Source organism: Staphylococcus sp. TCBT05 (genome assembly GCF_055179755.1).
Genome location: NZ_JBUQDQ010000038.1, coordinates 865,072 through 922,742, shown reverse-complemented (window position 1 = coordinate 922,742; position 57,671 = coordinate 865,072). Strand labels below are relative to the sequence as shown.

The window sequence follows — 57,671 nt, the reverse complement described above, 5'->3', positions numbered from 1 at the left end:
GGTAAAAAAGTGGATGAACCATATTTAGACTACAATGAAAAGCATAAGCAATATAACTATATTACAGGTTCATTTAAAACTAAAGATTTAAATCAAGTTAACCAGAAAAATACCATTCCAAAAGATAAATTACTTGTCTTAGGTGATAACAGAGAAGTAAGTAAAGATAGTCGTTCATTTGGTTTAATTGATAAAGACCAAGTGGTAGGAAAGGTTTCATTTAGTTTCTGGCCATTAAATGAAATGAAATTTGGATTTGATCCAGATACAAATTATGATAAATAATGTGAAGAGGCAATTTCTATTGAATTTAGATAGAAATTGTCTTTTTCTATCTCTACAAATGTAAAAGTGATTGTCATATGTTGCTAACTTTATAATTCAAGGCACTGTTATTTTACACATTGATAATCAAACTGTTACATACAAGTACCTAGCAAATGCTTGTCCTTTCATTCAATATTTAATTGAGAGAGACTTTGAAGTTTAAATTAGTAAGTTAAATTATGATTGTTGAATGACTGATCATATAATGAACTTTGTTCTATAGATAATGGTTATTAACTTATAGCTTCAAATTAAACGTTATAGCAATTGGAGTAATTATTAAAAAGATAAACGATACACAATATATTATATGTTAAAATATGGTCAAAGGAGTGGGATATGTCATGGAATTTAATGCCTTTATTGGAAGAGCGGGAACGGGAAAATCATATAAAATGTTAGAAGAAATTCGCCAAGAGATGAAAGAACGTCCACTAGGTGATCCAATTGTATTAATTGCACCAACACAAAATACCTTCCAACTTGAACAAGCCTTTGTAAATGATCCAGAACTTAATGGTAGTTTGAGAACTGAAGTATTGCACTTTGAAAGATTAAGTTATCGTGTGTTCCAAGAAGTTGGGGGACTAATGGAACAACAATTAACAAAAACTGGTACTGAAATGATGATTTATGACATTATTCAACAGCATCAGGCAGAATTGAAATTATATCGTTCACAGGTTAAGTATTATGGCTTTAGTGAAAAGTTATATGAACAAATTCAAGACTTTAAAAAATATAGCGTCTCACCTGAACAACTTGAAACATACATCTCAGAAAATACATTACAAACACGAACGCGACATAAATTAGAAGATATAGCGTTAATCTATAAACATTTAGAAGATAGAATTAGCGGTGAATTTGTCTCAACTGAGGACTGTTTAAATCGATTTATAACATTAATGGATCAGTCTGAAAGGTTGAAACGTACTGAAATATACATAGATGGGTTCCATAACTTTTCCACTTTAGAATATCAAATTATTAAAGGGTTAGTTAAGCATGCTAAAAAGGTAACCGTATTATTAACAACTGATGGTGATAAAGATCCATTTAGTTTATTTAGAAAGCCATCGGAATCCTTGACGCATCTTGAAGATATAGCAAACGAACTTAATATACCTTTAAATATTCAACGCTTCACGCAACAACATCGTTTTCAAAATGAAGACTTAGCGCATTTAGAGCACCATTTTAATGCTTTGCAATTCGAACCTAAAAATGTAGCGGATAATGTTGAAATATTAGAAGCGTCAATTATGCGAGAAGAAATTAATGAAATTGCAAGAAGCATATTAAAGGAAACTAGAGAAGAAGGACTTCGCTTTCAAGATATAGCCATACTTTATAGAGATGATAGTTATGCTTATTTATTGGAATCTATTCTACCGCAATTTGATATTCCATTTAATATTGATATTAAACCGTCAATGACGCATCACCCAATTATGGAAATGATTCGTTCACTCATTGAAGTCATTCAAACGAATTGGAATTTTGAGCCGATTATGCGTTTGCTAAAAACAAATGTATTAACAAAGCAATATAAAGATAGTAGTTATCTTATTGATATATTGGAAAATTTCGTACTTGAACGAGGAATTTATGGAAAACGTTGGATGGATGATAGTTATTTCCAAGTTGAACAATTTAGGAAAATGGGATTGAAACGTCAACCATTGACCGATAGTGAACGAGAGACATTTGAACGTGTGATTCAATTAAAATCTTATGTAATGGATAAAATTCTATTGTTTGAGCAACGTTTAAGCCAGGCGAACACAGCGCTAGAGTTTGCAACTGCATTTTATGAAGCAATGGAAGCATTTGATTTACCGAGTGATTTAATGACTGAGAGAGATCAGTTTGACGCGAACGAGGAACATAGAAAGGCAGAAGAAATTGATCAACTATGGAATGGGTTGATTCAGACGTTAGACGATTTAGTCACAGTATTTGGTGATAATACGTTGACACAATCACGCTTTTTAGAATTATTGGATGTCGGTTTAGATCAATTGGAGTTTGTGATGATACCTCAAACGATTGATCAAGTTAGTATAGGAACAATGGACTTAGCAAAAGTAGATAATAAGGCACATGTCTATATGGTCGGTGTAAATGATGGGACTATGCCACAAACTGTAGCATCATCAAGTCTGATCACTGATGATGAGAAGAAGTATTTTCAAGCACAGTCTAATCTAGAATTAAGTCCTACAGCTGACATTTTACAAATGGATGAAGCATTTGTTTGTTATATTGCCATGACGAGAAGTAGAGCGAAAATCACATTTTCTTATGCCTTGATGGGAGCAAGTGGAGATCAAAAGGAACGAAGCCCGTTTATCGATCAAATCATGGAGTTATACCATAATTTAGAAGTGACAAATATTCATCACATGCATCAAGCCCAACCGTTAACATTAATGGAGCATCCGCATCAAACTAAAATTGCCTTGTTTGAATCACTAAAGGCTTGGCTAGATGATGAAATTGTCGCTGATACTTGGTTAGATACATATCAAGTTATGAGGGATGATGAACGACTCAATGATGGACTAGCTTACTTAGTTTCGGCACTCACCTTTGATAATGAAACAGTGCAACTCAATCAGCAACAAGCTAAAGCTTTGTATGGAAAGCAAATTAATGCAAGTGTATCTAGATTTGAAGGTTATCAAGCATGTCCATTTAAACACTTCACATCACATGGTTTAAGACTAAATGAACGTACAAAATACAAATTAGAAAACTTTGATTTAGGTGATATTTTCCATCAAGTATTAAAGCTCATATCTGAGAAAATTAATGGTGATTTTAAGAATTTAAATTTAACACAAATTAGAAAGTTAACACATGATGCTTTGACTGAAATACTGCCTGAGGTACAGTTCAATCTTTTAAATTCAACCGCATATTATCGTTATCTATCACAAAGAATAGGCGCTATTGTTGAAACAACGTTAACTGCACTTAAATATCAAGGTAGTTACAGTGAATTCAAGCCTCAAAGGTTTGAAGCGAGCTTTAGAAAGAATCCTAGAAATCCGGAAGATTTACAAGCGATGCCATTAATTACGGATCAAGGCATTCCAATCAATATTCGTGGGCAAATTGATCGTATTGATACGTATAATCACGATAATGAAAGTTTTGTAAACATTATTGATTATAAGTCATCTAAGTATAGTGGTACTTTGGATTTGACGAAAGTATACTATGGCATGCAAATGCAAATGATGACATATATGGATATTGTATTACAAAATAAACAACGTTTAGGTTTAAATCCTCTAACACAACCAGGGGGATTGCTATATTTCCACGTGCACGAACCGCGTCTCCAATTAGCATGGAATGAATTAGATGAAGATAAACGCAATGAAAAGTTTATCAACTCATTTAAATTAAGTGGTTTAGTAAATAACGACACTTCTGTAATAGAAGCATTCGATAATCGAATGGAACCAAACTATTCTTCAGATATTATTCCTGTTGCAATGAAAAAGGATGGCGGATATAGAAGCGGTAGTAAAGTAGCGGATTCTGATACAATTTATAAGTTAATCAAGCATAATAAAGCTAATTTTGTTAAAACAGCAACTGACATCATGGACGGTCATACCGAAGTAGCGCCACTTAAGTATAATCAAACATTACCTTGTGACTTCTGTAATTATAAGTCTGTGTGTCATGTGGATGGCATGATTGATAGTAAACGTTATAGAACTGTTGACGAAACGATAAATCCATTAGAAGAAGTGCAAAATGTTGAACTAGAAGAAGGTGAGTTTGAATGAATCCAATCCCAGTAAAACCAGCGGAGTCGCGTTGGACTGATAATCAATGGAAAAGTATCTATGCCAAAGGTCAAGATATTTTGATTGCTGCCGCTGCAGGATCTGGAAAGACTGCAGTGTTAGTAGAACGTATCATACAGCGAATATTAAATGACAATATAGATGTTGATAAATTATTAGTTGTGACATTTACAAATGCCAGTGCAAGAGAAATGAAGCAACGTGTGGATCAACGTATCCAAGAAGCATCGCTTGAGGATCCGAATAATAGTCATTTAAAAAACCAAAGAATTAAAATTCATCAAGCTCAAATTTCAACACTACATAGTTTTTGTCTGAAATTAATTCAAAATCATTATGATGTACTTGATATTGATCCAAACTTCAGAACAAGTAGTGAAGCAGAAAACATTTTATTATTAGAGCAAACGATTGATGAAGTGCTAGAGCAACATTATGATGTGTTGAATCCTAGTTTTGTTGATTTAACTGAACAATTATCTTCCGACAGAAATGATGATCAATTGCGTCAAACAATTAAAGATATGTACTTTTTTAGTGTAGCTAACCCCAATCCTTTTGAGTGGTTACAAAATTTATCTGAACCATACGAGAATAAGAATGAACAAGAAAAGTTATTAGAACTTTTAAACCATGTGGCAATGATATTTATGAAATCAGCATTAGAAGCGCTAAATAAAAGTTATGATCTATTTTCAATGTTAGAGGAAGTGGATAAACAAGTTGATATTATTGAGAGAGAACGTAAATTTATGTCTGCAGCGATAGAAGGCGGCATATTAAATACAGAAGTAATCAGTAACCATCAATTTGAACCACGTTTCCCATCGAAAACAAAGAAAGTTAAAGAAGCAAACGAAATGATGTTAGATGCTTATGACGACGGTAAGAAGCATTATGATCATTATAAAGAATTAGTTTCTAAGGTGAAATTAGACTACTATACGAGAACTGCAGATGAGTTAATGTATGATATGCAACAATTAGCGCCAAGAGTGGCTTATTTAGCAGAAGTGACCGCAGATGTTATCGAGCAATTTAATGCGAAAAAGCGTAGTAGAAATTTACTTGATTTCTCTGATTATGAACATTTTGCATTGAAAATATTGTTAACTGAAGATGGCACGCCTTCTGAAATAGCAGAAATGTATCGCCAACAATTTGAGGAAATATTGGTGGATGAATATCAAGATACGAACCGAGTACAAGAAAAAATTATTTCTTGTATCAAACGTGGCAATGAAGCCGATGGGAATTTATTTATGGTTGGTGATGTAAAGCAATCGATTTACAAATTTAGACAGGCAGATCCAAGTCTATTTATCGATAAATACAATCGCTTTACGGTTGATGGTTCGGAACATGGTTTGCGCATAGATTTATCTCAAAATTTCCGTTCTCGTAAAGAAGTGCTAACAACGACGAATTATTTATTCAAACATATGATGGATGAAGCAGTAGGGGAAATCGTTTATGATGATGCTGCACAACTTTATTATGGAGCACCATTTGATGAGACTTCGCATCATATACAAATGAATATGTTAATTGAAGATAAAGGGTCAGATTTAAGTGCAGCTGAACAAGAAGCGGAATATATTGTGCAACAAGTTGAAAATATAATGACTGAACAAGAGATATATGATATAAAAACTGGACGTTATCGCAAGCCAAATTATAAAGATATTGTTATTTTAGAACGATCTTATGGACAAGCACGAAAAATTCAACAAGCATTTAAAGATCACAATATCCCATTCCATGTAAACAGTAAGGAAGGTTATTTCGAACAATCTGAAGTCCAACTCATTTTGTCATTTTTAAGAACTGTAGACAATCCATTACAGGATATCTATTTGGTTGGTTTAATGCGGTCAGTCATATATCAATTTACTGAAGATGAATTAGCCAATATTCGTATTGAAAGTCCGAACGATGACTATTTTTATCAATCTATACAACAATATCTTAATAGTGAGCATGCGGATAGTAAATTAGTAGAAAAACTAAATGCATTTTTAGCAGATTTAGCAATGTATCAAAACTATAGCCAACACCATCCGGTATATCAATTAATTGATAAATTTTATAATGACCATTATGTTATTCAGTATTTTAGTGGAATGATTGGTGGTAAAGGTAGAAGAGCGAATTTACATGGTTTATTTAATAAAGCAGTAGAATTTGAAAATTCAAGTTTTCGAGGTTTATACCAATTCATTCGCTTTATTGATGAATTAATCGAAAGAGGAAAAGACTTTGGTGAGGAAAATGTCATCGGACCTAATGATGACGTAGTTAGAATGATGACGATTCATAGTAGTAAAGGTTTAGAATTTCCATTTGTTATTTATTCCGGATTATCACGAAAATTCACGCGAAAGGATTTACAGAAGGCTACGATTTTAAATCAAAGCTATGGCTTGGGGATGAGTTATTATGATGTACAACAACACATTGCGTACCCATCTTTATCTTCAGTGACATATAAGGCCATTGCTGAAAAGGAATTAATATCAGAAGAAATGCGTTTGATTTACGTTGCTTTAACACGTGCTAAAGAACAACTATATTTAATCGGTCGCGTAAAGGATGAAAAGGATATTACGAAATACGAAGAAGTTTCTATTTCTGGTAGTCATCTACCTGTTAGTTATAGACTTACTGCACAAAAACCACTTGATTTAATTTATCCAATTTTAGCAAAATATCAATCTACATCATTACCAAAAGATTTACGCTTTGAGGCGAATATTGATGATGTGGATGAGGCTATGAAACCGTATGTCCAATTAAATACGGAATTCTATGAAGATATTGCATCTGAAATTGTTGAAGATGTTACTGAACAGCGAACGGTTACTGATATTTATCAAATGAACAATGATTATACCGGTTTACAAGATCAAATAAGACATCAAATGACATATGAATATGCACACCCACATGCAGTTCATAAACCATCTAAGCAGTCTGTATCTGAATTGAAACGTCAATTAGAAACAGAGCAAACAGATACCAATTATGATCGAGTGAGACAATATAAGATAGGCTCATTATCATATGAACGTCCTGCATTTTTAAGTCATAATAAAAAGCGTAAAGCAAATGAAATTGGTACCTTAATGCATACAGTGATGCAACATCTTCCATTTCAACAAGAAGGCCTAGATGAAACAGCATTAAATGACTATATCGATAGTTTGATTGCTAAAAATATCATTCCTGTAGATGCTAAAAAAGATATTCAAATGGCTGACATTTTGCACTTTATCAACAGTGATTTATATCGCATGATAACAAATAGTGATGCCATATATAGAGAATTACCATTTGTAGTTAATCAACGCGAGGTTGACCATGAACAAATAAGAGATGAGGATGCATCGATTATCCAAGGGATGATTGATTTGATTTTTGAAAAGGATGGTCAATATTATTTCGTGGATTACAAGACTGATGCGTTTAATAGACGACGTAGTATGTCAGATGAGGAAATTGGTGAACAATTAAAGTCTCGTTATAAAGTACAAATGACGTATTATCGAAATACTTTGGAAACAATATTGAATACTAATGTAAAAGGCTACCTATATTTCTTCAAATTTGGTCAGCTTTCAATCGACTAATGATAATAACTTAAAGGAGCTTATGAAATTGTCATCACGTAAAAGATTATTTGAATTAGATGCTCTCAGAGGCTTTAGTTTATTAGGTATTATATTGATGAATATTTTAAGTTTTAGCTTACCTTATGAACAAGCATTTTTACCAGATATCATTAATAAAGGCCTAGATGAATGGATTTTGAGATTGATTACCTTAGTTGTAATCAGCTCGTTTTATCCTATTTTTACATTTTTATTTGGTTATGGTTTAGCAATAATGTATGCCAATAGTGAAACAAAAGATTTAAGATATTACCCATTTATTTATCGGCGTTTGTCATTTTTACTTATATTAGGTTTAGTTCATGGTTTGTTTATATTTTCAGGTGACATATTATTTGGATATGCATTTACTGGAATGATAGCTGTATTATTCATAAAATGGCGTCCAAGAAAATTGGTTAAGTTAGCTATTATTCTATTTAGCTTAAAGGTCATCTTATTGGTTATTCCATTTTCATTAATAACTTGGTTTACAGATCCTTATGGTGTAACTAATTTTACTGGTAAGACATTAGGACAATTAATAAATATACGCCAAAGTGGTGGTTATTCTGCATTTTTAGGTATTAATATTAAAGAATATATTTTCCGTATATTAGATGTGGTTACCACTTCATCTTACTTTGAGTTTTTACCGTATATTTTATTGGGTATTGCAGCACAAAAGTCGGATTTAATAGCTAAAGTAAGGAAAAATAAAGCAAAAATGGTTTACAGAGCAAGTATCTTGGTTGTTTGTGGCTATTTAATTAAGTTACCACATGCAATCGACTATGGGAATAATGCGCTAATTAATGTGAGTTCTATGGTTGGTGGACCTATCGTAGCAGCCGGTTATATCTTAATCTTTATTGTACTATGTCAATATGGTCGTTCAGCACAAATTTTAAGTGTCTTTAAATATCCGGGCAGACTCAGTCTGTCGGTATATTTAAGTCAAAGTATTATCTTTACTTTAATTTATATGGGATTTGGACTGGGATTATTTAATAAATTAGCACTTTATCAGTCCTATCTCATAGTTGTCGTTGTTTATGCGATACAACTTATTATGTGCTATTTCTACCTTAAGCAGTATAAGCAGGGCCCAATCGAATGGTTATGGCGAAAGGTAACATATTTAAAGTAAAGGTTGCATAAATGTAAGCGTACTGATTTTTTTTACAAGAACTGGGTATTTATTTGTTATTAAGAGGTAAATATAGTTATAATATGTAATAAGATAAAGATGAGGAGCTGATATTGAATGAAATTCCTATCATTCAGACATAATGAACAGACATCTTATGGTGTGAAAGTAAAGCGTGAAGAAGCGGCATGGGATTTAAAGAAAGTCTTTGCTGATTTTGCTGAAGGAGAGTTTCATCCTAAAACATTATTAAATGGCTTACAACAAAACCAAGTCGTAGATTTCCAAGAACAAGTACGTAAAGCTGTAGTGGCTGCGGAAGACAGTGGAAATGGTGATGCATATAAAGTAAAATTTTCAGATATAGAGTTCTTGCCACCAGTTACACCAACGAACAATGTCATTGCATTTGGTCGCAATTATCAAGCACATGCTAATGAATTAAACCATGAAGTACAGCGTTTATATGTATTTACAAAAGCGGCATCGTCATTGACAGGAGATAACAGCACAATACCAAATCACCAAGACATTACAGATCAACTAGATTACGAAGGTGAACTTGGTATCGTTATTGGTAAATCAGGTGAAAAGATACCTAAAGGTTTAGCATTAGATTATGTATATGGTTATACAATTATCAATGATATTACAGATCGTAAAGCGCAAAACGCGCAAGACCAAGCATTCCTATCTAAGAGTTTAACAGGTGGTTGCCCAATTGGACCATACATTGTTACGAAAGATGAATTGCCAACACCTGAAGACGTGAATATTGTGACTAAAGTAAACAATGAAATTCGTCAAGATGGAAATACGGGTCAAATGATTCTTAAAATAGACGAACTTATAGAAGAAATTTCAAAATACGTGGCATTACACCCAGGGGATATTATTGCAACTGGTACGCCAGCTGGTGTTGGTGCAGGTATGAATCCGCCACAATTCTTACAACCAGGGGATGAAGTCAAAGTTACAATCGATAATATTGGTACATTAACGAACTTTATCGCTAAATAATTTAGTAAGCATTTTAGATATAAATTCCAGAAATATAGAGTCTGGAGATTAGTCTTTCAGACTAAAATAGAATCGATGATTTTTACTATGAAATAGTAGAAATCATCGATTTTTCTATTATTATCAAATTGATTAGCACTTAAGTGCTGTTATTTTCTTATATTGATAGCCATTAATGCTAGTCCAAGTTCATGTTTTGACCTTGTTATTCCTCGAAGTGATATGCGAGTGAATCCTAAAATAGCCTTCAAGCATCCCAAAACAAGTTCTTTATCAATTTTTCACTGATTATAGCATTAATGTGTTTCTGAAATTTATAAAATGTGACTTGATCAATTGCTTCATAATTGGGTTCACTCTAAAGCGATTAATGGTTCTATAAGAAAGCGTCTGATTTTGTGCTAACCATATCATACGAATACTATCTCTTAATCTGTATAATTGCGTCTATGTTGATAGTGAATTTAGTAAAGTTTATTTTTAAAATTATTGTACAACGAAATTACCTTTTGAAATATACATCTGTATTGCGTATGATATAGATAGCATATTTTTGTTTACTGAACAAATTGATGCAGTGATTTTTAATATAAAAAGTTCACTGTTGCATGATATGAATCAAATTAAATCACATGTGGGGGGATTTTATGTTACATATTCATATTACATCATGGGTACTTGCTATTATCTTGTTTTTTGCAGCATATTTTAATTTTTCAGAGAAGCAAGGTCCAACGCCTTATTTTAAACCGATTCATATGTTCTTGAGATTGATTATGGTATTTGTTTTAATTTCAGGATTTTGGATTTGGATTCAAGCATTTGGTGCAGACAACGCAGGTGGCCATATGTTACTTACTTTAAAAATGTTATGTGGTGTTGCTGTTGTGGCACTAATGGAAGTAACAATTGCCAAAAGGAAAAAAGGACAACCAAGTCATGGTATGATGTGGACAACGATTGTATTAATCATTATTACTATGGTGATTGGAGTCATTTTACCTCAAGGTCCTATTACTAAAATGTTTGGACTTTAAATTAATCGCATTATAAGTAGAGTAACCTAATGCAATTGATTTAACATAACCTAAACAAAAAAGTACTTATCCATTGATTATGAGCAAGCCAATACGTCTCAGTTACACTGACTGTCGTTGTAAGGAGTTGCTTAAATAATCGATTAGGATGAGTACTTTTTAGTATGACTTATTCAATTTTTCTTAAGGTCCATGGTTATATAAAAAATGATGTGGTAGTTGAACCATGCTACGAGTGATTTAAGTACAAATGACGAACAATAAATTATAGATTACGTGCTTTATAACCAATCATATTGATAATATCTTTCGGTCTACTATATGGTGGGGCATATGCCACTTCAAAATCTGTTAAATCATCTATAGTAGACTGATGCATCATTGCCATAGACAAGACATCGATTCGTTTGTCTACGCCACTTTTACCTACTGCAGCAGCTCTCAATATTTGTCGAGTATTACTATCAAAGTAAACACGTAAATGTAATTTATGGTTATTAGGATAGTAACCGGCGTGGTCATTTTGATAAACTTCTACCATTTTATAATTAAAGTGAGTTAATTCAGATGGTGAAACACCAACACTTGCAAAGGTATAGTCAAAAAATTTAACAATATTTGAACCTAAATAGCCTTTGAATAGTATCTTCTTATTACCAGCTAGTTGTTCGGCGATGATACTTGCAGCTCGATGTGCTCCCCATGCTAAAGGCACATGTGCAGGTAAGTCCACATGGCGATAATGTGAAGTAATAATATCACCCAAAGCATAAACGTTAGGAATATTAGTTTCGAATTTATTATTAACTGGAATGTAACCATGTTCATCTAAGTGAATTGAAGATGATTGTAAAAATGCTGAATTTGGCTTAACCCCAACACCTTCAATAATTAAATCAAACGTTTTTACAGCACCTGATTTAAAATGTACTTCGTTACCTTCGACTTTTACGACTTCTTCATTTAAACGGTATGGAATACCGCGTCTATCCATTTCTTCAATAATCGGTTCATTCATGTCGGAATCCATTAATTTATTAATATGTTCAGAACGATGAATTAACATCGGTTGAATATTGCGTTCGTATAAATTATCTAATATCTCTAAACTGATGTAACCAGCACCAATAACTAATGCATTTTGTACTTGATGATGTTCAATAAATTGGTAAATAGCATCAGTATCCTCCATATTACGTAAAGTAAAGGCAATTGGACTATTTAAATTGAGATGATTAGCACTGCAACCAGGACTTAATACGAGCTTATCATATTCAACTGTATAGGATTGTTCAGCCTTTTTATCGTAAACAATGACTTTATTTTCAGCTGTATCTACTGCAGTGACTTCGTGATAGGGTTTTACCGTGATTTGCTTACTATCATAAAATTGTTCAGGTGTTGCTTCTAAAACGAGGTCTCTTGAAGTGACAACATTACCAATATAATACGGCAATGCGCAATTAGCGAAACTCATGTCTCTATCTTTTTCAAAGACAATGATTTCACTTTCTTTATCTAATCTTCTTATTTGACTTGCGACCGTCGCGCCTCCAGCTACAGCACCTACAACGACTATTTTAGACACAGTCAACAACCTCCTTTAAGCAAAAATAATGCATTATATTTTAGATTTAATTGTTGCTTCGTACGGGATATTTAATTCAAAGAATGTATTAAGGTATCTACCGATGCCATCTTCATTGTTAGAATAAGTAACTTCATTGGCAACATGCTTTAGTTCATCAAGGCCATTGTCCATTGCAATGCCATATTTCGCATATTTAATCATTTCTAAATCATTATCCTCATCGCCAAAGGCAATAATTTGATTACGATCTATGTCTAGATGATGTTTTACATAGTCAATACCTTTTGCCTTGCTGATACCTTGTTTGACAATTTCAATAACTGGGAACGGTGATCCCCAACGACGGTGCTCGATATTCTCTGCATAGAATCTTGTTAACATTTGTTTAACACGTGGAATCATTACTTCTTCTGCTTCCACAATTATTGATGTAGGTGATTCAGTTAATGCTGTTAGTAAATCGCCTGTTTCTACTTTTGGTGTTCCCATAGAGAAGCCATCGAATAATTTTTGATCAAAGTTATTAATAAATACATGATCTTTAACTTCAGCAATAATATTAGATACACCATAGTCATTTAGAGATTGGATAATGCTCTTAGACAAGTCCAAATCTAATACCTCGTGTACTGTTTTAAAGTTATTATCTTTAGGGTGATGGACGAAAGCACCATTAAAATTAACGACAGGTGTATCCATATTAAGTTCATGATAATAAATTTGACTAGCTCGATATGGACGACCGGTAGCTATCATAAGCTTATGTCCTTGCGCTTGTAACGTTTTTAGTACTTCCTTTGTATAAGGTGAAATTTCCTTATCATCATTTAACAATGTGCCATCTAAGTCTAAACATATTAAAAAAGGTTTCATTAAAATCTCCTTAAGTTATAATAATAGTGTATGAATATCATAGCATTTTATTGGCGTTTTGTAAGATATTTGATATATTGTTAATATCATTAATAACGAAGAGGTGAGACGAATGGATGAAGGATTAAAGGATAGCATACTTAATGCACTCGAAATGGTAATTGACCCTGAGTTAGGAATTGATATTGTAAACTTAGGTTTAGTATATAATGTCGACGTGGATGATGACGGTTTATGTACGGTTGAAATGACATTGACTTCAATGGGATGTCCTCTAGGACCGCAAATTATGAACCAAGTTAAAATGGTATTAGCTGAAATACCTGAGATTTCAGATACAGAGGTTAATATTGTTTGGAGTCCACCATGGGACAAAGATATGATGTCTCGCTACGCTAAAATTGCGTTAGGCATTGGCTAATAAAGAAGTGAATAAATATCTTGTTTGAGACTAATTAACACATCTTAGATTTTTAAAGGTGTGTTAGTTGGTCTTTTTTTATTCTATTTAGTGGGGTGAGTAGTTTGAGTTAAGTATATTTCGTAGTGAATATAGTTACGATTTGCCACTGTTCAGTGAAAGAATGAAAATGTTTGAGTTTATTTAAAATGCGAATTATAATCTATAACTACAAAAATATTAAATATTATTATCGTGCAAAATTATTAAATTAATTGCAGTTACATTACAAAAGTATTACAATAACTTAGTAAAATGGATGAAATATGCATAAATAGATTTAAAATTTGAGTATGAAGGTTTGATTTTAAATGAATAGAGATTCAAATTTGGGAATGAACAAACACCGTCATACACGTTATATGCCTGGCCTTGATGGTTTAAGAGCAATTGCGGTCTTAGCAATTATTATTTACCATCTTAATAAACAGTGGCTAACGGGTGGTTTTTTAGGTGTAGATACTTTCTTTGTTATTTCTGGTTATTTAATTACTAGTCTATTACTGAAAGAGTTTGAAGAAACTGGAAGTATCAATTTAAAGCAATTCTGGTTACGTAGAATGAAACGACTCATACCTGCCGTTTTTGTGTTGGTAGGCGTAGTATCTATGATGACACTGATTTTAAAACCAGATCAAATCGTAAATATTAAGCATGATGCATTTGCAGCAATATTTTATGTATCCAATTGGTGGTATATTATGACTGATGTAAACTACTTTGAACAGTTTGCATTTATGCCATTAAAACATTTGTGGTCACTAGCGATAGAAGAGCAGTTTTACATAATTTTTCCAATAGTCCTGATCACATTACTATTAACAGTTAAGAAATATAGAAATATAACCTTGATTTTTTGGATTGTTTCATTAGTTTCATTGTTGTTAATGGTATTAATTTCTGAACCTCATATGGAACATTCTAGAGTATACTTCGGTACTGATACTAGACTACAAACGATGTTGCTTGGTGTCCTACTCGCATTTTTATGGCCACCATTTAAATTGAAAGCTAATCCACCTCGTATCTTGTCACATACAATTGATGGATTAGGAATTGTCAGTACAGTGGTTATTATCATGTTATTTATTTTTGTTGATGACAATAGTGATTGGATTTACAACGGTGGATTCTATGTTATATCAGTGTTGACTCTTTTTGTGATATTGAGTGTTGTCCACCCATCAGCATATTTTGCAAAGGTAATTGGTAATCCGCTATTTGTATATATTGGCAAACGTTCTTATAGTTTATATTTATGGCATTTTCCGGTAATAAGCTTTATCCATTCCTATTATGTGGAAGGGCAAATACCAATTTATGTGTATGTATTGGATATCATAACTACATTAATCTTGGCAGAATTATCATATAGATACATCGAGACACCATTTAGAAAATATAGCTTTAAAGCTTTCTCACTCAATCGATTTAAACGGGTGTCCTTTGTTAGGACAGTCGCATTATCTATTATTTTAGTACCAACAGTGTTTATATTTGCTGGTGCATTTGATCAATTAGGGAAGGATCAACAACAACACAAACCAACAAGCTTTTCTTCACAAAAAAAGGACGGCAAAAGTAAAACAGCAAATAACAGTAAAGATGATGCGAAACATAAAGAAGATAGTACATCTAACAAAGTCTATAAAGATATCAAGCCATTGCTTATTGGTGATTCTGTTATGGTAGATATCGGAGAGTATTTTACAGAGCGTGTACCAAATGCAGAAATTGATGGTAAAGTTGGTCGTAATTTATACGAAGCAACGCCATTGATTCAACAAAAATATGAAAGTTACAATAAAGCTGGTAATAAAGTTGTATTAGAATTGGGAACTAATGGTGACTTTTCTAAAGCACAATTAAATGAATTAATAAGTCAATTTGATAAGGCAGATATTTATCTCGTCAATACACGTGTTCCGAGAGGTTATGAATCACATGTAAATAAATTGATTGCAGACGCAGCAAAAGAACATAAAAATGTGAAGGTTGTTGATTGGTATAAACGTTCGAAAGGACATACTGAATACTTTGCTTCTGATGGCATTCATTTACAACCATCAGGAGTCAGAGCCTTATCAGATGAAATTACGAAACAAATAACTCAATAATATCTATTAAATGATGGTAATTCTTTGTTAAATATCTAACAAGGATTACCATTATTTTTTGTGGCGTCATAGTTCGATATAAGTTGAATATAATTACAATAAGTTGCTGATATGTGAGCGTAAGTTTGCTGAACCGATAGACAGTTTTATAAATAGATCATTTATTAATGACAGTGTTATAACTTGCTACGATAAGTTTAAACAAATAAGTATTGGTAATATAAAAAATATGTATAAAATATTGTTAAAAGGATAATGACATAATTCTAATTAACATTTGGCATGAAAACGATAAACGTTTGATTGAGCAATTTATTTTGAGCGTATTATTTTCTATAAACGCTTAAAAAATTATGATTAAAATAAATCATAATGGTTGATAAATCATGAAAGAGGGACTATAATTAAATTAAGGTCAAAGAAAGTCAAAGTCAAATTAACTTTGGTTTGATCAAACACTCAATGGTGAGGTGAATCATATTGGATATTAATCAAATGACCTATAAAGTTCAATCAGCCTTACAAAAGGCAATGGAATTAGCTAAAACATATGAAAATCAAAATATAGAAATTGAAGCAATATTAGCCGCTGCATTAAATGAAGATGAAAGTTTATTTAATAGTGTACTTGAACGTGCCAATATTGATACAAACGAATTATTAACAACTTATAATAATAAATTAAAACAATATCCAACTGTTCAAGGTGACAACGTTCAATACGGGCAGTATATAAGTGCAAAAGCAAATGAATTATTTACTAAAGCTGAAGATTATATGAAATCATATGAAGATGAATTTATATCAATGGAACACTTAATATTATCAGCAATAGACATAGATACAACGACAGCACAATTTGTCGGCAATAAAAAAGAAGTAATAACGGAAATAATTAAAAAAATAAGAGGAGGAAATCATGTGACATCACAAAACCCTGAAGTTAATTATGAGGCGTTAGAGAAATATGGTCGTGATTTAGTAGAGGAAGTACGTCAAGGTAATATGGATCCAGTCATTGGACGTGACGAAGAAATTCGTAATGCGATTCGAATTTTAAGTAGAAAGACAAAAAATAATCCTGTGCTAATTGGTGAACCGGGTGTAGGTAAAACAGCAATCGTAGAAGGATTAGCACAAAGAATTGTGAAAAAGGACGTGCCAGAGTCATTATTAGATAAAACAATATTCGAGCTTGATTTAAGTGCACTTGTTGCAGGTGCGAAATACCGTGGCGAGTTTGAAGAACGCTTAAAAGCCGTATTGAAAGAAGTTAAAGAGTCAGATGGAAAAATCATTTTATTTATTGATGAAATCCATATGTTAGTAGGCGCAGGTAAAACTGAGGGCGCAATGGATGCAGGAAACATGTTGAAACCCATGTTAGCACGTGGTGAATTACATTGTATTGGTGCAACAACACTTAATGAATATAGAGAATATATTGAAAAAGATTCTGCATTAGAACGTCGTTTCCAGAAAGTAAATGTATCAGAGCCTGATGTAGAAGATACAATTTCTATTTTACGTGGTTTAAAAGAACGCTATGAGGTATATCATGGTGTTAGAATTCAAGATAGAGCACTTGTTGCAGCTGCAGAATTATCAAATCGCTATATTACGGATCGATTCTTACCTGATAAAGCAATAGATTTAGTCGACCAAGCTTGTGCTACGATTAGAACAGAAATGGGTTCAAATCCAACTGAATTAGATCAAGTTAATAGAAGAGTAATGCAGTTAGAAATTGAAGAGTCTGCATTGAAGAATGAATCAGATAATGCAAGTAAACAACGTCTACAAGAGTTACAAGAAGAATTATCTAATGAAAAAGAAAAGCAAAATGCAATTCAATCACGTGTTGAAGAAGAAAAAGGTAAAATTGCTAAGCTTCAAGAGAAACGCACTGAATTAGATGAAAATAGAAAAGCATTAGAAGATGCTGAGAACAACTATAACTTAGAAAAAGCAGCAGAATTACAACATGGTAAAATACCAGAACTTGAAAAAGAATTACAAGAAATGGAAGCTGCATTCCAATATGAGCAAAATGGAGATAGCGACCGTATTATCAGAGAAATTGTTACAGATGAAGAAATAGGTGATATCGTTAGCTCATGGACAGGTATTCCTGTTTCTAAATTAGTAGAAACTGAAAGAGAAAAATTACTAAATCTAGCAGATATACTACATGAACGTGTCGTAGGTCAAGATAAAGCAGTAGATTTAGTAGCTGATGCTGTAGTAAGAGCAAGAGCAGGGATTAAAGATCCTAACAGACCAATAGGCAGTTTCTTATTCTTAGGTCCAACTGGTGTAGGTAAGACAGAGCTAGCTAAATCGTTAGCGTCTACTTTATTTGACTCTGAAAAACATATGATTCGAATTGATATGAGCGAATATATGGAGAAACATTCCGTTTCAAGATTAATTGGTGCACCTCCAGGTTATGTTGGTCATGATGAGGGTGGTCAACTCACAGAAGCGGTTAGACGTAATCCATATTCAGTTATTCTGTTAGATGAAATCGAAAAAGCACATTCTGATGTATTTAATGTGTTGCTACAAATACTAGAAGAAGGACGTTTAACTGATTCTAAAGGTAGAGCAGTAGACTTTAAAAATACAATTATTATCATGACTAGTAACATTGGTTCTCAGATCTTACTTGAAAATGTTAAAGACGCCGGTGTGATTACAGAGAATACTGAAAAAGCAGTTATGAATAATTTAAATCAATATTTCAAACCAGAAATCATTAATCGTATGGATGATATTGTCTTATTCAAACCATTAACAGTTAATGATATGAGTTTAATCGTAGACAAAATTTTAACACACTTAAACATTCGTTTGATGGAACAACGTATTTCAATAGAAGTGTCAGATGCAGCAAAACAATGGTTAGGCGAAGAAGCATACGAACCACAATTCGGTGCAAGACCATTGAAACGATTTGTACAACGTCAAATTGAAACACCATTAGCACGAAAAATGATACGAGAAAACTTCCCAGAAGGTACAACAATCAGCATTGATTTATCTGAAGATGGTTTAACATTCGAAGAACACAAACCACAAACAATACAATAATCTTAGGAATAAAGTCTGGAATCTAAATACCCAGCATTAAGCCCATCAAAGATTAAAAATCTTTGATGGGCTTGTTATTTCTATCAATACTGCGTATTGTTATTACTTGCTTACCAAGGGGACTGGGTCGAGCATTTATCGCGCCACGCATCTTACTCCATCAGTTGTCTCGCAAACAATACGCAGTTCTTATATGTTATCACTACAAAAAATTAGACACTTTATAATAAATTAATTGAAACAGAAATTATCCCTGAGGTAAAACAAGAAATGAATAACAGGTTAAGAGACGAAGATTTAAATAAAATCACAAATCAGCTATTTTAGTCTGAAAGAATAATGTCTCAGACCCTATGTTGTTATTAAATGAAATTTTCAGGTGTTGACCACACATGATAAATGTAGGTGTTATGTCTTGTTAAGAAAGACTGTGCATCATACAAAATATAAATGCTACAAAAAATATTCACCACATTAAAATCCAACTTATTGATACATATGATGCATATGATTAGCTTAATTAATCATGCAATAACAAAAAAAGACAAGCCTTTGTACTGGCTTGTCAAAATACTTTATGATTCTTTAGATTGTTTGGTAGAAGGTTTTACAACCAAATCAAATAATGCAATCAGAATTGTAAATACGACTGCTGCAATGATTGGTGTAATTAAATTTAATGCACCGCCACCATCTAAACTGTTTAATACAAAATTGACCATCTCTAATAATAGAACAGCCCAAAATAACACTGCGAGGTATTTCATTATGTAATGCCTCCAATTTAATATATATAGTTACATTATAAATAAGAAAGCGCTATTTGTATAGTATTTATCAGCAGAATATATTCATTTGCATTGTACAAAGATTTTCTTTAATTTATAATAAAATAGGTATTTCACCTACATATTAGTCATAGTTCTTGTATTTCAAATGTGTATTATGTTAAATTAATACCTGGTATTAAAATTATAATTAAGAAGGTGTTCAACTATGAACGTGGGTATTAAAGGTTTCGGTGCATACGCTCCAGAAAATGTTGTAGATAATGCCTATTTTGAAACATTTTTAGAAACATCCGATGAATGGATTTCAAAAATGACAGGAATTAAAGAAAGACGATGGGCTAGTGAAGATGAAGAAACATCGGATTTAGCTTATAAAGCAAGTTTAAAAGCAATTGAGGATGCAGGTATTGAAGCATCTGATATTGATATGATTTTAGTGGCAACATCGACAGGAGACTATCCGTTTCCAACAGTTGCCAATATGTTACAAGAAAAATTAGGTACCGGAAAAGTAGCATCAATGGATCAATTAGCAGCATGTAGTGGATTTATGTATTCAATGATCAATGCAAAGCAATTTGTACAATCCGGTGATTATAAAAACGTATTAGTTGTCGGTGTCGACAAATTATCAAAAATTACAGATTTAACTGATCGTTCGACTGCTATTTTATTTGGTGATGGCGCAGGCGCTGCTATTATTGGTGAAGTATCGGAAGGGCGAGGTATTTTAAGCTATGAACTTGGTTCAGATGGTTCTGGCGGAAAATATTTATACTTAAATCCTGAAAACGGCAAAATCTTTATGAATGGTCGTGAAGTATTTAAATTTGCTGTAAGAATTATGGGCGAAGCTTCTACAAATGCAGTTGCTAAAGCAAATCTTCAACCAGAAGATGTTGATATGTTTGTACCACATCAAGCAAATATTCGAATCATGGAATCTGCACGAGAACGCTTAGGTATTCCAAAGGAAAAAATGAGTGTGTCAGTTGATAAGTATGGTAATACTTCAGCTGCTTCAATTCCTTTGAGTATTGCTCAAGAATTAGAAAATGGAAAGATTAAAGACGATGATGTCTTAGTGTTAGTTGGATTTGGTGGCGGCCTAACATGGGGTGCTGTCACACTAAGATGGGGAAAATAGGAGGATAAAATATGAGCAAAGAACAACGTGTAGTGATTACAGGAGTTGGCGCATTATCACCTCTAGGAAACGATGCAAAAACTAGTTGGGACAATGCGTTAAACGGAGTAAATGGTATTGATACAATTACTAGAATAGATACTAAAGATTACAATGTTCATTTAGCTGGAGAATTAAAAGATTTTAATATAGAAGACCATATTGATAAAAAAGAAGCACGCCGTATGGATAGATTCACACAATATGCAGTTGTAGCAGCTCGTGAAGCAGTCAAAGATGCTAAATTAGATATCAACGAAGACAATGCGAATAACATTGGTGTGTGGATTGGTTCAGGTATTGGTGGCATGGAAACATTTGAAATTGCACATACGCAATTATTAGAACGTGGACCAAGACGTGTTAGCCCATTTTTCGTACCTATGTTAATTGCTGATATGGCAACTGGCCAAGTATCAATAGATTTAGGTGCAAAAGGTCCTAACGGTGCCACAGTTACTGCTTGTGCAACAGGTACAAACTCAATCGGTGATGCATTTAAAATTATCCAACGTGGTGATGCAGACGCTATGATTACAGGTGGTTCTGAAGCTCCAATTGCACATATGGCCATTGCTGGATTTAGTGCTAGTCGTGCATTGTCTACAAACGACGATAAAGAAACTGCATGTCGACCATTCCAAACTGGTAGAGATGGATTTGTTATGGGTGAAGGTGCTGGTATTGTCGTACTTGAATCATTAGAATCGGCACAAGCACGTGGTGCAGAAATTTATGCAGAAGTTGTTGGATATGGTTCAACAGGAGATGCACACCACATTACTGCGCCAGCTCCAGAAGGAGAAGGTGGTGCACGTGCGATGCAAGCAGCATTGGATGATGCTGGTATTGAACCTAGTGATATACAATATATTAACGTACATGGTACAAGTACGCCTGTAGGTGATTTGACTGAAATTCAAGCGATTAAAAATACATTCGGTGAAGCAGCACAATCACTTAAACTAAGTTCAACTAAATCTATGACAGGTCACTTACTTGGTGCCACTGGTGGTATAGAAGCAATCTTCTCTGCATTATCAATCAGAGATAGTAAAGTTGCACCAACAATTCACGCTGAAAGTCCAGATCCAGAATGTGATCTTGATATTGTACCAAACAAAGCAATCGATTTAGATATTACTTATGCAATGAGTAATAGTTTAGGCTTTGGTGGTCATAACGCAGTGTTAATATTCAAAAAGTTTACTGATTAATAAATAATATAAAAGAGGATGTATCCGTTAATGGATGCATCCTCTTTTATATTGTAAATGCGAGAATAATACTGAGAATAAAATAGATTAAATTAATGATAAAACCGCTAATAACCCACGTTTCAACGATATATTGTTCTCTCTTTACCTGTTTTGGTTTAAAGAATTCATCTTCATCTAATGCTTGTCGTTTCTTTTTATTTGAAAGTTGATATTTTAATCTACGAAAGCCATAACTCGTTGGGTCTAATATACCTTCCTGAACAACTATTAACACAAATAGAATAATGGTTAATATAGTAGCAATATAAAAAAGTATATTAACAAAATGAGTAAAATGATGTGTACCAAAAAGCCATAAAATGAGTGAAATCAAAGGTGTTAATAGTAACCATATTAGTAAAGTTTGCTTTTGTCTCATTTGATTGCCTCCATTATTTATTAAATTAATTGTAACTTAATAGAACTAAAAAATGAATAATTAAAATTAATTAACCTTTTATATCAAAGGATTAATGGGATTATAAATAGATTTGTTTAACAATTCTTTATTAATGTAAAGCAAAACAATATTGCGCAATAGATGAAGGGAATATATAATAGTTATTAAATATTTCTGAAAATTTAGAAAGAAATGTTTATTCTGTTACTAAAGGGGGATTAGTTATGCTTAAATATGTATTAAAACGATTAGGATACATGGTTATTTCTTTGATTGTAATAATGACAATAACATTTTTCCTAATGAAATTAATGCCAGGTTCACCATTTAATGATGCTAAATTAAATGACGAACAAAAGCATATTTTGAATGAAAAGTATGGTTTGAATGATCCAGTACCAGTTCAATATTTAAATTATATGAAAAATGTTGTTACAGGTGATTTTGGGAACTCGTTCCAATATAATAATCAACCAGTATGGGATTTGATTAGCCCTAGGTTGATACCATCACTAGAAATGGGACTTACAGCGATGGTTATTGGGATAGTGTTAGGTTTGATTTTAGGAGTTGCTGCAGCAACCAAACAGAATACATGGGTTGACTATACAGCTACTTTTATATCAGTTATTGCAGTGTCAGTACCATCTTTTGTACTTGCTGTATTATTACAGTATGTATTTTCTGTCAGATTACAGTGGTTCCCAGTAGCTGGTTGGGAAGGGATTTCTACAGCTGTACTTCCTTCACTTTCACTGTCGGCAGTAATAATAGCTACAGTGGCTAGATACATAAGAGCGGAAATGATAGAAGTGTTAAGTTCAGATTACATTCTGTTAGCTAGAGCGAAGGGTAATTCAACGATGCGTGTGTTATTTGGTCATGCATTACGAAATGCATTAATACCAGTAATCACAATTATAGTGCCAATGCTAGCAAGTATCTTAACAGGAACATTAACAATTGAAAATATCTTTGGAGTACCAGGTCTCGGGGACCAATTTGTGAGATCTATACAAACGAATGATTTTTCAGTAATCATGGCAACAACATTATTATTTAGTACCTTCTTTATTGTTTCTATATTTATTGTAGACATACTATATGGAATTATAGATCCAAGAATTAGGCTGCAAGGAGGTAAAAAATAATGGCTGATAAAAGAGATGAAAAACTAAATGGTGATTATTCTAATGCAGTAATGACTCATACATCGGATGCAATTGCAGCTTCTGATTTTGTTGCAGCAAAGCGAGATATAGAAAAAGAACCAGAAATGCAACGTGAAAGTAAAAACTTTTGGCAAGATGCATGGGCACAATTAAAAAGAAATAAACTCGCAGTTGTTGGTTTAATAGGTTTGATTATTATTATTCTATTTGCACTGATTGGACCATTATTTAGCTCGCATGACTATGCAGAGCAAAATGTTGAAGAACGTAACTTACCTGCAAAAATACCTGTACTTGATAAAATATCATTCTTACCTTTCGATGGTGAGGGCGTTGATGGCAAGAGTGCTTATAAAGCAGCTGGCGCTGATGATAATTATTGGTTTGGGACAGACCAATTAGGCCGTGACTTGTGGTCTAGAACTTGGCAAGGTGCTCAGGTATCATTATTTATTGGTGTTGTAGCAGCATTGCTAGATATCTTTATTGGGGTAATATATGGTGCGATATCTGGGTTCTTCGGAGGTAGAGTAGATGATATCATGCAACGTATTATTGAAATTATAGCTTCTATTCCAAACTTAATTGTTGTTATTTTATTTGTACTAATATTTGAACCATCTATTTGGACAATTATTCTAGCTATGGCGATTACTGGTTGGATAGGCATGAGTCGTGTCGTACGTGGTGAATTCTTAAAATTGAAAAACCAAGAATTTGTAATGGCATCGAGAACATTAGGTGCTTCGAAATTTAAGTTGATATTCAAACATATTCTACCTAATACATTAGGGCCTATCGTAGTTACATCTATGTTCACTGTACCTAATGCAATATTCTTCGAAGCGTTCTTAAGCTTTATCGGTATAGGAGTACCAGCACCTAAAACATCTTTAGGTTCACTTGTGAATGATGGTAGAGCGATGTTATTAATCCATCCACACGAATTATTTATTCCAGCGATAGTATTAAGCTTATTAATATTATTCTTCTACTTATTTAGTGATGGATTACGTGATGCATTTGATCCGAAAATGCGTAGATAATAAAAGGGGGCAACATTATGTCAGAAAGAATATTAGAAGTAAACGATTTGCATGTTTCCTTTGATATCGACGCAGGGGAAGTGCAAGCAGTAAGAGGTGTTGATTTTTATTTGAATAAGGGAGAGACTTTGGCGATTGTAGGTGAGTCTGGATCTGGGAAATCCGTTACCACTAAAGCAATAACAAAGTTATTCCAAGGTGACACTGGCAGAATTAAACAGGGCGAAATCATCTTCTTAGGAGAAGATTTGTCTAAGAAGTCAGAAAAGGAATTAATTAAATTAAGAGGTAGAGATATCTCAATGATATTCCAAGATCCCATGACATCTCTAAATCCAACAATGAAAATTGGCAAACAAGTAATGGAACCATTAATGAAGCATAAAAATTATAGTAAGTCTAAGGCTAAAGAAAGAGCATTAGAAATTCTAAATCTTGTCGGTTTACCAAATGCGGAAAAAAGGTTTAATGCATATCCACATCAATTTTCAGGTGGGCAAAGACAAAGAATCGTCATCGCAACTGCGTTAGCATGTGAGCCCAAAGTATTAATTGCTGACGAACCTACAACAGCATTAGATGTTACGATGCAAGCTCAAATTTTAGATTTAATGAAGAAATTACAAGATAAAATTAGCACATCAATCATCTTTATTACACATGATTTAGGTGTAGTGGCAAATGTTGCTGATAGAGTTGCTGTAATGTATGGTGGCCAAATGATTGAAACAGGAGATGTAGATGAAATATTCTATGATCCGAAGCACCCTTATACATGGGGACTATTATCATCAATGCCAGATTTAACAACTGGTACAGATACTGAGTTATTGGCAATTCCTGGTACACCACCTGATTTACTACATCCACCAATAGGTGATGCTTTTGCTGAACGTAGTACATATGCGCTAGAAATTGACTTTAAATCACCACCGCCATGGTATCAAGTGTCACCGACGCATTTCGTGAAATCATGGTTGTTAGATGAGCGTGCACCAAAGGTTGAACCACCAGAAATGGTACAAAAACGTTTGCGTAGTATGCCTAATAATTTCGACAAACCTCAACAAGTAGAAAGGGTGTCGTTTAATGAAGCAAAATAATGAAGTGTTATTACAAGTTAAAAACTTAAAACAGTATTTTAACGAAGGTAAACATAATGAAGTGAGAGCTATAGAAAATATTTCCTTTGATATTTATAAAGGTGAAACATTTGGTTTAGTTGGTGAATCTGGGTGTGGAAAATCTACTACGGGTAAAGCGATTATTAAATTAAATGATATTACAGATGGTGAAATCCTATATGAAGGTATCGATATTCAAAAGATTAAAAACCGTAAAGATTCTTTGAAATTTAATAAAAAAATGCAAATGATATTCCAAGATCCATACGCATCTTTAAATCCTAGACTAAAAGTTATGGATATCGTTGCAGAAGGCATAGATATACATAAACTAGCAACGAGTACGAGAGATCGTAAAAAACGTGTATATGATTTATTAGAAACTGTAGGTTTAAGTAAAGAACATGCCAATAGATATCCACATGAATTCTCTGGTGGCCAACGTCAACGCATTGGCATCGCTAGAGCCCTTGCAGTAGAGCCAGAATTTATAATTGCCGATGAACCGATTTCTGCATTAGATGTATCGATTCAGGCACAAGTCGTTAATTTACTATTAAAATTACAAAGAGAAAAAGGGATTACTTTCCTATTTATTGCACATGATTTATCCATGGTGAAATACATTTCGGATAGAATTGCGGTCATGCATTTTGGGAAAATTGTAGAGTTAGGTTCTGCCGATGAAATTTATAATAATCCATTACATCCTTATACAAAATCTTTGCTCTCAGCTGTACCACAACCAGATCCAGAAAGTGAAAGATCAAGAAAAAGAACTTTTTATAAAGAAGAAAAGAGTAATGAAGAACAAAGTTTTTATGAAATTCAACCAGAACATTATGTTTTGTGTACTGAGAGTCAAAAGAATAAATTTAAAGAAGAATTTAGTGTAAATTCTTAATAATAAATATTAGAGATGGGGGGATGACATATGAATTTTAAATATTTTAAAGTAATAGCCATGTTAGTTGTTGCATCTTTAATTTTATCTGCATGTGGCAATAGTAGTGGCAGCACATATAATGGCGATGGTCAGGTTTTACGTAAAGTCCTACCTCAAGATATGACCACATTTGATTCAGCGCATGCAACTGATAATATTACATTTGATATGTATAACCAAGTATATGAGGGACTTTATACATTAGATGGTAAAGATCAAGCCAAACCAGCACTTGCAGATGGGAAACCCAAAGTAAGTAATGGTGGGAAAACTCTAGAAATAAATATAAGAAAAAATGCAAAATGGTCTAATGGAGACCCTGTTACCGCAAATGACTTTGTTTATGCATGGAAAAGAGTGTTAAATCCAAAAACAGCTTCTGAATATGCCTATATTATGTATGACATAAAAAATGCTGAAGATATCAATATGGGGAAAAAGAAACCAGATACATTAGGTGTTACGGCAATTAATAAACATAAAATAAAAATTGAACTTACTAAACCAATTCCATATATTAAAGAATTACTTGCATTCGGAACTTTTATGCCAGTAAATCCAAAAATTGTAAAAAAATATGGTGAAAGATATGGAACTACACCAGACAAAACTGTATTTAATGGTCCTTTTAAAGTGACAAATTGGTCACCTGAAGACAAAATTCAACTAGTTAAAAATAATAAATATTGGGATAAGAAAGTCGTTAAATTAGATAAAGTAAACTTTAAAATACTAAAAGATAGTCAATCAGGCGCATCATTATATGATACGGGGTCTGTAGATGATACCATTATTACTTCAGAACAAGTTGATAAATATAAAGATAGTCCTGCTTTAAATAAACGATTATTAGCATTTACTTATTTTATTAAAATGAATGAAAAAACAGTTCCTGCCTTTAAAAATCAAGATTTTAGATTAGCAGTAGCGAAAGCAATTAATAAAAAAGAATATGTTAACGATGTATTAAATAATGGCTCAACGGTAATGGATAAATTTACCGCTAAAGATACTTTCTTATCACCTAATGGTGAAGATTATACTAAAGGTGTACATTCGCCATTGAAATATAATCCAAAAGAGGCTAAGAAGCATTTAGATAAAGCTAAAAAAGCTTTAGGTCAAGATAAAATCGCATTTACATTAAATACAAATGAAACACCAGCTGATAAAGTGGGAGCACAATATTTGAAAAATCAAATTCAAACTAATTTACCCGGGGTAACTGTAAATATTAAATCAATGCCAGGTAAACAAAGAATTAGTTCTGAATTATCAGGTAATTATGAAAGTTCCCTTTCTGGTTGGGGTCCTGACTATGCCGATCCTCTAACTTTCCTTAATATCATGACAACAGGAAATTCACAAAACAATACTGATTGGGGAAGTAAGAAATATGATAATGCGATTAAAGAAACAAATGGTTCGCTGTTAAAACAAAAAGATAAAAGAGATCAAACACTTAAAGAAACAGAGGAATATATGCTAAAACAAGCACCAATAGCTCCTGTATTCCAAAAAGGGGAAGCACACTTAACAAATCCTCAAGTTAAAGGTGTTATTTATCACAAAATCGGTGGAGATACCAACTTAAAATATGCCTATATAGACAAATCCATCGATAGAGAAACTGGAAAAAAGAAAGATAAATAAATTTAATGACCTAACCTTTATTCAAGGTTAGGTCGTTTTTGAAACTGAAAAAAAACTGTCAACAAACAATAATGTTTGTTAACAGTTTTTATAAATAATATTTATCTTTTGCGTCCAAGACCCATAGCTTTTTCCATTTTTTTCAATGTTTTAAATGAAACTTTTTGAGCTTTGTCGCGACCTTTATCTAAAATATCATCTAACTCTGAAGAATTGAAGTAGCCTTCGTATTTTTCTTGGAAGTCTGTTAAGAATGTTTTAACGATTTCAGCAAGGTCTGTTTTAAATACACCATAATTAGAATCTTTATATTTTTCAACGAGTGCATCTATTGATTCGTCAGTTAAGCTTGAATAAATAGATAATAAGTTTGAGATACCTGGTTTATTTTCTCTATCGAATTTAATAACGCCATCAGAATCAGTTACAGCACTTTTTATTTTCTTAGCTGCCACGTTTGGTTCATCTAATAATGAGATAAAGTTTTTTTGATTGTCATCGCTTTTACTCATTTTTTTAGTAGGATCTTGTAAACTCATCACACGTCCGCCAACTTTTGGCATTCTTATTTCTGGTTTCACTAAAATATCATTATAACGTGAATTGAAACGATCAACTAAGTTACGAGTTAACTCTAAATGTTGCTTCTGATCATCTCCTACTGGAACGATATTTGTATTGTAAATCACGATGTCTGCTGCCATTAAAGGAGGATATGTTAGTAATCCTGCTGGAACACCTTCAGATGATTGTTTCGCTGATTTATCTTTGAACTGTGTCATGCGTTCTAATTCGCCAATTGAAGATATCGTCGTTAACATCCAACTTGCTTGAACGTGTGCAGGAACCTCAGATTGTATAAATAATGTAGATTTATCTGGGTCTATGCCTGCTGCTAAATATATTGCTGCAAGTTGTCGTGTTTGTTTACGCAATTTTAAGCGGTCTTGTGGCATTGTGATTGCGTGTTGATCGACGATGCAAAAGAAACAATCGTAATCGTCTTGGACTTCACGAAATTGTTTCAATGCACCAATGTAATTACCAAGTGTTGGAATTCCGCTTGGCTGGATACCTGAAAATAATGTTTCCATTTTATGATGCCTACTTTCTAAATTATTATTTTATGCATATTACGTATAGTATAACAGTATTTCTTTCATTTGTAAGTTATGTTAGACTAAACATATATCAATATTTTTAACAAAAAATTGAACAAGAATTGCTTAGTTATGAAAAAAATTTTAAATAATTAAGAAATTCTCATTTAATTTTAATGTTAGAAGGGTATACTGTGTATTGTAAGGTTAGGAAGAGGAAGATACTTAGTATTTCTTAATCATATAAATAATGAAATCAAATGAATTTTATTCATGAAAAATAGGAGAGTGAGATGTATGGTAACATTATTTACTTCACCAAGTTGCACATCTTGCCGTAAAGCGAAAGCATGGTTACAAGAACATGACATTCCGTATACGGAGCGTAACATTTTTTCAGAACACTTAACAATTGACGAAATCAAACAAATTTTAAAAATGACTGAAGATGGAACAGACGAAATCATTTCTACACGTTCTAAGACTTATCAAAAATTAAATGTAGATATTGATGCATTACCACTTCAAGACTTATATTCTATTATACAAGACAATCCAGGTTTATTACGCCGTCCAATCATTTTAGATGACAAGCGTTTACAAGTTGGATATAACGAAGATGAAATTAGACGTTTTTTACCTAGAAAAGTGCGTACGTTCCAATTACAAGAAGCGCAACGTATGGTTGACTAATCAACACATAACAAATCAAAGATTGAGCCATAAAGTAGCATTGCATAGTGTTGCTTTATGGTTTCTTTTTTGTACCATAACAGATAACTACCGTACTAGGTCAACTCATCTGATTTTCAATTGTTTTATGCGTTATAATTATAGTTTAAAGCGTGCTGTTTTTTTGGCTTATGTCAGGGTATATGTTAATATAAGTAACCGGATAGAAAAAGGTGAAATTTAATCAAACAAAAGAATTGTAATTTTTTATATATTCTAATACAATAATGAGTACTATTCATCGACTGTAAGGAGTGAGATGATATGAGAATAGAGCGAGTTGACGATACTACTGTTAAATTATTTATAACATATAGTGATATTGAAGCAAGAGGATTTAAGCGTGAAGATTTATGGACAAATCGTAAGCGTGGGGAAGAATTCTTTTGGAATATGATGGAAGAAATAAATGAAGAAGAAGATTTTGTCGTTGAAGGCCCACTTTGGATTCAAGTGCATGCGTTTGAAAAGGGCGTAGAAGTTACAATTTCTAAATCTAAGAATGAAGACTTGGTTAATATGTCAGATGACGATGATGAAAATGAACAATTTGATTATCAAGTTAATGAATTATTATCACAAACATTTGAACAAGATGATAGCTTAGAAGAGCTATTCGATCAAAGACAACAACAAAAGACTAATGAGCAACCTAAAGGTCGTAAAGAACGCAAACCACAAGATGTTCGCACTGTTATTGTTAAGTTTGATGATTTAGAAGAAGTAATCGAATTTGCTTACCATAATGATCCTAAGACAGACGAATTTGAAGATTTATTATATAGTTTTAACAATGTTTATTACTATGCTGTTCATTTTGATGCAACAGTGGATCAAGAAACAATTAATGATAGTTATAGTCAATTACTTGAATTCGCATATCCAACAGATAAGACAGAAGTTTATCTAAATGACTATGCAAAAATTATTATGAGCCATAATGTTGCAGCACAAGTTCGTCGATATTTCCCAAGCACATCAGAATAAAGCAAGCTTTAATGAAAGCATCAATAGATAGACCTATCGAAGTATTACTTTGATAGGTTTTTTTAATTTTTTATATAAAAAGAGTAATAATCCTTTCTGCAACGTGTATATTTATGAGGTGAGAAAATGATATATGCAATTGATCAATTACACCAACTCATTGATGCACGTAGGGCCAATAGACAGATTACTTATTGGTGTCCACATTGTTCGCGTAAAGTGTATTTGCGCAACGGGACAAAAAAGATTGCACATTTCGCACATTATAAACAGGCTGACGCGTATTGTAATAAAGGTGAAGGTGCTGAACATTACTTATTAAAATATAAATTAGCAGAATATTATAAAGTTCACGGATATGCGGTAAGTATTGAACCTTATATTAAATCAGCATTGCAGTATCCTGATATTGTAGTTGAACAAAGATATGCCATTGAAATTCAATTTTCTCAAATTAATTGTGATTTCGTGTTGAAAAGAACAAATGGTCTAACATTAAATAATTTAAATGTAATATGGATTATAAAGAATCCTAATTATAATAAACGTAAATATTTATTGTTCTTGACTCGTTTTCAACGGGCATTTATTAATCCACGTAATAGAACATTGTTTGCTTGGGACTGGGTAAATCAGAAACTATTGTTGTATTATAATATTCAATTTTTAGGTGGTAAGTCATTTAGGGCGCAATGTAAGGTGATTTCGCCAGTTGAAATTATTTTAACAAATCAAATTTCAGAAGATATAAAGTTATATAAGTTGAGCTATAGCAAAGTAAAGCAATACATAAACCAGTGTCAGCATCGTCACTCAGTGTTAGAACCAACATTAAGCGTCATTTACAATTTAAGATTACAAATCAATGATGTGTGTAATTGCTTTGGTTTGATATTGAAGGAGCAGTTATTTATTCAATCACATCCAGTTTATTGGCAGTTACAACTGTATTATTTATTCTATACAGGGACTTATACTTTAGACAGCTTTAAAGAATTACTCAAATTTAATACATTTTATTTAAATGATATGAATCAAACAGAGATTGTACAATCAATTGTAAATCAATTTAAATTATATTATCGTATTTTCAATTGTAATAACGTGCAAAAAAACCGCTGAAATGAGAAAATTAAAGATAAGGAATTATATAGGAGGTTTACAGCATATTATGAGTCAACAATTAACAAGAGAAGAACAAGAACGTAAATATCCAGAATATACATGGGATTTATCAACTATATTTGAAAATGACGAAGCATTTGAAGCTGCCTTTAAGGAAGTAGAAGGTGAATTAGGTAAAGAGGAACAGTTTAAAGGACACTTAGGTGATAGTTCTGAAAAGCTATACCATGCCTTAGCTTTAGAAGATGAACTTGGTTCTAAACTTGAAAAAATTTATGTTTATGCGCATCTAAAGCAGGATCAAGATACAGCAAATGATAAATATAAAGGACTTGAATCACGTGCATATCAACTGATTATCAAATTTAGTTCTAGTTGGAGCTTTTTAATACCTGAAATTTTACAAATTGACGAATCTACCATTCAAGAATTTGTAGATTCAAATGAAGCATTGAAACGATATGCATTTGATCTTAAATTGATTAACGAAAAGCGTCCACATGTATTGAGTGCAGATAAGGAAAAATTATTAACAGAAGCACAAGATGCCTTATCTACTGCGGATAATGTTTATGGTATGTTTAGCAATGCAGATTTAGAGTTTGAAGATGCAATTGATAAAGACGATAATGCACATTCATTAACACAAGGCACATTTATTAAATGTTTAGAATCAGATGACCGTGTATTACGTAAATCGGCATTTGAAAATTTATATAAAGCATACGGTGCATTTAATAATACATTAGGTTCAACATTAGCTGGTGAAGTTAAGAAAAATGTATTTAACGCAAGATCACACAATTATAAAAGTGCTCGTGAAGCAGCACTAAGTTCTAATCATATACCAGAAACTGTTTATGATAACCTTATTAAAACAGTTCATGATTATTTACCATTACTACATCGTTACACAGAGTTACGTAAGTCACTATTGGGATTAGATGATATGAAAATGTATGATTTATATACACCATTAGTTAAAGATGTAAAATTTGAAATGCCATACGAAGAAGCAAAAGATTGGATGATTAAGGCACTACAACCAATGGGTGAAGAGTATATGAAGGTCGTCGAAGAAGGCTTGAATAATCGTTGGGTAGATGTATTTGAGAATAAAGGTAAACGCTCTGGTGGCTATTCATCTGGTGCGCATTTAACAAACCCATTTATCTTATTAAATTGGTCTGATACAGTATCTGATTTATATACATTAGTACATGAATTTGGCCATTCTGCACATAGTTATTTCAGTAGAAAGCACCAACCTTCAAATTCAAGTGATTACACTATCTTTGTGGCTGAGGTTGCATCTACATGTAATGAAGCTCTATTAAGTCATTATATGGATCAACATTTAGATGATGATAGACGTTTGTTATTACTAAATCAAGAATTAGAACGCTTTAGAGCAACATTATTCAGACAAACAATGTTTGCAGAATTTGAACATAAGATTCACCAAATTGAAGAAGCAGGTGAACCATTAACTGCTAATAGAATGAATGAAGAATATGCTAAATTAAATAAGCAATATTTCGGTGATTCTGTTGAAACGGATGAAAACATTAGCAAAGAATGGTCTAGAATTCCTCACTTCTATATGAATTATTATGTTTATCAATATGCTACAGGTTATAGTGCAGCACAAAGTTTGAGTCATCAAATTTTGACTGAAGGTCAACCAGCTGTAGAACGTTATATTAATGAATTCTTGAAAAAAGGTAGTTCAAATTATCCTATTGAAATATTAAAAAATGCTGGTGTGGACATGACAACTCCTGAACCAATTGAGCAAGCATGTAAAGTATTTGAAGAGAAATTGGATGCATTTGAAAAGCTTATGAAAGCTTAGTATGAATGAATTCGTTTTCAATATGACAAGTTTGTGACAAAGTGCATTTATTTAATTTAAATGCTTGAAAGGGTCATTTGACCGTGTTATATTATAAACATGAAATTAATCACATAACAAACATACCCCTTTGTTTGAAGTGAAAAAATTTCTCCCATCCCCTTTGTTTAGCGCCGTGTAATCAGACACGGCGTTTTTTTTATGCTCTTTTTTAAATAATATCTCACTTGTATTTCACAGGAACATATATTTGACATCATAAAGAGAAGTAACTATAATTAACTTGTATCTAAAATTAATACATGTAGGAGTTGGTTAATTATGAAAATAGCAGTCGTAGCAGCGAATGGTAAAGCAGGTAAATTAATAACAAATGAAGCGGTAGAAAGAGGGCTTGACGTAACAGCCATAGTGCGTAGTGAAAATAAAACAAAAGCCACACAAGTCATTCAAAAAGATTTATTCGATTTAACAAAAGAGGATATTGCAGAATTTGATATAATTATTGATGCATTTGGTCAACCAGATCAGGATAAATTGGATCAGCATAGTAAATCATTAGCATTATTAAGTGACTTAGTGAGTCATAGTGACCAACGTTTGTTGATTATTGGAGGAGCAGGAAGTTTATTTGTGGATGAAGCACACACTATGCGATTAGTAGATTCACCTGATTTCCCAGAAATGTTTAAGAAAACTGCATTGGCACAAACTAAAACATTAAATGAAATACAAGAACGCAATGACGTATTATGGACATTTATTAGCCCAGCACCTGATTTTCAAGTTGATGGTGAAAGAACTGGTGAATATCAAATTAGTGATGATGAAGTAATTGGTACTAGTGTAAGTTATGCTGATTATGCAATTGCAATGGTTGATGAGGCAATAGAAGGTAATCATATTCAAAAAAGATTCGCTGTATTTAGTAAGTAGTAATCAAAATAACTTGCTTTAGCAGTAGTTGTAAGTAAATATTTAATTAAAGTTAGTAATATAAATAGTTTCATCTTGAGTAATATTAGAAAATGCAATCCCATAGGTATTGTATATAAATGGTAATAATAGTTATCTAATTATACGTTGCGTAATAATTTATAACAAAAATAGAGTGTTTATGACATCAAATAGAATCATACAAAAGAAAGCTAATCCTTGAAGGATTAGCTCTTTTTTTGTATATAAATTCATGAATTCTGGCTGAGTATTTGAGTGCATTCTATAATGTTTTAGAGTTGTATATTGGCGAGACACCTGTTGAAGTTATGCCAGTCGATGACAAAGGCTGAGACAGCATGCTTAGAAAACGAGTCAATCATGCTAAAGTATTGAAAATAGCTATTCATATAAATTGAATCCATGCATCTAAGTACTAGTTATGTTGAATTTAAGGGACTTAAGTTCTATAACAAAAAATAGCTATGAAAATATCTATCATAATAGATTTCTTCATAGCTAAGTTTAATATGTTTTTTATCAAACATAAAAAGCGTGTTTCAAATTTTTGATCTCCAAAATTTACCTTCTGGAGATTGCAATTTTTCAATTTTTTGTTGCAATGCTAATTTTTTAAGTTCTTTATTCATCAGTTTTTCAGGCCACTCATAAATAGTTAATAATTCCTCTTTAGTTACTAATTGTTGTTGTTTGATGTAATCTTCTAAACTTGGTGGTAATTCTTTTTCAATTGTAGTACCAATGAGTTCATTTATGATATACGTATAAATGTGATACGGATATAGACCTTCAACTTTCAAACCTTCTTCATGTACATCTTCATTAAAGAATACAAGAGTAGGCGCTTCTTCGATATCCATTTCTCTAGCAATATGCAAATCAACTTGTAAGCTTTCTTTAAGACAACTATTGTGTAAGTCTTCCTTGAATACCTCATAGTCGAGGCCGGCATTGGTAATGCAATTATTAACCATAGATTCTGTGATGATGTCTCGCTTAGGGATGATTTCATTTTGTACAAGATGAATAAAGCGTTCTGCACGTAATCTACCTTGTAATTCGGCAGCTTTATAAGATAGTGCAATATTGTCTAAGTCTGATGTACTTTGTGCTTGGCACTTTGTCAAAACACGTAATGAAGGGTTAAGTATATGCCTAATGCTGACATATTGCTTATATTCAATTCTCAGTTTTGAGAGTATTGCAGATAGTTTAAAACATTCTTTACTAAATGGATCGAAAAATGAATAAATTTCTATTTTACTCACAGGTGAAAGATTTGCATCTTCACGACTATTAGCATGTATCAATTTTAGTTCTTCAGTCATGTTTTTTTCACCTACAATTAAATTTCGGAATTTACCATATGGTTTGCTGTTAAACGTAATCTTTCAAATAAATAATCTCCGACACCTGCTGGCAATTGTGCATGTTGTATTGCACTATACATATTTTTGAGCCAAGCGTCACGTTCATAATTTGAAATTTTAAAATCTAAATGACGTCTTTTTAACATAGGGTGACCATGTTCTTCTGAATATAATGGCGGTCCACCTAAAAACTGCGTCAAAAACTGCTTTTGCTTTCGACTTGTTTCACTAAAATCTCCCGGAAAAAGATGGTTAATCCTATCATCCTTTTCTACGAGTGAATAAAAGTAATCAATCATGTTATATAAGGCATCTTGTCCTATAATTTCATAAGGTGTTTGCGTCATATTATCACCATGTTCTCTTAATATAATACTAATATAACATGAATATTTACATTTGGAAGTAATTCGACTTTTAGGCAATTGTGTTGACTATTTTTCGTTGAGTTTTGCTTTGCGTGAGAAGAATCTTTGGACTTTATTATCAGGTGTTTGGTGTTGGATATTGAATTGTTCTAACAATGATTTGAAGTTCTGTAGTCCTTGATTATAATCGCTCACTTCATATTCCAATTCATAATCCTCTTGGTCTAAATAGCTACTGTGATCAAGTACAAGTAAATTATCTGACACCTTACTTTCAACACGATTCGTTGTAAGTGCTCCTAAGATAGTTAATTCATCTAATGTTATATCCATCTGTTTAAGTTGCTCTATAATGTCTGGTGGTATTGTATCTGGAGTTATAACTTTATCTAGCTGTGGGACAATAGAGGTCTCAAAGTTATACTCCATTAAACCAACTTCTGCTGGGACCTTTAAAGTCATTTCATTATAATCGGCTTTAACACGAATTCTTAAGGCAGATTTATGTGCTTTTAATTGGAAATCTGGGGTATCAATATAATAATTCGTTTGGCTAAAAGGAATAATTCCTTTAAAATACGTGTCGTAAATTTGTTGATATTCTGTTTGCGACAAAAGTTGTTTAAATTCAATTTCATTATTCGTTGACAATATATACACTCCTAAGTTTAGGCAATTAATGTATTAATTTTAAACTACAGAGCGAATAATTTAAATTGAAGTGCATTATTTTGAAAAATAATTTAATAGCGAACATCGGTTGATGATATTTGAGTAGTCATGTAACGTGTTATGTAACTTCAAATTATGTTAAAATAGTGGGGAATAAGGAGGAACAAGCATGCGTATATATGTAAATGAGATTAAAGTAACAGAGGATAGTATAAATTGTTATACAGAAGCGTCAACAGAAGGTTTACAGGAAGCTGGACAAATGCTTGTTGACAGTGATAATTATAGTTTTGCGTATATTTTAGATGATGGGCAATCGTATTCCTATCTAATCTTTGTACAAGAAACTTGGTCGATGTTACATGAAAATAAGGGTAAAAAGATTATAGTTAATGATGATTTAGAATTAGAACATTTCGAAAGAGAATTCAATTACATATTGGATAATATCCAAGGTAATTCAAATTATGGTAAGGAGTTTGTTTCCGTTGTTGAAGAGACTTTCGAATTAGAGTGAAGCGGAGTGAGGCACAATGAATCAATGGGATCAATTTTTGTCGCCCTATAAACAAGCAGTCGATGAATTGAAAGTGAAACTAAAGGGCCTTAGAAAACAATATGAGGTTGATGATAATGCATCGCCAATTGAATTTGTCACAGGTAGAGTCAAACCAATGACAAGTATCATTGATAAAGCAAATAAACGTGGCATTCCTTTTGATCGATTGCATGAGGAAATGTATGACATTGCTGGTTTGCGCTTAATGTGCCAATTTGTCGATGACATTGATGTCGTAGTCAATTTATTGAGACAACGACAAGACTTTAAAGTCGTAGAAGAGCGTGATTACATTAGTAATACAAAGCAAAGTGGTTATCGTTCATTTCATGTCATAATTGAATATCCGATTGAAACTTTACAAGGGGAGAAAAAGATTTTAGCGGAAATTCAAATTAGAACATTGGCGATGAATTTTTGGGCAACGATAGAACATACCTTGCGTTATAAATATGATGGTGATTATCCACCTGAAATCCAACATCGATTAGAGAGAGCAGCCGAGGCAGCATTTTTACTAGATGAAGAAATGTCAGAAATCAAAGAAGAAATTCAAGAAGCGCAAAAATATTATTCTAAAAAGCGCGCAAAAAAGCAAAATGATAACTAGAGAGGTGCAATCTTGCGATATACAATTTTATCTAAAGGTGATTCGAAATCAAATGCATTAAAGCATAAAATGATTAATCATATGAAAGATTTCCAAATGGTTGAAGATCCAGATAATCCTGAAATTGTTATTTCAGTTGGTGGTGATGGGACTTTACTTCAAGCATTCCATCAATATAGCCATATGTTGTCTCGATGTGCCTTTGTCGGTGTACATACTGGACATTTAGGCTTTTACGCTGATTGGCTTCCTCACGAGGTTGAAAAGTTAATCATAGAAATAAACAATTCTGAATTCCAAGTGATAGAATATCCATTGCTCGAGATTATCGTACGTTATAATGATAACGGATATGAAACACGTTATTTAGCATTGAATGAAGCAACGATGAAGACTGAAAATGGCTCTACTTTAGTTGTAGACGTTAATATACGTGGTAATCAATTTGAACGCTTTAGAGGTGATGGTTTATGTGTGTCAACGCCATCAGGTTCAACAGCTTATAACAAAGCTTTAGGTGGTGCATTAATCCACCCATCATTAGAAGCAATGCAAATTGCCGAAATTGCTTCTATTAACAATAGAGTGTTTAGAACAGTAGGTTCACCTTTAGTATTGCCAAAGCATCATACTTGTTTAATTACACCAGTTAATCACGATACAATATTGACGTCTATTGATCATGTGAGTATCAAACATAAAAATGTAAATGCAATACAATTTCGAGTTGCTAATGAAAAGGTAAGATTTGCAAGATTTAGACCTTTCCCATTCTGGAAAAGGGTTCATGATTCATTTATTTCTAGTGGAGAAGATGAATAATGGAATTTAACTTTCATATTCGTCATCACGAAACAGTTAAAGCTTTTTTACAAAATAATGATTTTTCAAAGAAAAGTATAAGCGCCATTAAACGTAATGGCGCTTTATTAGTTAATGGACAACTAGTAACCGTTAGACACAAACTCTTGGAAGGTGATAGCTTATGCATTCAATTACCCAAAGAGCAACCTAGTGCTAATTTAGTGCCTTATGATAAAGCACTTACTGTTTTGTATGAAGACGAATATTTGCTTATTATATCTAAACCAACAGAGCAAAATTGTGCGCCTTCTAGAGACCATAAACATAAAAGTTTGGTAGAACAAGTGTTGAGCTATTTTCAACAACATTCCCTCGAGTTAACACCACATATAGTCACACGTTTAGACCGAAATACCTCAGGCATTGTAATTATTGCTAAACACGGTTATATTCATCATTTAATGTCGCAAACGTCTATAGATAAACGATATATTTGTGTTTGTCATGGGAAAGTGAAACAACAGGGCATGATAGAAGCGCCCATTGCGAGGCACCCAGATAGTATCATTCAACGTCATGTTCATGATTCTGGAAAGTATGCACAAACAATGTTTCAAAGATTAAAGGTTAAATCACAATATAGCTTATGTGAGGTCCAATTGTTAACTGGTAGAACGCACCAAATTCGTGTTCATTTTCAATATATAGGACACCCGTTAGTCGGTGATGATTTGTATGGTGGAAAACAGGATATATATAATCATCAATTATTAGGATGTAAAAAAGTCTCATTTATACATCCAATAACAAACCAAAAAATTGAAGTAATTGATCAATATGACACAATAGAAACAAAATTTAATATGCTATAATTTAATCATTCATGGAGGTGTGAATATGGCAAATGAAAGAGATTCAATCACTTTAGAGGACGAACAGGTATATGATAAAGATTTACTCGATCGATTACTACATGAGAATCAGATTGACGCGTTTAGAGAAGAATTTTTATCAATGCACAACTATGAACAAAGTGAATATTTTGAAGACAGTGATGATGATATTCGTCAACGAATCTATGAAGTATTATCGCCAGAAGAGGTTGCAGATTTCTTCGAACAACTAGAAATTGATGAAGAAGATTATGAAGCATTGTTTGATACGATGGATGCTACATATGCGAGTAAAGTGTTAGAGGATATGTCATATGATAACGCCGTTGATATTATGAACCAATTGTCTAAGCAAAAGGTCGTCAGTTTACTGACATTGATGAATCGTGAGGACGCTAAGGAAATCAAAGCGTTATTACATTATGAAGAAGATACTGCCGGTGGTATCATGACTACCGAGTATATTTCGCTTAAAGCAACAATGCCAGTAAAGGAAGCATTGATGCATGTTAAAGAACAGGCTCCGGATGCTGAAACAATTTACGTTATATTTACTGTCAATGATGATAAACAATTAGCTGGTGTGTTATCACTGAGAGATTTGATTGTTGCAGAAAATGATGCTTATATCGAAGACATTATGAGTGAACGTGTCATTAGTGCTAATGCTGCTGACGACCAAGAGGATGTAGCACAGAAGATGCGAGACTATGACTTTATCGCAATGCCAGTTGTCGACTATCAAGATCATTTGTTAGGGATTATCACTATCGATGATATCTTAGACGTTATGGATGAAGAAGCAAGTGAAGACTACTCTCGTTTAGCCGGTGTATCAGATGTCGATGCGACAAATGATTCTATTTTGAAAACAGCAACGAAACGTTTGCCGTGGTTAATCATCTTGACGTTCTTAGGCATGATTACAGCAACAATATTAGGTTCATTTGAAGATACATTAGCGAAGGTTGCATTACTAGCAGCATTTATTCCTATTATTAGCGGGATGTCAGGGAATTCAGGGACACAATCATTAGCCGTATCAGTACGTAATATTTCAACAGGTGAAATTGATGAGGAAAGTAAATTTAAGGTTGCTTTACGTGAAGCAGGGAGTGGCTTTTTAAGTGGCTTGGTTTGTGCAATATTACTCTGTATTATCATTGTGATTATTTATGGACAACCAATTTTAGCAATAATTGTCGGATCAAGCTTGACAATTGCAATGACAGTAGGTACATTAGTTGGTTCAATGATTCCTTTAGTAATGAATAAATTGAAGATAGATCCAGCCGTTGCTAGTGGACCATTTATAACAACAATTAATGATATTGTTAGTATGTTAATCTATTTTGGATTAGCTACATCATTTATGTCTTATTTAACATAGGGGGGTTATATGGAATTCGTATCACTTGTTGTAGTAGTTTTAGCAGCATTTTTAACACCTATTTTAGTAAATCGACTTAGAATTACATTTATACCCGTCGTCGTTGCAGAAATATTAATGGGTATCGTTATTGGTCACTCATTTTTAAATTTAGTAGAACGTGACGAAATGCTAAATATATTATCAACATTAGGATTTATATTTTTAATGTTTTTAAGTGGATTGGAAATAGATTTTAAAGCTTTTAAAAAGGATAAAAGTGGAGAACAGCAAGAAGAAGGAACACGCAAAAAGAAAGAACCGGGGCATTTACAATTAGCACTTGTAGTATTTATGTTTATCATGATTATTTCAATTGTTTTTGCATACATGTTTAAATGGTTTGGATTGATTGATGATGTCTTATTAATGGTCATCATTATTTCAACGATATCACTTGGCGTGGTAGTTCCAACATTAAAAGAAATGAATATCATGAGAACGACAATTGGACAATTTATTTTGCTCGTTGCAGTCTTAGCAGATTTAGTAACCATGATATTACTTACAGCCTATGGTACCTTACATGCGTCTGGTAGCACTTCACTTTGGTTAATAGGTAGCTTGGTTGTATTTACAATTATCTTTTACTTATTGGGTGGTATCTTTAAGAAGGCCCAATTCTTGCAAAAATTAATGGACGGTACGACACAAATTGGTATACGTGCAGTGTTTGCATTGATCATTATGCTCGTAGCATTAGCAGAAGGTGTTGGCGCAGAAAACATTCTTGGTGCATTTCTTGCAGGTGTCGTCGTATCACTATTAGGACCTGATGAAGATATGGTTGAAAAGCTAGATTCATTTGGTTATGGTTTCTTTATTCCTATATTCTTTATCATGGTCGGGGTTGATTTAAATATCCCAACTTTAATCAAAGAACCGTCATTATTATTAATTATTCCATTTTTAATAATTGCGTTCTTAATTTCTAAGCTGATTCCAGTATTTTATATACGTAGATGGTTTGATATGAAGACGACAATTTCATCTGCCTTCTTACTCACATCTACGTTATCATTGGTTATTGCATCTGCTAAAATTGCAGAACAATTAGGAACAATTTCTCCTGAAATTTCAGGTATTTTAATACTAAGTGCAGTAATTACATGTGTATTTGTGCCAATAGTATTTAAAAAGATGTTCCCAATACCAGATGAAGCGACAAGACAAATTGAAGTGAGCTTAATTGGTAAGAACCAACTGACGATTCCAATTGCTCAAAATTTATCATCACAGCTATATCAAGTTTCGCTTTATTATAGAAACGACCTTAGCGATAAGCGTAAACTATCTGATGCAATATCTATGATAGAAATTGCAGATTATGAGGAAGAATTATTAGAGCGACTAGGTCTATTCTCTCGTAATATCGTTGTTTGTTCGACAAATGATGATGCCATTAACCGTAAAGTCGCATTAATGGCTAAAGCGAAAGGTGTCAAACGTGTAATTTGTCGTCTAGAGTCAAGTTCTGAAGATGAAACATTACAGAAACAAGGTATCGAAGTCTTTAGTAGTTATATGAGTAATAAGATTCTCTTAAAAGGTTTAATTGAAACGCCTAACATGCTTAATCTCTTAAGTAATGTTGAGACATCATTATATGAAATTGCCATGTTAAATCATCAATACGATCAAATTCAATTACGTAATTTCCCATTCGATGGCGATATTATCTTCGTGCGCATTATACGTAACAATGAATCAATTGTTCCACATGGAGATACTCAATTACGTTATAGAGATAGATTAATTGTTACAGGTTCTAAAGAATATGTAGATGAATTGAAACGAGAATTAGAATTATATTACTAATGATAGAAGACAATGGTCTAAAGCAATTGCTTTAGGTCATTGTTTTTTTATGTGGTGAAATAATTTAAGTATATCTAAGCACAATGTTAGTAAAATAAATTGTTCAAATAATATAACCAATGTTAAAATAAAGAGTATTGAAATTGGTATCGAGTGGGCACCATTATTCATTATCTCGAACCAGTTTAAATTGAATATTTTCAAAAGGAGTTATATCATGTTTAATTTAGAAAATAAAACATATGTTATTATGGGTATCGCTAATAAGCGTAGTATTGGTTTTGGTGTAGCTAAAGTATTAGATCAACTTGGTGCGAAATTAGTATTTACATATCGAAAAGAACGTAGCCGTAAAGAGTTAGAAAAGCTTGTTGATCAATTAAATCAAAAAGAACATCATATCTTCCAAATTGATGTTCAAAATGATGAAGATGTTATTAATGGTTTCTCAAAAATTGGTGATGAAGTAGGTCATATTGATGGCGTGTATCACTCAATTGCATTTGCTAATATGGAAGACTTACGTGGTCGTTTCACTGAAACATCTCGTGACGGTTTCTTATTAGCACAAGACATCAGTTCATATTCATTAACAATTGTTGCACGTGAAGCTAAGAAATTGATGCCTGAAGGTGGTAGTATCGTTGCTACAACTTACTTAGGTGGCGAATTTGCAGTACAAAATTACAACGTTATGGGTGTAGCTAAAGCAAGTTTAGAAGCTAACGTACGTTATTTAGCATTAGACTTAGGTGAAGATAACATCCGAGTAAATGCCATTTCTGCAGGTCCAATTCGTACGTTAAGTGCTAAAGGCGTTGGCGGATTTAACACAATTTTAAAAGAAATTGAAGAACGCGCACCATTAAAACGTAACGTAGATCAAGAAGAAGTTGGTAAAACAGCTGCATATCTATTAAGTGATTTATCTAGCGGTGTAACGGGTGAAAATATTCATGTCGATAGCGGATTCCACTGTATTAAATAATATATAAGATTGAACAATAAAAAACTACTACTGAAGTGTTGTTACTTTGGTAGTAGTTTTTTATGCTTAATTTGATACAGTAAAGAATTTCATAGAATAGATTGAGTTACAGTCAAAGGTTGAATATATAAAATTAATAGAATATTTTTATTAGTGGATATATCGATTGTCATCATAGTCTAAAAATCTAAAAAAATAGAGAGCTAATCCGTATTGAATCATACGGGTTAGCTCTCTTATTTAATATTAAAGCTTTATTACTTAATGATTTAGCATAATGTTAATCTTTGACATCACTGTTTGCTTTATCGATGATTTGTTGTCTATAGTTATAAATATTTCTGACTATCGTTTTAATCACTGCGTAAAGTGGTACGGCTACAAGGATTAAAGTGAAGCCACCTAAATTACCTGCAGCAAGGATTACTACAATGATTGTGAGTGGATGAATGTTTAATGATTTCCCCATAACATTTGGTGTAATAACATTACCTTCTAACTGTTGAGCAATTAATGTAATAATACAAACCCAAATAAATGTTGCAGGACTTTGGATGATAGCAATAATAGCTGCTGGTGCAAATGCCATCCATGGTCCTAAGAAAGGAATCATATTAGCAATACAAGCAAACATAACTAATAGTAATGTGTAATTTAAACCAACAATTGTGTAACCGATGTATAAAATGATTCCTAAGATAATACTTACGGTAACTTGACCTTGGATATAAGATTTCAGTGTGTTATCTAAATCTTTTAACAATTCTACAACAAAAATCTTTCTATTAGATTTAAATAATTTTGCGATAAATGGAATGAATTTCTCGTGATCTTTTAACATATAGATTAAGAAAAACGGTACCATTATGAGTAAGAATAATGTAGAAATGAATGACGTAATATAAGTGAATGAGTTTGAAAGGATATCTGCAACGCTATCACTCATATTTTGTACCATTTTATTGATTCGATCAGTCACATCTGATGGTAGTCTCTCCATCTGATCAAGAGAGAAATTAATAATATGTTGTACCTCATGTTGTAACGTAGGAATTTGATTAATTAAATTCTCTATTTGCTCCATTAATAATGGACCAACGATACCTACAATAATACTAATAATAATGATTAAACCAATAAAGATGATTAAAATGCTTCCCCATCGAGGGACTTTGTATTTTTCCAATAACTTTTGAAATGGTAAACAAACATAGAATAGAAATCCACTCAGTAAGAAAGGAATCAATACTGACTGAATAATCACAATAAATGGAGTAAAGACGCTATGGACTTCCATTGCTAGTTTAATAAGTAGAAACAGGATTAATAGCGCGATACCTGTTCTAAACCATACCTTATTTAGCATGGGGCAGTTCCTCCTAAATTTAACTTTAATTGAAGTACTTTTCAGTATATATCATAAATAGAGAGAACAAAAGATAAAACTTAATGGTAAATAAAGAAGATAAGCTACAGTATAGTCTTTATTTAAAGATTTAATTATATTTACTTCAACGTTTCTTTATAGCAGTATTACGTTAACACTATAATACGATAAAATGATTATAAATTAGTGTTTATTAACTTTATAGATAATTAAAAAATAACTTTAGAAATTCATTGCGAGGAACTTTTTGCACGTGTATAATGAGTAAAAATATATCATTTTACATATTGTACAATAAGGGGGATACATTATGTTCGAAAGTTTTCTTACTTGGATTTATGATATTGTGTGGAGCAAGCCATTAGTTTACGGATTATTATTAACGGGGATTATTTTTTCTTTGATGATGCGCTTTTTCCAAGTGCGTCACTTTAAGGAAATGATTAGATTGATGTTTCATGGTGAGAAATCACCAACGGGTATTTCAAGTTTCCAAGCGATTGCATTATCACTAGCTGGACGTGTCGGAACAGGTAACATCGTTGGGGTATCGACAGCTATATTTATAGGTGGTCCAGGTGCAGTGTTTTGGATGTGGGCTACGGCGTTCTTAGGTGCGAGTAGTGCATTTATTGAATCAACGTTAGGTCAAATTTATAAACGCGAAGAAAAGGGCCAATACCGTGGAGGTCCAGCATTTTATATTGAATCAGGGATTAAGGGGAAAATGGGCAAAATATATGGTTTAATATTTGCTGTTGTAACGGTTGTATCCGTTGGTTTACTTTTACCGGGTGTACAATCCAATGCAATAGCTAGTTCGATGAAGAATGCATTTAATATCCAACCTTGGATTATAGCTATCGTGCTTGCAATTATTTTAGGTCTCATTATATTTGGTGGAATAAAATGGATTGCGAATGCAGCAACAGCAATCGTACCTTTTATGGCAATAGCTTATATTTTAATGGCAGTTATTATTATCTTTTTAAACATAGAGCAAGTTCCAGCGTTATTTGCACTTATCTTTAAATCAGCATTTGGTTTACAAGCAGCATTTGGTGGAATTTTTGGAGCAATGATTGAAATTGGTGTTAAAAGGGGACTTTATTCTAACGAAGCTGGTCAAGGTACTGGCCCACATGCGGCAGCAGCTGCGGAAGTATCGCATCCAGCTAAACAAGGATTAGTTCAGGCATTCTCAGTATATGTTGATACATTATTTGTATGTACAGCTACTGCATTAATTATTTTGTTATCTGGTACGTATAATGTATCTAGTAATAATGGTGAGACAACAGATAAGTCTAATTTAATTAAAGATAATGGTATTTTTGTTGAAATGTCTAATGGAGATAAGGATTACTCAGGAACTGCAATGTATGCACAAGCTGGTATCGATAAAGCATTCCAAGGTGGTAGTTATCACTTCGATCCAGCATTTTCAGGTATAGGTTCATATTTTATTGCTTGTGCATTGTTCTTCTTTGCATTTACGACAATTTTGGCATATTACTATATTGCTGAAACTAATATTTCATATTTAACTAGAAAGCGTTCAAAAAACTTTAGTTTCTTCTGGATTAATGTCACAAGAATTGTACTGATTGTTGCAACGATTTATGGTGCAGTTAAGACGGCAGATATTGCATGGATGATGGGGGATTTAGGTGTCGGAATGATGGCATGGTTGAATATCATTGCGATTTGGATATTGCATAAACCTGCTATCAATGCACTTAAAGACTATGAACAACAGAAAAAACAACTGGGTTCAGGCAAAATGGCAATTTATAAACCTGACCCTAAAAAGTTACCGCAAGCTACATTTTGGTTGCATGATTATCCGAAACGCTTGAAAGAAGAAGAGAATATTAAGTCATAGAACTAATACTAATAAAATATAAAGCGAATTATTTTAAAAAATTGCGTCTCTTGGTACAATGTCATTAAGACAACTAGGGGGCGCTTAATTTATGTATGAATTTCAACCGGGAAACATTAATAAAATAGAATTTCCAAGTGAAATATTAGAAAGAGATGTCACGTTATCGATTTATTTACCTAAGGACTTTACTGAACTTTTTAAATATAAGGTTGTATTTTGTTTTGATGGTTTGGACTTTTTTAGTTTTGGTAGAATTCATCGAACATATGAGCAATTAAGAGCAGAAAATAAAGTTGAACGTGCTATATTTGTTGGTTTTCATTATGAAGATGTGGACAAACGCCGTGCTGAATTTCATCCACAAGGTGCTAGAACGCCATTAACTGTGAAAGCTGTTGCAAATGAAATATTGCCATTTATAGATCGAACATTTCCGACATTTAAAGTGGGTAATAGTCGCATATTATTAGGCGATAGTTTAGCTGGAAGTGTCGCATTAATGACTGCATTATCGTATCCTAGGGTATTTAGTCAAGTAGGTATGTTAAGTCCGCAACATGATGAGGTTATAACTACAATGTTTGACCGTTGTCAATTTCAAGAACAGCTTACTATATGGCACATTGTAGGGCTTGAGGAAGATGATTTTGAATTACCAACAACTGGTAAGCGAGCTGATTTTTTAACGCCGAACCGTGAATTAAATCAACTTATTGCAACATCTGGTGTTACATATCATTATTTCGAATTCGATGGCGGCCATAGATGGAAATCGTGGAAGCATTACTTAGACGATTTACTAATTTATTTTTTATCAGATAATATTTCTTTTTAATTATCTGAAGTAAATTTAGTTTAAAGTAACGAATTTTTAGAAAATTTGATATAATGAAAGTATGTTAAACAAAGGAGGAATTTAAATGATTTTAGGATTGGCATTAATTCCGTCGAAAGCATTTCAAGATGAGGTAAATGCATATCGTAAACGTTATGATAACCATTATGCGACAATTATGCCGCATATTACGATTAAGGGGCAATTTGAAATAGACGATAGTGAATTAGAGTCTGTAAAGGATGTCATTAAATCTAGACTTGAAGGTATTCCAGCTGTAGAGGTACATGCTACAAAGGCATCTAGTTTTGCTCCTACAACGAATGTCATTTATTTTAAAGTACAAAAAACAGAAGCGCTTGAAAAATTATTCAATCAGTTTAATAAAGGCGATTTTTATGGTGTAGCAGATCATCCATTTGTGCCTCACTTTACGATTGCTCAAGGACTTACAAGCCAAGAATTTGAAGATATTTACGGTCAATTAAAACTTGCGGGAATTGATTATAAAGAAACGATTGAACAACTTTCTTTAGTTTATTATGAGGAAAAAGAAGAAAAATGGAAGTTACTAGAAAGCTTTAATTTAGCTTAATCTAAAGCCCATTAATTGTTAATCAACGTTTACTTGTTATATTTAGGAATTAAAAATAGTACCAGTTAATATATTATGGTGCTCAATGACTGATGGTCTCTATTGTTATATAGATAGGGGCCATCTTTTTTTGATTTTATTCAATAATTAAAATCAAAATATTGAAAGTAGAAGTATAATCCATTTTCGAAAATTAGATTTTCGAAGTAAATACAATTAATAAATGGAGCGAATAACAATATGTAAGTTATTAATATAAAAAATAGAGTTAATCCGCAATATGCGAACTAACTCTTATGTGGAAAATGGATTGTGATAATCCAAGCTATATTTAATCACGCTGTGCTTTTCTAACTTTAATAAAGTAAACACCATAGAAAATGGCTAGGAATAAAAAGACGAACGCTGAGAAATAAAATGTGTTATTAACAGATTTAGTGAATTCTGTAATCAATCCACCGACAATTGGACCAATCATAGAGCCGAAACCTTGAATACTATTAAATACACCCCATGTTTCCTCTTGTTCTTCTTGATGAATGTGACTTGCCATAAATGTATTCCAAGCTGGTAACAATAAACCATACATTAAACCAATAAATACTGCTAAAATCCATACAAGGTAAATATTTGTAATTAAAGATAGTGCAAATATCATCAATGTATAAAGTAAAAATCCACCAAAGATCATGCTATACATAAATTTGTGTCCATTATTATCAATAATCTTTGATAAAAACAACATTGAAAATGCACAAGCAATACCACCAAAGACGATAGCTAAAGTATATTCAACAGTAGAAACGCCTACCACTTTAGTTGCATATGTAGGTAAGATTGGTACTAACGCCGTAATTGACGCACCTTGTAATAAAATACCAGGAAATAGTAGTAAATGTCTCTTGGTTACATTTACAATTTGACCAACTTGTTGCTTTACTGGACGCGTATTATAGTTTGTTAATCTGATTTTTACAAAATAATATAGAATCCAAGCGATTAATACGACAAATGACATTAAAAAGGCGAATTGTGTAGGGTGGAATTTAAATATAATATTCATTCCAACCATTCCGACAAGTAAACCTAATAACCATGAAAAGTATACATAACCCATCTGTTTACCGCGATGGTTCTCATCTACACTAGCCAACATAATCACCCAGATTGGACTGACCGCAATACCGAGTAAAACAGCACTAAGTATTAATACAATTGGAGCAGTAGGGAACCATATAACTAAGAATAAGCTGACAAAGGCTAATAAAAAGCCTAGTGTTAATACGAGCTTTGCACCTAAACGCTTTAAGAGAAATCCTATCACAAAATTGGTTGCAGCATCAGCAATAAAATGAATAGAAATAGCAGTAGATGTTATACCTACCGCTATTGACGTTGCTGTTGGTAACAGCGATAGGTAACTTAACACGTACATACCTCTCGCAAATTCCATCAAAAATAGAATGATTAACATAATTATGAAATTTTTAGAAATGCCATTTTTATTTAACGAAGAGCTTTGCATATAAAGGAACCTTTCCGTAAACATCCTCATAACGAGATGAATGGTCAATTAAGTCTAATAAATCTATACATAATTTATACGTAGAATAAGGTATACGTGAATCATTCATTGCTTGCGACATTGAAGCTAAAGCTGTAGGTGTATTAGTTAAAGCTGCAACTTGTTTAATCGCTTCTTCGGGTGTTTCTGCAATGCGGCCGTATCCCTTTTGCTCAAAGTAGAGTGCATTCTCTAGTTCTTGACCTGGTGCTGGATTTAAGAAAATCATTGGAATTTGTCGTGTTAATGCTTCAGAAATCGTAATGCCACCTGGCTTAGTAATCATAAGTTGACTCGAAGCCATCCATTCATTCATATGTTTGGTATAACCAAGAATTAAAACATTATCATAATCTTTAAATATTGCTGATAATGAACGTTTAAGTTCTTTACTCTTACCACAAATCATCACGACTTGTGAATGAGGACTGCTTTCAAGTATTTCTTGAATCATTTGATCAAAACCTTTAGATACACCAAATGCACCTGCCGACATTAAGATTGTTGGTTTATCTGGATCTAAGTTGTTCTGACGTAACCAAGTTGCTTTATCAATATCTTGTTCAAATTTATCTGAAATCGGAATACCTGTAACTTTAATTTGTTCTCTTGGAACACCAATATCCATAAATTCACTCTTCAACTCATCTGTTGCTACGTAGTATCTTTGTGAATGTGGGGTAATCCAGTTCTTCTGTAAGCGATAGTCAGTCATAACAGTTGCGATAGGAATATTCATATCGAATTGTTCTGTGAGTACTGACATGACTGGTGTAGGAAAAGTTAATAAGATTAAATCAGGTTTTTCCTTTAATAACAGGTTAATCAATTTATTTAGTCCATAATACTTATAGAAACATTTATCTATTTGGTCTGGGCGACTATAGTAAAATGCCTTGTACATTTTTCTGAAATATTTAAAGCTATTAATGTACCATTTCTTACATATAGAAGTCAGAATTGGGTGAGCTTCTAAAAATAAATCGTGTTCAATAACAGTTAAATTGTCTAGATTCATTTCATTAAATTGATTTACGACACTTTGCGTCACCTGTAAATGACCATTACCAAATGAGCCAGTAATAATCAATATTTTTTTATTTTGAGTAACCATTAATAGCCACCCTCCAATAGTATAATTTATCTCATGCTAAGTTTAACGCATTTTTTTATCATGCGAAAGAAAAAACACAATAATTAAAGATTATATCATTTTACTTTACGATATGAAATAATTCATACTGAATCATGAGTTTATATAGCATAGAAATTATATTGTTTTATACATTACCCATACCACTAAAGTGAGATTATATGCCATGTATAAGTGGAATTAAGAAATATTATAAGAAAAATTAACATGGATAACATACAAAGTTAATATTATTAGTATATCGTACAAATTCAATCTATAGAATCAATTGAATATTGTGAACGATAATTATTAGCATTATATTTTAACTTTAAGAGAGTAACTATTAGATTCTATAAAATAAAACGAAAATGTGTATAATAGTAGTATTGGAAATAAAGGAGCGATTAAAGTTGGACGCGAATGTGTTATTTGAAAAAATTAAAGTAAAACAAGTCAAAGGAACATTAAATAGAGCGGTAGATGATATTACTACAGATTCAAGAACTGCAACAACAGGTAGTATATTTGTAGCTTCCAAGGGTTATACAGTCGATAGTCATAAATTTTGTCAAGATGTTGTTGATAATGGCTGCCAAATTGTTGTGGTAAATAGAACTTTAGATTTATCAGGTGATGTAACACAAGTGGTAGTTCCAGATACGTTAAGAGTTGCAAGTTTATTGGTTAATTTATTGTATCAATATCCAAGTAAGCAACTTGTTACCTATGGTGTGACGGGTACAAATGGTAAGACTTCTATAGCAACAATGATTCATCATATTTATAGAAAGCTTGGAAAAAATAGTGCTTATTTAGGTACCAATGGCTTTCAAATTAATGAAGATAAAACGAAAGGTGCAAATACGACTCCCGAAACTGTTGCACTAACAAAAAAGATAAACGAAGCGGTTGAAAAAAGTGCTGAAGCAATGACTTTAGAAGTTTCAAGTCATGGATTATCACTTGGACGTTTAAGTGGTGTAGATTTTGATGTTGCTATCTTTTCAAATTTAACACAAGATCATTTAGACTTTCACGGTACGATGGAAGCATATGGTCATGCTAAATCTTTATTATTTAGTCAATTAGGTGAGGATTTATCCAGAGAAAAATTTGCAATCTTGAATAATGATGATACATTCTCAGATTATTTGAGAACTGTAACACCATTTGAAACATTTACTTATGGTATTGAAAATGATGCACAGTTTAAAGCACAAAATATTATCGAATCATTACAAGGTGTGACTTTTGACTTTGTAACACCTGAGGGAACTAAAGTTGTAAAATCACCATATGTGGGTCGCTTTAATGTTTCAAATATTATGGCTGCAATTATCGCTGTATGGAGTAAAGGTATTGCGATGCAAGACATTATTGAAGCAGTTGAAAATTTAGAACCTGTTGAAGGTCGTTTAGAAGTTCTAGATCCAGAACTACCAATTGATTTAATCATTGATTATGCACATACAGCTGATGGTATGGATAAATTAATTGATGCTGTTAAACCATTTGCTAAGCAAAGATTAATCTTTTTATGTGGCATGGCCGGTGAACGAGATATGACAAAGACACCAGAAATGGGCCGTGTTGCTTGCCGTGCTGATTATGTCATCTTCACACCGGATAATCCAGCAAACGATGACCCTAAAAAATTAACCGCTGAGTTAGCAAAGGGCGCAACACACAATAATTATATTGAATTTGAAGACAGAGCAGAAGGTATTCGACATGCGATTGAAATTGCAGAACCAGGTGACACAGTAGTACTAGCATCTAAAGGACGTGAACCATATCAAATTATGCCTGGACATGTTAAAGTACCACATCGTGATGATTTAATTGGTTTAGAAGCAGCGTATAAAAAATTTGGTGGTGGACCTGTTGAAGGTTAAAAATATACAATATAATGACATAAAATCACATGTCTATATATATGATAATAAAGTCGGGCAATGTTACATGATTGCGTTGCCTGATTTAAATTGGTCTCTAGAGATAGATATGTCTTTAAATGAGGATGAATTAAAGGAAGAAATTGTGATACACTTATTTACGTTATTAGATGAGGAGACGGCGAGTCGTATTGCTGATGACCTTATTCAATGGATAATTGAGAATTAAAGGAGATTATAAATGAGTATTAAGGAAGAAGTTGAATCAAGAAAAACCTTTGCAATCATTTCTCATCCAGATGCTGGTAAAACAACGTTGACTGAGAAATTATTGTTATTCGGTGGCGCGATTAGAGAAGCTGGAACAGTTAAAGGTAAAAAAAGTGGGAAGTTTGCAACAAGTGACTGGATGAAAGTAGAGCAAGAACGTGGAATTTCGGTAACAAGTTCAGTAATGCAATTTGACTATGATCATTACAAGATTAATATCTTAGATACACCTGGTCACGAAGATTTTTCAGAAGATACGTACAGAACACTTATGGCAGTAGATAGCGCAGTCATGGTAATTGACTGTGCGAAAGGGATTGAGCCACAAACGCTAAAGTTATTTAAAGTTTGTAAAATGCGTGGTATTCCTATTTTTACTTTTATCAATAAATTAGACCGTGTCGGTAAAGAACCATTTGAATTACTAGACGAAATTGAATCTACATTAAATATTGAAACATATCCAATGAATTGGCCTGTGGGAATGGGGCAAAACTTCTTTGGTATTATCGATCGTGAATCACGTACAATTGAACCATTTAGAGATGAAGAAAATATTTTACATTTAAATGATGATTATGAATTAGAAGAAGCACATTCAATTACTCAAGATAGTGCCTTCGAACAAGCGATTGAAGAGTTGATGTTAGTCGAAGAAGCAGGAGAAACATTCGATAATGAAGCATTATTAAAAGGAGACTTAACACCGGTATTCTTTGGCTCAGCTTTGGCTAATTTCGGTGTTCAAAATTTCTTGAATGCTTATGTAGATCATGCACCTATGCCAAATGCACGTCAAACAAACGAAGATGTTGAAGTAAGTCCATTTGATAAAGATTTTGCAGGATTTATCTTCAAAATCCAAGCTAATATGGATCCAAAACACCGTGATAGAATTGCGTTTATGCGAGTAGTAAGTGGTGCGTTTGAACGTGGTATGGATGTTACATTACAGAGAACGAAGAAAAAACAAAAGATAACGCGTTCAACTTCATTTATGGCTGATGATAAAGAAACAGTAAACCATGCTGTTGCAGGAGATATTATCGGTTTGTATGATACTGGTAACTACCAAATCGGAGATACTATTGTGGGCGGCAATCAAAAATTCAGCTTCCAAGACTTACCACAATTTACACCTGAATTATTTATGAAAGTTTCGGCGAAAAATGTCATGAAGCAGAAGCACTTCCATAAGGGAATTGAGCAGTTAGTTCAAGAAGGTGCGATACAATACTATAAAGCATTACACACTAATCAAATTATTATAGGTGCTGTTGGTCAATTGCAATTTGAAGTTTTCGAACATCGATTGAAGAATGAATATAATGTTGATGTTGTAATGGAACCAGTTGGTCAGAAGATTGCACGTTGGATTGAAAATGAAGATGCCATCAAAGATAATATGAGTACTTCTCGTTCAATTTTAGTAAAAGACATTTATGATAATTTTGTATTTTTATTTGAAAATGAATTTGCAACTAGATGGTTTGAAGAAAAGTTCCCAGATGTAAAATTATATAGTTTGTTATAATTCTAAAATTTGTGTATAATACGTTTATCAATAGAATACCTATGACTTTGTGGTCAGAGGGGAGTAACTCAACTGTTATATTTAAACAGCTTAATTAATGATATTTCGTCTATTATTGGTGCATATTGTTAACCTGTTTATAAATAGAGTCATCTTATCGTCATTACGAAGATGATTGGTTTAGCATCGAACCGTAACTCATTCAGTTATTGGTATAATGTCGTAGATATATGTTATGGATAAATGAGCATGTATCATATAAACGACTGTATAATGTTAAGTCAGTTTAATTTTCCGGTAAGGTGGGCAACAGCTGTTGTCGAGTGAGACCTTTGCTATAAGTGAAATCGTTTTTATTTTTTGTGCTATTTTTTATTTTAAAATAAACAATTAATATCTTGGGATTTGCACTGACTTAGCTTAGGTCTCTATTTTTATGCTTAAATTTAAAAGGGAGTTGTACAAAGATGGATGCGAGTTTGATTTTACAATATTCGTGGGTATTAATCGTATTAGTCTTCTTAGAAGGCTTGTTGGCTGCGGATAATGCCGTAGTTATGGCTGTGATGGTAAAGCATTTACCGCCTGAACAAAGAAAGAAAGCATTATTTTATGGTTTATTAGGTGCATTGATTTTCCGTTTTATTTCATTATTCTTAATCAGTATTATTGCTCACTTCTGGTGGATACAAGCACTAGGCGCAATTTACTTAATCTACATGTCAATTAAGAATTTAGTCGCCTTCTTTAAAGCTAAAGATAGTCACGAACAAGAAGGTGGCGACGATCATCATTATGATGAAGATGGTGAGGAAAAGAAAGCCAGTCCAAAGGAATTCTGGGGTACAGTACTTAAAGTTGAATTTGCTGATATTGCCTTTGCGATTGATTCGATGTTAGCAGCCCTTGCAATTGCTGTTACATTACCAAAGGTTGGTATTCATTTTGGCGGGCTTGATTTAGGTCAATTCATCGTTATGTTCTTAGGTGGTATGATCGGTGTTGTAATTATGAGATTTGCAGCATCATGGTTTGTTAACTTGTTGAATAAATATCCTGGTTTAGAAGGTGCTGCCTTTGCCATCGTAGGCTGGGTAGGTATTAAATTAGTTATCATGGTCTTATCACATCCTGATATAAAAATCTTGCCAGAAGAGTTTCCACATACAGCATTATGGCAATCTATTTTCTGGAGTGTCATGATTCTATTGGTAATTATCGGTTGGTTAACTTCATTAAGAAAAAACAAAAAAAATAACTAATATAATAATGGTGGATATAGAGTATCGCACTAGTAAAGTGTCAACCCAAGAGATGTATTCTTTTGGGTTGTTTTTTTATTAATAACTAGTTTGTTGGGAAACTTAGGACAATATTTTGTAACAATCATCATATACTTTGTATAGAGGTCTCTAAATTTTATATGTTGTACATAGGCGTTTCTCAATAATATACAATCGATACAATTTATGACAAATACACAAGAATATAGCCGTGGATTTTATAAATAGAATTCACAATGTTAGATTTATCTATAGTTGGAGTATCCAGGATGAAATTTTATAAAAATAATACA

At 32.7% G+C, this 57,671-nt stretch carries 46 protein-coding genes (1 of these 46 running past the window's edge); 35 read left to right on the top strand and 11 right to left on the bottom strand.

All coding sequences use genetic code 11. The features are described 5' to 3' along the window. The 6 genes from lepB to ACY191_RS11385 all read left to right on the top strand — a co-directional run. Positions 1 to 285 carry the final stretch of a signal peptidase I gene (gene lepB / locus ACY191_RS11410; protein ID WP_042739791.1) on the top strand. It extends 291 nt beyond the left edge of the window, so 285 of the gene's 576 nt are visible here — the last part of the coding sequence; its start codon lies beyond the left edge, outside the window; it ends in the stop codon at positions 283 to 285. Between the two features lie 386 nt (positions 286 to 671). After that, positions 672 to 4,136 (top strand): helicase-exonuclease AddAB subunit AddB, encoded by a 3,465-nt coding sequence (addB, locus tag ACY191_RS11405; RefSeq protein ID WP_229367085.1) that lies wholly within the window; start codon positions 672 to 674, stop codon positions 4,134 to 4,136. Beyond that, positions 4,133 to 7,786 carry a helicase-exonuclease AddAB subunit AddA gene (gene addA / locus ACY191_RS11400; protein ID WP_229367086.1) on the top strand — a complete coding sequence of 1,218 codons (3,654 nt, stop codon included), beginning with the start codon at positions 4,133 to 4,135 and terminating at the stop codon, positions 7,784 to 7,786. The genes addB and addA overlap by 4 nt, the downstream gene beginning before the upstream one ends. Before the next feature lie 28 nt (positions 7,787 to 7,814). After that, positions 7,815 to 8,957 (top strand): DUF418 domain-containing protein, encoded by a 1,143-nt coding sequence (locus ACY191_RS11395; RefSeq protein ID WP_232165241.1) that lies wholly within the window; start codon positions 7,815 to 7,817, stop codon positions 8,955 to 8,957. A 117-nt stretch (positions 8,958 to 9,074) separates the two neighbouring features. Then, positions 9,075 to 9,977 (top strand): fumarylacetoacetate hydrolase family protein, encoded by a 903-nt coding sequence (locus ACY191_RS11390; RefSeq protein WP_042739795.1) that lies wholly within the window; start codon positions 9,075 to 9,077, stop codon positions 9,975 to 9,977. 647 nt (positions 9,978 to 10,624) lie between these two features. After that, on the top strand, positions 10,625 to 11,014 hold the full coding sequence (locus tag ACY191_RS11385; RefSeq protein WP_042739796.1) for a YisL family protein: 390 nt from the start codon (positions 10,625 to 10,627) through the stop codon (positions 11,012 to 11,014). A gap of 265 nt (positions 11,015 to 11,279) precedes the next feature. Here ACY191_RS11385 and ACY191_RS11380 read toward each other — a convergent pair whose 3' ends face one another. Together ACY191_RS11380 and ACY191_RS11375 are read right to left on the bottom strand one after the other, a co-directional pair. Continuing rightward, positions 11,280 to 12,602: a CoA-disulfide reductase gene (locus tag ACY191_RS11380; RefSeq protein ID WP_042739797.1), complete on the bottom strand. Its 1,323-nt coding sequence runs from the start codon at positions 12,600 to 12,602 to the stop codon at positions 11,280 to 11,282. A gap of 33 nt (positions 12,603 to 12,635) precedes the next feature. Then, the gene (locus tag ACY191_RS11375) at positions 12,636 to 13,478 is read right to left on the bottom strand and encodes a Cof-type HAD-IIB family hydrolase (protein WP_463270028.1); all 843 of its coding nucleotides are present in this window, start codon (positions 13,476 to 13,478) and stop codon (positions 12,636 to 12,638) included. A gap of 112 nt (positions 13,479 to 13,590) precedes the next feature. Here ACY191_RS11375 and ACY191_RS11370 point away from each other — a divergent pair, with 112 nt between their 5' ends. The 3 genes from ACY191_RS11370 (at position 13,591) to clpB (ending at position 19,148) form a co-directional block, all read left to right on the top strand. Next, positions 13,591 to 13,899 carry a metal-sulfur cluster assembly factor gene (locus tag ACY191_RS11370; RefSeq protein WP_042739799.1) on the top strand — a complete coding sequence of 103 codons (309 nt, stop codon included), beginning with the start codon at positions 13,591 to 13,593 and terminating at the stop codon, positions 13,897 to 13,899. A gap of 350 nt (positions 13,900 to 14,249) precedes the next feature. After that, positions 14,250 to 16,055 (top strand): acyltransferase family protein, encoded by a 1,806-nt coding sequence (locus ACY191_RS11365; protein WP_042739800.1) that lies wholly within the window; start codon positions 14,250 to 14,252, stop codon positions 16,053 to 16,055. A 480-nt stretch (positions 16,056 to 16,535) separates the two neighbouring features. Then, a complete protein-coding gene (gene clpB / locus ACY191_RS11360; protein WP_229367088.1) occupies positions 16,536 to 19,148 on the top strand; it encodes an ATP-dependent chaperone ClpB in 2,613 nt (870 codons plus the stop codon). 575 nt (positions 19,149 to 19,723) lie between these two features. On the opposite strand, the gene ACY191_RS11355 is transcribed toward clpB, so the two are convergent. Continuing rightward, positions 19,724 to 19,915, bottom strand: a complete 192-nt coding sequence (locus tag ACY191_RS11355; RefSeq protein WP_042739802.1) for a YjzD family protein — start codon at positions 19,913 to 19,915, stop codon at positions 19,724 to 19,726. Between the two features lie 229 nt (positions 19,916 to 20,144). On the opposite strand from ACY191_RS11355, the gene ACY191_RS11350 reads away from it, so the two are divergent. Both ACY191_RS11350 and fabF read left to right on the top strand, forming a co-directional pair. Beyond that, a complete protein-coding gene (locus ACY191_RS11350) occupies positions 20,145 to 21,086 on the top strand; it encodes a beta-ketoacyl-ACP synthase III (RefSeq protein ID WP_229367089.1) in 942 nt (313 codons plus the stop codon). 11 nt (positions 21,087 to 21,097) lie between these two features. Continuing rightward, positions 21,098 to 22,342, top strand: coding sequence for a beta-ketoacyl-ACP synthase II (gene fabF / locus ACY191_RS11345; protein ID WP_229367090.1), 1,245 nt, complete (start codon positions 21,098 to 21,100; stop codon positions 22,340 to 22,342). A gap of 46 nt (positions 22,343 to 22,388) precedes the next feature. On the opposite strand, the gene ACY191_RS11340 is transcribed toward fabF, so the two are convergent. Continuing rightward, positions 22,389 to 22,763 carry a DUF3899 domain-containing protein gene (locus ACY191_RS11340; protein ID WP_107527689.1) on the bottom strand — a complete coding sequence of 125 codons (375 nt, stop codon included), beginning with the start codon at positions 22,761 to 22,763 and terminating at the stop codon, positions 22,389 to 22,391. A gap of 245 nt (positions 22,764 to 23,008) precedes the next feature. On the opposite strand from ACY191_RS11340, the gene opp3b reads away from it, so the two are divergent. The 5 genes from opp3b to ACY191_RS11315 are packed head-to-tail and all read left to right on the top strand — an operon-like array spanning position 23,009 to position 28,725. Then, positions 23,009 to 23,935: an oligopeptide ABC transporter permease gene (gene opp3b / locus ACY191_RS11335; RefSeq protein ID WP_107527690.1), complete on the top strand. Its 927-nt coding sequence runs from the start codon at positions 23,009 to 23,011 to the stop codon at positions 23,933 to 23,935. Then, positions 23,935 to 25,002: an oligopeptide ABC transporter permease gene (gene opp3C, locus ACY191_RS11330; RefSeq protein WP_269669176.1), complete on the top strand. Its 1,068-nt coding sequence runs from the start codon at positions 23,935 to 23,937 to the stop codon at positions 25,000 to 25,002. Before opp3b ends, opp3C begins: the two co-directional genes overlap by 1 nt. Before the next feature lie 17 nt (positions 25,003 to 25,019). Further along, on the top strand, positions 25,020 to 26,105 hold the full coding sequence (locus ACY191_RS11325) for an ABC transporter ATP-binding protein (protein ID WP_107527692.1): 1,086 nt from the start codon (positions 25,020 to 25,022) through the stop codon (positions 26,103 to 26,105). Continuing rightward, a complete protein-coding gene (locus tag ACY191_RS11320) occupies positions 26,092 to 27,030 on the top strand; it encodes an ABC transporter ATP-binding protein (RefSeq protein WP_107580203.1) in 939 nt (312 codons plus the stop codon). Before ACY191_RS11325 ends, ACY191_RS11320 begins: the two co-directional genes overlap by 14 nt. A gap of 30 nt (positions 27,031 to 27,060) precedes the next feature. Further along, the gene (locus tag ACY191_RS11315) at positions 27,061 to 28,725 is read left to right on the top strand and encodes a peptide ABC transporter substrate-binding protein (RefSeq protein ID WP_107593284.1); all 1,665 of its coding nucleotides are present in this window, start codon (positions 27,061 to 27,063) and stop codon (positions 28,723 to 28,725) included. Positions 28,726 to 28,826: 101 nt separating this feature from the next. Here the strand turns inward: ACY191_RS11315 and trpS are convergent, their stop codons facing one another. Beyond that, positions 28,827 to 29,819: a tryptophan--tRNA ligase gene (gene trpS / locus ACY191_RS11310; RefSeq protein ID WP_107513061.1), complete on the bottom strand. Its 993-nt coding sequence runs from the start codon at positions 29,817 to 29,819 to the stop codon at positions 28,827 to 28,829. 303 nt (positions 29,820 to 30,122) lie between these two features. Between trpS and spxA the strand changes: the two genes are divergently transcribed. From spxA to ACY191_RS11285, 5 genes are all read left to right on the top strand, one after another. Next, positions 30,123 to 30,518 (top strand): transcriptional regulator SpxA, encoded by a 396-nt coding sequence (gene spxA, locus ACY191_RS11305; protein WP_040030144.1) that lies wholly within the window; start codon positions 30,123 to 30,125, stop codon positions 30,516 to 30,518. 303 nt (positions 30,519 to 30,821) lie between these two features. Beyond that, entirely contained in the window at positions 30,822 to 31,544 is a 723-nt protein-coding gene (gene mecA, locus ACY191_RS11300) for an adaptor protein MecA (protein WP_042739812.1), read from the top strand. Between the two features lie 126 nt (positions 31,545 to 31,670). Further along, positions 31,671 to 32,666, top strand: coding sequence for a competence protein CoiA (locus ACY191_RS11295; RefSeq protein WP_229367091.1), 996 nt, complete (start codon positions 31,671 to 31,673; stop codon positions 32,664 to 32,666). A 49-nt stretch (positions 32,667 to 32,715) separates the two neighbouring features. Beyond that, positions 32,716 to 34,524, top strand: coding sequence for an oligoendopeptidase F (gene pepF, locus ACY191_RS11290; protein WP_229367092.1), 1,809 nt, complete (start codon positions 32,716 to 32,718; stop codon positions 34,522 to 34,524). Positions 34,525 to 34,845: 321 nt separating this feature from the next. Then, positions 34,846 to 35,460 carry an NAD(P)-dependent oxidoreductase gene (locus ACY191_RS11285; protein WP_229367093.1) on the top strand — a complete coding sequence of 205 codons (615 nt, stop codon included), beginning with the start codon at positions 34,846 to 34,848 and terminating at the stop codon, positions 35,458 to 35,460. Between the two features lie 560 nt (positions 35,461 to 36,020). Here the strand turns inward: ACY191_RS11285 and yjbH are convergent. The 3 genes from yjbH to ACY191_RS11270 form a co-directional block, all read right to left on the bottom strand. Then, complete coding sequence (gene yjbH, locus ACY191_RS11280) at positions 36,021 to 36,809, bottom strand: protease adaptor protein YjbH (protein ID WP_042739816.1); 789 nt, start codon at positions 36,807 to 36,809, stop codon at positions 36,021 to 36,023. Positions 36,810 to 36,826: 17 nt separating this feature from the next. Continuing rightward, positions 36,827 to 37,198 carry a globin domain-containing protein gene (locus tag ACY191_RS11275; RefSeq protein ID WP_229367094.1) on the bottom strand — a complete coding sequence of 124 codons (372 nt, stop codon included), beginning with the start codon at positions 37,196 to 37,198 and terminating at the stop codon, positions 36,827 to 36,829. A gap of 87 nt (positions 37,199 to 37,285) precedes the next feature. Then, on the bottom strand, positions 37,286 to 37,870 hold the full coding sequence (locus tag ACY191_RS11270) for a CYTH domain-containing protein (protein WP_229367095.1): 585 nt from the start codon (positions 37,868 to 37,870) through the stop codon (positions 37,286 to 37,288). Between the two features lie 190 nt (positions 37,871 to 38,060). On the opposite strand from ACY191_RS11270, the gene ACY191_RS11265 reads away from it, so the two are divergent. The 7 genes from ACY191_RS11265 to fabI all read left to right on the top strand — a co-directional run bounded on the left by ACY191_RS11265 (position 38,061) and on the right by fabI (position 44,992). Further along, positions 38,061 to 38,408: a UPF0738 family protein gene (locus tag ACY191_RS11265; protein ID WP_107512666.1), complete on the top strand. Its 348-nt coding sequence runs from the start codon at positions 38,061 to 38,063 to the stop codon at positions 38,406 to 38,408. Between the two features lie 16 nt (positions 38,409 to 38,424). Further along, positions 38,425 to 39,060 (top strand): GTP diphosphokinase, encoded by a 636-nt coding sequence (locus ACY191_RS11260; RefSeq protein WP_042739820.1) that lies wholly within the window; start codon positions 38,425 to 38,427, stop codon positions 39,058 to 39,060. A 12-nt stretch (positions 39,061 to 39,072) separates the two neighbouring features. Beyond that, positions 39,073 to 39,882 (top strand): NAD kinase, encoded by an 810-nt coding sequence (locus ACY191_RS11255; protein WP_042739821.1) that lies wholly within the window; start codon positions 39,073 to 39,075, stop codon positions 39,880 to 39,882. Beyond that, positions 39,882 to 40,736 (top strand): RluA family pseudouridine synthase, encoded by an 855-nt coding sequence (locus ACY191_RS11250; protein WP_229367096.1) that lies wholly within the window; start codon positions 39,882 to 39,884, stop codon positions 40,734 to 40,736. Before ACY191_RS11255 ends, ACY191_RS11250 begins: the two co-directional genes overlap by 1 nt. A gap of 25 nt (positions 40,737 to 40,761) precedes the next feature. Continuing rightward, complete coding sequence (mgtE, locus tag ACY191_RS11245) at positions 40,762 to 42,147, top strand: magnesium transporter (RefSeq protein WP_042739823.1); 1,386 nt, start codon at positions 40,762 to 40,764, stop codon at positions 42,145 to 42,147. 9 nt (positions 42,148 to 42,156) lie between these two features. After that, on the top strand, positions 42,157 to 44,004 hold the full coding sequence (locus tag ACY191_RS11240) for a monovalent cation:proton antiporter family protein (protein ID WP_107590013.1): 1,848 nt from the start codon (positions 42,157 to 42,159) through the stop codon (positions 44,002 to 44,004). Between the two features lie 217 nt (positions 44,005 to 44,221). Then, entirely contained in the window at positions 44,222 to 44,992 is a 771-nt protein-coding gene (gene fabI, locus ACY191_RS11235) for an enoyl-ACP reductase FabI (protein WP_042739825.1), read from the top strand. 280 nt (positions 44,993 to 45,272) lie between these two features. Here fabI and cozEa read toward each other — a convergent pair whose 3' ends face one another. Then, positions 45,273 to 46,358 (bottom strand): lipoteichoic acid biosynthesis protein CozEa, encoded by a 1,086-nt coding sequence (gene cozEa, locus ACY191_RS11230; RefSeq protein ID WP_042739826.1) that lies wholly within the window; start codon positions 46,356 to 46,358, stop codon positions 45,273 to 45,275. A gap of 331 nt (positions 46,359 to 46,689) precedes the next feature. Between cozEa and ACY191_RS11225 the strand changes: the two genes are divergently transcribed. From ACY191_RS11225 to ACY191_RS11215, 3 genes are all read left to right on the top strand, one after another. Then, a complete protein-coding gene (locus ACY191_RS11225) occupies positions 46,690 to 48,264 on the top strand; it encodes an alanine/glycine:cation symporter family protein (RefSeq protein WP_229367097.1) in 1,575 nt (524 codons plus the stop codon). A gap of 91 nt (positions 48,265 to 48,355) precedes the next feature. Then, complete coding sequence (locus ACY191_RS11220; RefSeq protein ID WP_042739828.1) at positions 48,356 to 49,102, top strand: esterase family protein; 747 nt, start codon at positions 48,356 to 48,358, stop codon at positions 49,100 to 49,102. Between the two features lie 85 nt (positions 49,103 to 49,187). Then, positions 49,188 to 49,697: a YjcG family protein gene (locus tag ACY191_RS11215; RefSeq protein WP_042739829.1), complete on the top strand. Its 510-nt coding sequence runs from the start codon at positions 49,188 to 49,190 to the stop codon at positions 49,695 to 49,697. Positions 49,698 to 50,028: 331 nt separating this feature from the next. On the opposite strand, the gene ltaA is transcribed toward ACY191_RS11215, so the two are convergent. Continuing rightward, a complete protein-coding gene (ltaA, locus tag ACY191_RS11210) occupies positions 50,029 to 51,222 on the bottom strand; it encodes a lipoteichoic acid biosynthesis MFS flippase LtaA (RefSeq protein WP_042739830.1) in 1,194 nt (397 codons plus the stop codon). Then, positions 51,200 to 52,375, bottom strand: a complete 1,176-nt coding sequence (locus ACY191_RS11205) for a diglucosyl diacylglycerol synthase (RefSeq protein WP_229367098.1) — start codon at positions 52,373 to 52,375, stop codon at positions 51,200 to 51,202. The genes ltaA and ACY191_RS11205 overlap by 23 nt, the downstream gene beginning before the upstream one ends. 431 nt (positions 52,376 to 52,806) lie before the next feature. Between ACY191_RS11205 and ACY191_RS11200 the strand changes: the two genes are divergently transcribed. From ACY191_RS11200 to ACY191_RS11185, 4 genes are all read left to right on the top strand, one after another. After that, positions 52,807 to 54,291, top strand: coding sequence for a UDP-N-acetylmuramoyl-L-alanyl-D-glutamate--L-lysine ligase (locus tag ACY191_RS11200; RefSeq protein WP_042739832.1), 1,485 nt, complete (start codon positions 52,807 to 52,809; stop codon positions 54,289 to 54,291). Beyond that, entirely contained in the window at positions 54,281 to 54,520 is a 240-nt protein-coding gene (locus ACY191_RS11195; protein ID WP_042739833.1) for a YueH family protein, read from the top strand. The genes ACY191_RS11200 and ACY191_RS11195 overlap by 11 nt, the downstream gene beginning before the upstream one ends. 12 nt (positions 54,521 to 54,532) lie before the next feature. Further along, positions 54,533 to 56,095 carry a peptide chain release factor 3 gene (locus tag ACY191_RS11190; RefSeq protein WP_107512851.1) on the top strand — a complete coding sequence of 521 codons (1,563 nt, stop codon included), beginning with the start codon at positions 54,533 to 54,535 and terminating at the stop codon, positions 56,093 to 56,095. 467 nt (positions 56,096 to 56,562) lie between these two features. Further along, positions 56,563 to 57,357 carry a TerC family protein gene (locus ACY191_RS11185; RefSeq protein WP_042739835.1) on the top strand — a complete coding sequence of 265 codons (795 nt, stop codon included), beginning with the start codon at positions 56,563 to 56,565 and terminating at the stop codon, positions 57,355 to 57,357. The last annotated feature ends 314 nt before the right edge of the window (positions 57,358 to 57,671 follow it).

Bases quoted from the DNA above. Each gene is read 5' to 3' on its own strand.
- ACY191_RS11205 (WP_229367098.1), bottom strand. From the start codon at position 52,375: ATGGTTACTCAAAATAAAAAAATATTGATTATTACTGGCTCATTTGGT.
- ACY191_RS11370 (WP_042739799.1), top strand. From the start codon at position 13,591: ATGGATGAAGGATTAAAGGATAGCATACTTAATGCACTCGAAATGGTA.
- ACY191_RS11250 (WP_229367096.1), top strand. From the start codon at position 39,882: ATGGAATTTAACTTTCATATTCGTCATCACGAAACAGTTAAAGCTTTT.
- fabI (WP_042739825.1), top strand. From the start codon at position 44,222: ATGTTTAATTTAGAAAATAAAACATATGTTATTATGGGTATCGCTAAT.
- ACY191_RS11190 (WP_107512851.1), top strand. From the start codon at position 54,533: ATGAGTATTAAGGAAGAAGTTGAATCAAGAAAAACCTTTGCAATCATT.
- ACY191_RS11225 (WP_229367097.1), top strand. From the start codon at position 46,690: ATGTTCGAAAGTTTTCTTACTTGGATTTATGATATTGTGTGGAGCAAG.
- ACY191_RS11275 (WP_229367094.1), bottom strand. From the start codon at position 37,198: ATGACGCAAACACCTTATGAAATTATAGGACAAGATGCCTTATATAAC.
- ACY191_RS11350 (WP_229367089.1), top strand. From the start codon at position 20,145: ATGAACGTGGGTATTAAAGGTTTCGGTGCATACGCTCCAGAAAATGTT.
- mgtE (WP_042739823.1), top strand. From the start codon at position 40,762: ATGGCAAATGAAAGAGATTCAATCACTTTAGAGGACGAACAGGTATAT.
- ACY191_RS11355 (WP_042739802.1), bottom strand. From the start codon at position 19,915: ATGAAATACCTCGCAGTGTTATTTTGGGCTGTTCTATTATTAGAGATG.
- ACY191_RS11185 (WP_042739835.1), top strand. From the start codon at position 56,563: ATGGATGCGAGTTTGATTTTACAATATTCGTGGGTATTAATCGTATTA.
- ACY191_RS11260 (WP_042739820.1), top strand. From the start codon at position 38,425: ATGAATCAATGGGATCAATTTTTGTCGCCCTATAAACAAGCAGTCGAT.
- ACY191_RS11390 (WP_042739795.1), top strand. From the start codon at position 9,075: ATGAAATTCCTATCATTCAGACATAATGAACAGACATCTTATGGTGTG.
- ACY191_RS11285 (WP_229367093.1), top strand. From the start codon at position 34,846: ATGAAAATAGCAGTCGTAGCAGCGAATGGTAAAGCAGGTAAATTAATA.
- trpS (WP_107513061.1), bottom strand. From the start codon at position 29,819: ATGGAAACATTATTTTCAGGTATCCAGCCAAGCGGAATTCCAACACTT.
- yjbH (WP_042739816.1), bottom strand. From the start codon at position 36,809: ATGACTGAAGAACTAAAATTGATACATGCTAATAGTCGTGAAGATGCA.
- ACY191_RS11240 (WP_107590013.1), top strand. From the start codon at position 42,157: ATGGAATTCGTATCACTTGTTGTAGTAGTTTTAGCAGCATTTTTAACA.
- ACY191_RS11340 (WP_107527689.1), bottom strand. From the start codon at position 22,763: ATGAGACAAAAGCAAACTTTACTAATATGGTTACTATTAACACCTTTG.
- ACY191_RS11215 (WP_042739829.1), top strand. From the start codon at position 49,188: ATGATTTTAGGATTGGCATTAATTCCGTCGAAAGCATTTCAAGATGAG.
- ACY191_RS11220 (WP_042739828.1), top strand. From the start codon at position 48,356: ATGTATGAATTTCAACCGGGAAACATTAATAAAATAGAATTTCCAAGT.
- ACY191_RS11265 (WP_107512666.1), top strand. From the start codon at position 38,061: ATGCGTATATATGTAAATGAGATTAAAGTAACAGAGGATAGTATAAAT.
- ACY191_RS11365 (WP_042739800.1), top strand. From the start codon at position 14,250: ATGAATAGAGATTCAAATTTGGGAATGAACAAACACCGTCATACACGT.
- ltaA (WP_042739830.1), bottom strand. From the start codon at position 51,222: ATGCAAAGCTCTTCGTTAAATAAAAATGGCATTTCTAAAAATTTCATA.
- opp3b (WP_107527690.1), top strand. From the start codon at position 23,009: ATGCTTAAATATGTATTAAAACGATTAGGATACATGGTTATTTCTTTG.
- ACY191_RS11315 (WP_107593284.1), top strand. From the start codon at position 27,061: ATGAATTTTAAATATTTTAAAGTAATAGCCATGTTAGTTGTTGCATCT.
- ACY191_RS11375 (WP_463270028.1), bottom strand. From the start codon at position 13,478: ATGAAACCTTTTTTAATATGTTTAGACTTAGATGGCACATTGTTAAAT.
- opp3C (WP_269669176.1), top strand. From the start codon at position 23,935: ATGGCTGATAAAAGAGATGAAAAACTAAATGGTGATTATTCTAATGCA.
- spxA (WP_040030144.1), top strand. From the start codon at position 30,123: ATGGTAACATTATTTACTTCACCAAGTTGCACATCTTGCCGTAAAGCG.
- addB (WP_229367085.1), top strand. From the start codon at position 672: ATGGAATTTAATGCCTTTATTGGAAGAGCGGGAACGGGAAAATCATAT.
- ACY191_RS11385 (WP_042739796.1), top strand. From the start codon at position 10,625: ATGTTACATATTCATATTACATCATGGGTACTTGCTATTATCTTGTTT.
- ACY191_RS11295 (WP_229367091.1), top strand. From the start codon at position 31,671: ATGATATATGCAATTGATCAATTACACCAACTCATTGATGCACGTAGG.
- addA (WP_229367086.1), top strand. From the start codon at position 4,133: ATGAATCCAATCCCAGTAAAACCAGCGGAGTCGCGTTGGACTGATAAT.
- fabF (WP_229367090.1), top strand. From the start codon at position 21,098: ATGAGCAAAGAACAACGTGTAGTGATTACAGGAGTTGGCGCATTATCA.
- ACY191_RS11320 (WP_107580203.1), top strand. From the start codon at position 26,092: ATGAAGCAAAATAATGAAGTGTTATTACAAGTTAAAAACTTAAAACAG.
- mecA (WP_042739812.1), top strand. From the start codon at position 30,822: ATGAGAATAGAGCGAGTTGACGATACTACTGTTAAATTATTTATAACA.
- ACY191_RS11325 (WP_107527692.1), top strand. From the start codon at position 25,020: ATGTCAGAAAGAATATTAGAAGTAAACGATTTGCATGTTTCCTTTGAT.
- pepF (WP_229367092.1), top strand. From the start codon at position 32,716: ATGAGTCAACAATTAACAAGAGAAGAACAAGAACGTAAATATCCAGAA.
- cozEa (WP_042739826.1), bottom strand. From the start codon at position 46,358: ATGCTAAATAAGGTATGGTTTAGAACAGGTATCGCGCTATTAATCCTG.